The sequence below is a fragment of the Corynebacterium sp. KPL2825 genome, assembly GCF_037908445.1.
Classification (GTDB): Bacteria; Actinomycetota; Actinomycetes; order Mycobacteriales; family Mycobacteriaceae; genus Corynebacterium; species Corynebacterium kefirresidentii.
This window is the reverse complement of sequence record NZ_JBBMGI010000008.1, coordinates 56,274-112,079: the sequence shown is the minus strand read 5'-3', so window position 1 is coordinate 112,079 and position 55,806 is coordinate 56,274. Positions and strand designations below refer to the sequence as shown.

At 57.9% G+C, this 55,806-nt stretch carries 54 protein-coding genes, 3 tRNA genes and 2 pseudogenes (1 of these 59 cut by a window edge); 25 read left to right on the top strand and 34 right to left on the bottom strand.

Annotated features, from left to right (window positions below; translation table 11 throughout):
* Positions 1-551, top strand: the 3' portion of a protein-coding gene (locus WMQ00_RS07985; protein ID WP_200288462.1) for a hypothetical protein. It extends 16 nt beyond the left edge of the window; only the last 551 of its 567 coding nucleotides appear in the window; the start codon falls outside the window, past its left edge; the stop codon is at positions 549-551.
* On the opposite strand, the gene WMQ00_RS07980 is transcribed toward WMQ00_RS07985, so the two are convergent.
* The 3 genes from WMQ00_RS07980 to WMQ00_RS07970 form a co-directional block, all read right to left on the bottom strand.
* Positions 502-1,956, bottom strand: a complete 1,455-nt coding sequence (locus tag WMQ00_RS07980; protein WP_340440853.1) for a phytoene desaturase family protein — start codon at positions 1,954-1,956, stop codon at positions 502-504. The two genes, WMQ00_RS07985 and WMQ00_RS07980, sit on opposite strands and share 50 nt — an antisense overlap.
* Positions 1,957-2,262: 306 nt before the next feature.
* Positions 2,263-2,916, bottom strand: coding sequence for a rhomboid family intramembrane serine protease (locus tag WMQ00_RS07975; RefSeq protein ID WP_259825500.1), 654 nt, complete (start codon positions 2,914-2,916; stop codon positions 2,263-2,265).
* A 109-nt stretch (positions 2,917-3,025) separates the two neighbouring features.
* Positions 3,026-3,556, bottom strand: coding sequence for a peptidylprolyl isomerase (locus tag WMQ00_RS07970; protein WP_034656094.1), 531 nt, complete (start codon positions 3,554-3,556; stop codon positions 3,026-3,028).
* Between the two features lie 69 nt (positions 3,557-3,625).
* Between WMQ00_RS07970 and WMQ00_RS07965 the strand changes: the two genes are divergently transcribed.
* On the top strand, positions 3,626-4,285 hold the full coding sequence (locus tag WMQ00_RS07965; RefSeq protein ID WP_200288465.1) for an HAD family hydrolase: 660 nt from the start codon (positions 3,626-3,628) through the stop codon (positions 4,283-4,285).
* Here WMQ00_RS07965 and WMQ00_RS07960 read toward each other — a convergent pair.
* Positions 4,245-5,882, bottom strand: a complete 1,638-nt coding sequence (locus WMQ00_RS07960) for a dihydroxyacetone kinase family protein (protein ID WP_316330809.1) — start codon at positions 5,880-5,882, stop codon at positions 4,245-4,247. The two genes, WMQ00_RS07965 and WMQ00_RS07960, sit on opposite strands and share 41 nt — an antisense overlap.
* 142 nt (positions 5,883-6,024) lie before the next feature.
* On the opposite strand from WMQ00_RS07960, the gene WMQ00_RS07955 reads away from it, so the two are divergent.
* A complete protein-coding gene (locus tag WMQ00_RS07955; RefSeq protein WP_248099363.1) occupies positions 6,025-6,663 on the top strand; it encodes a DedA family protein in 639 nt (212 codons plus the stop codon).
* Between the two features lie 48 nt (positions 6,664-6,711).
* Here WMQ00_RS07955 and metE read toward each other — a convergent pair whose 3' ends face one another.
* Entirely contained in the window at positions 6,712-8,982 is a 2,271-nt protein-coding gene (gene metE, locus WMQ00_RS07950; protein ID WP_316330810.1) for a 5-methyltetrahydropteroyltriglutamate--homocysteine S-methyltransferase, read from the bottom strand.
* Entirely contained in the window at positions 8,969-9,901 is a 933-nt protein-coding gene (locus WMQ00_RS07945; protein ID WP_316330811.1) for a methylenetetrahydrofolate reductase, read from the bottom strand. The genes metE and WMQ00_RS07945 overlap by 14 nt, the downstream gene beginning before the upstream one ends.
* 282 nt (positions 9,902-10,183) lie before the next feature.
* Between WMQ00_RS07945 and WMQ00_RS07940 the strand changes: the two genes are divergently transcribed.
* The 3 genes from WMQ00_RS07940 to WMQ00_RS07930 all read left to right on the top strand — a co-directional run bounded on the left by WMQ00_RS07940 (position 10,184) and on the right by WMQ00_RS07930 (position 11,828).
* Positions 10,184-10,921, top strand: a complete 738-nt coding sequence (locus WMQ00_RS07940; RefSeq protein WP_200288470.1) for a hypothetical protein — start codon at positions 10,184-10,186, stop codon at positions 10,919-10,921.
* A gap of 133 nt (positions 10,922-11,054) precedes the next feature.
* A complete protein-coding gene (locus WMQ00_RS07935; RefSeq protein ID WP_005326240.1) occupies positions 11,055-11,258 on the top strand; it encodes a hypothetical protein in 204 nt (67 codons plus the stop codon).
* A 99-nt stretch (positions 11,259-11,357) separates the two neighbouring features.
* Positions 11,358-11,828 (top strand): GNAT family N-acetyltransferase, encoded by a 471-nt coding sequence (locus WMQ00_RS07930; protein ID WP_023020214.1) that lies wholly within the window; start codon positions 11,358-11,360, stop codon positions 11,826-11,828.
* Here WMQ00_RS07930 and WMQ00_RS07925 read toward each other — a convergent pair.
* Together WMQ00_RS07925 and WMQ00_RS07920 are read right to left on the bottom strand one after the other, a co-directional pair.
* Positions 11,825-12,073: a hypothetical protein gene (locus WMQ00_RS07925; RefSeq protein ID WP_005329702.1), complete on the bottom strand. Its 249-nt coding sequence runs from the start codon at positions 12,071-12,073 to the stop codon at positions 11,825-11,827. The two genes, WMQ00_RS07930 and WMQ00_RS07925, sit on opposite strands and share 4 nt — an antisense overlap.
* Before the next feature lie 208 nt (positions 12,074-12,281).
* Positions 12,282-12,354 (bottom strand) — tRNA-Ala (locus tag WMQ00_RS07920).
* A 167-nt stretch (positions 12,355-12,521) separates the two neighbouring features.
* Between WMQ00_RS07920 and WMQ00_RS07915 the strand changes: the two genes are divergently transcribed.
* On the top strand, positions 12,522-13,385 hold the full coding sequence (locus tag WMQ00_RS07915) for a polysaccharide deacetylase family protein (RefSeq protein WP_023020213.1): 864 nt from the start codon (positions 12,522-12,524) through the stop codon (positions 13,383-13,385).
* Positions 13,385-13,933, top strand: a complete 549-nt coding sequence (locus WMQ00_RS07910) for a DNA-3-methyladenine glycosylase (protein ID WP_023020212.1) — start codon at positions 13,385-13,387, stop codon at positions 13,931-13,933. The genes WMQ00_RS07915 and WMQ00_RS07910 overlap by 1 nt, the downstream gene beginning before the upstream one ends.
* A 12-nt stretch (positions 13,934-13,945) precedes the next feature.
* On the opposite strand, the gene WMQ00_RS07905 is transcribed toward WMQ00_RS07910, so the two are convergent.
* The 6 genes from WMQ00_RS07905 to gyrA all read right to left on the bottom strand — a co-directional run bounded on the left by WMQ00_RS07905 (position 13,946) and on the right by gyrA (position 18,303).
* Positions 13,946-14,431 carry a MarR family winged helix-turn-helix transcriptional regulator gene (locus WMQ00_RS07905; RefSeq protein WP_023020211.1) on the bottom strand — a complete coding sequence of 162 codons (486 nt, stop codon included), beginning with the start codon at positions 14,429-14,431 and terminating at the stop codon, positions 13,946-13,948.
* Between the two features lie 66 nt (positions 14,432-14,497).
* Positions 14,498-14,926, bottom strand: coding sequence for an MmcQ/YjbR family DNA-binding protein (locus tag WMQ00_RS07900; protein ID WP_023020210.1), 429 nt, complete (start codon positions 14,924-14,926; stop codon positions 14,498-14,500).
* 161 nt (positions 14,927-15,087) lie between these two features.
* Positions 15,088-15,160: transfer RNA gene (locus WMQ00_RS07895), tRNA-Ala, on the bottom strand.
* Positions 15,161-15,169: 9 nt separating this feature from the next.
* Positions 15,170-15,246: transfer RNA gene (locus WMQ00_RS07890), tRNA-Ile, on the bottom strand.
* Positions 15,247-15,408: 162 nt separating this feature from the next.
* Complete coding sequence (locus tag WMQ00_RS07885) at positions 15,409-15,747, bottom strand: DUF3566 domain-containing protein (protein ID WP_023020209.1); 339 nt, start codon at positions 15,745-15,747, stop codon at positions 15,409-15,411.
* A gap of 3 nt (positions 15,748-15,750) precedes the next feature.
* Positions 15,751-18,303, bottom strand: a complete 2,553-nt coding sequence (gyrA, locus tag WMQ00_RS07880) for a DNA gyrase subunit A (RefSeq protein WP_301716431.1) — start codon at positions 18,301-18,303, stop codon at positions 15,751-15,753.
* Positions 18,304-18,381: 78 nt separating this feature from the next.
* Between gyrA and WMQ00_RS07875 the strand changes: the two genes are divergently transcribed.
* The 5 genes from WMQ00_RS07875 to WMQ00_RS07855 are packed head-to-tail and all read left to right on the top strand — an operon-like array spanning position 18,382 to position 21,239.
* Positions 18,382-18,603 (top strand): CopG family transcriptional regulator, encoded by a 222-nt coding sequence (locus WMQ00_RS07875; RefSeq protein ID WP_086588404.1) that lies wholly within the window; start codon positions 18,382-18,384, stop codon positions 18,601-18,603.
* Between the two features lie 6 nt (positions 18,604-18,609).
* Positions 18,610-18,870 carry a cell filamentation protein Fic gene (locus WMQ00_RS07870; protein ID WP_284836025.1) on the top strand — a complete coding sequence of 87 codons (261 nt, stop codon included), beginning with the start codon at positions 18,610-18,612 and terminating at the stop codon, positions 18,868-18,870.
* Between the two features lie 37 nt (positions 18,871-18,907).
* Positions 18,908-19,264: a hypothetical protein gene (locus WMQ00_RS07865; protein ID WP_284836026.1), complete on the top strand. Its 357-nt coding sequence runs from the start codon at positions 18,908-18,910 to the stop codon at positions 19,262-19,264.
* Between the two features lie 20 nt (positions 19,265-19,284).
* Positions 19,285-19,722: a DUF6918 family protein gene (locus WMQ00_RS07860; RefSeq protein ID WP_301716429.1), complete on the top strand. Its 438-nt coding sequence runs from the start codon at positions 19,285-19,287 to the stop codon at positions 19,720-19,722.
* A 41-nt stretch (positions 19,723-19,763) separates the two neighbouring features.
* Positions 19,764-21,239: an MFS transporter gene (locus WMQ00_RS07855; RefSeq protein ID WP_316330812.1), complete on the top strand. Its 1,476-nt coding sequence runs from the start codon at positions 19,764-19,766 to the stop codon at positions 21,237-21,239.
* A 70-nt stretch (positions 21,240-21,309) separates the two neighbouring features.
* On the opposite strand, the gene gyrB is transcribed toward WMQ00_RS07855, so the two are convergent.
* The 5 genes from gyrB to dnaA all read right to left on the bottom strand — a co-directional run bounded on the left by gyrB (position 21,310) and on the right by dnaA (position 28,810).
* Complete coding sequence (gene gyrB, locus WMQ00_RS07850; RefSeq protein ID WP_023020202.1) at positions 21,310-23,379, bottom strand: DNA topoisomerase (ATP-hydrolyzing) subunit B; 2,070 nt, start codon at positions 23,377-23,379, stop codon at positions 21,310-21,312.
* Between the two features lie 157 nt (positions 23,380-23,536).
* On the bottom strand, positions 23,537-24,106 hold the full coding sequence (locus tag WMQ00_RS07845; protein WP_034655616.1) for a DciA family protein: 570 nt from the start codon (positions 24,104-24,106) through the stop codon (positions 23,537-23,539).
* Positions 24,099-25,292 carry a DNA replication/repair protein RecF gene (recF, locus tag WMQ00_RS07840; RefSeq protein ID WP_316330813.1) on the bottom strand — a complete coding sequence of 398 codons (1,194 nt, stop codon included), beginning with the start codon at positions 25,290-25,292 and terminating at the stop codon, positions 24,099-24,101. Before recF ends, WMQ00_RS07845 begins: the two co-directional genes overlap by 8 nt.
* Positions 25,292-26,473, bottom strand: a complete 1,182-nt coding sequence (gene dnaN, locus WMQ00_RS07835; RefSeq protein WP_248100278.1) for a DNA polymerase III subunit beta — start codon at positions 26,471-26,473, stop codon at positions 25,292-25,294. The genes recF and dnaN overlap by 1 nt, the downstream gene beginning before the upstream one ends.
* A 699-nt stretch (positions 26,474-27,172) precedes the next feature.
* The gene (gene dnaA / locus WMQ00_RS07830) at positions 27,173-28,810 is read right to left on the bottom strand and encodes a chromosomal replication initiator protein DnaA (protein WP_239206134.1); all 1,638 of its coding nucleotides are present in this window, start codon (positions 28,808-28,810) and stop codon (positions 27,173-27,175) included.
* Positions 28,811-29,479: 669 nt separating this feature from the next.
* On the opposite strand from dnaA, the gene rpmH reads away from it, so the two are divergent.
* The 7 genes from rpmH to WMQ00_RS07795 are packed head-to-tail and all read left to right on the top strand — an operon-like array spanning position 29,480 to position 33,778.
* Positions 29,480-29,623 carry a 50S ribosomal protein L34 gene (gene rpmH, locus WMQ00_RS07825; RefSeq protein WP_003847033.1) on the top strand — a complete coding sequence of 48 codons (144 nt, stop codon included), beginning with the start codon at positions 29,480-29,482 and terminating at the stop codon, positions 29,621-29,623.
* Between the two features lie 3 nt (positions 29,624-29,626).
* A complete protein-coding gene (gene rnpA, locus WMQ00_RS07820; RefSeq protein WP_023020197.1) occupies positions 29,627-29,989 on the top strand; it encodes a ribonuclease P protein component in 363 nt (120 codons plus the stop codon).
* 47 nt (positions 29,990-30,036) lie between these two features.
* Positions 30,037-30,252, top strand: a complete 216-nt coding sequence (gene yidD / locus WMQ00_RS07815; protein WP_259887629.1) for a membrane protein insertion efficiency factor YidD — start codon at positions 30,037-30,039, stop codon at positions 30,250-30,252.
* A 13-nt stretch (positions 30,253-30,265) separates the two neighbouring features.
* Positions 30,266-31,243, top strand: a complete 978-nt coding sequence (gene yidC / locus WMQ00_RS07810) for a membrane protein insertase YidC (protein WP_316330814.1) — start codon at positions 30,266-30,268, stop codon at positions 31,241-31,243.
* Between the two features lie 29 nt (positions 31,244-31,272).
* Positions 31,273-31,872 (top strand): 16S rRNA (guanine(527)-N(7))-methyltransferase RsmG, encoded by a 600-nt coding sequence (gene rsmG, locus WMQ00_RS07805; protein ID WP_049359070.1) that lies wholly within the window; start codon positions 31,273-31,275, stop codon positions 31,870-31,872.
* A 10-nt stretch (positions 31,873-31,882) separates the two neighbouring features.
* On the top strand, positions 31,883-32,731 hold the full coding sequence (locus tag WMQ00_RS07800) for a ParA family protein (protein ID WP_023020194.1): 849 nt from the start codon (positions 31,883-31,885) through the stop codon (positions 32,729-32,731).
* A gap of 6 nt (positions 32,732-32,737) precedes the next feature.
* Positions 32,738-33,778 carry a ParB/RepB/Spo0J family partition protein gene (locus WMQ00_RS07795; protein WP_316330815.1) on the top strand — a complete coding sequence of 347 codons (1,041 nt, stop codon included), beginning with the start codon at positions 32,738-32,740 and terminating at the stop codon, positions 33,776-33,778.
* A 594-nt stretch (positions 33,779-34,372) separates the two neighbouring features.
* Here the strand turns inward: WMQ00_RS07795 and WMQ00_RS07790 are convergent.
* From WMQ00_RS07790 to pepN, 6 genes are all read right to left on the bottom strand, one after another.
* Positions 34,373-35,692 (bottom strand): MFS transporter, encoded by a 1,320-nt coding sequence (locus WMQ00_RS07790; protein WP_445293062.1) that lies wholly within the window; start codon positions 35,690-35,692, stop codon positions 34,373-34,375.
* A 136-nt stretch (positions 35,693-35,828) separates the two neighbouring features.
* On the bottom strand, positions 35,829-37,010 hold the full coding sequence (locus WMQ00_RS07785; protein ID WP_023020191.1) for an N-acetylmuramoyl-L-alanine amidase: 1,182 nt from the start codon (positions 37,008-37,010) through the stop codon (positions 35,829-35,831).
* 85 nt (positions 37,011-37,095) lie between these two features.
* Positions 37,096-37,419 (bottom strand): thioredoxin, encoded by a 324-nt coding sequence (gene trxA / locus WMQ00_RS07780; RefSeq protein ID WP_023020190.1) that lies wholly within the window; start codon positions 37,417-37,419, stop codon positions 37,096-37,098.
* 6 nt (positions 37,420-37,425) lie between these two features.
* Positions 37,426-38,352, bottom strand: a complete 927-nt coding sequence (gene trxB / locus WMQ00_RS07775; protein WP_239206124.1) for a thioredoxin-disulfide reductase — start codon at positions 38,350-38,352, stop codon at positions 37,426-37,428.
* 84 nt (positions 38,353-38,436) lie between these two features.
* Positions 38,437-38,985: an RNA polymerase sigma factor gene (locus tag WMQ00_RS07770; RefSeq protein ID WP_239206122.1), complete on the bottom strand. Its 549-nt coding sequence runs from the start codon at positions 38,983-38,985 to the stop codon at positions 38,437-38,439.
* Positions 38,986-39,069: 84 nt separating this feature from the next.
* On the bottom strand, positions 39,070-41,595 hold the full coding sequence (gene pepN, locus WMQ00_RS07765; protein WP_316330818.1) for an aminopeptidase N: 2,526 nt from the start codon (positions 41,593-41,595) through the stop codon (positions 39,070-39,072).
* A 420-nt stretch (positions 41,596-42,015) separates the two neighbouring features.
* Here pepN and WMQ00_RS07760 point away from each other — a divergent pair, with 420 nt between their 5' ends.
* Positions 42,016-42,651 carry a hypothetical protein gene (locus WMQ00_RS07760; protein WP_239206118.1) on the top strand — a complete coding sequence of 212 codons (636 nt, stop codon included), beginning with the start codon at positions 42,016-42,018 and terminating at the stop codon, positions 42,649-42,651.
* A 120-nt stretch (positions 42,652-42,771) separates the two neighbouring features.
* Here the strand turns inward: WMQ00_RS07760 and WMQ00_RS07755 are convergent, their stop codons facing one another.
* From WMQ00_RS07755 to WMQ00_RS07735, 5 genes and pseudogenes are all read right to left on the bottom strand, one after another.
* Positions 42,772-43,059: a hypothetical protein gene (locus tag WMQ00_RS07755; protein WP_239206116.1), complete on the bottom strand. Its 288-nt coding sequence runs from the start codon at positions 43,057-43,059 to the stop codon at positions 42,772-42,774.
* Between the two features lie 179 nt (positions 43,060-43,238).
* Positions 43,239-43,772: a YceI family protein gene (locus tag WMQ00_RS07750; RefSeq protein WP_316330819.1), complete on the bottom strand. Its 534-nt coding sequence runs from the start codon at positions 43,770-43,772 to the stop codon at positions 43,239-43,241.
* A 215-nt stretch (positions 43,773-43,987) separates the two neighbouring features.
* A pseudogene (gene murJ / locus WMQ00_RS07745) lies at positions 43,988-47,417 on the bottom strand (murein biosynthesis integral membrane protein MurJ).
* An 18-nt stretch (positions 47,418-47,435) separates the two neighbouring features.
* Positions 47,436-49,631: a DUF6049 family protein gene (locus tag WMQ00_RS07740; RefSeq protein ID WP_316330821.1), complete on the bottom strand. Its 2,196-nt coding sequence runs from the start codon at positions 49,629-49,631 to the stop codon at positions 47,436-47,438.
* A pseudogene (locus tag WMQ00_RS07735) lies at positions 49,631-50,224 on the bottom strand (NUDIX hydrolase); the annotation flags it as partial. The gene WMQ00_RS07740 and the pseudogene WMQ00_RS07735, both read right to left, overlap by 1 nt.
* A gap of 88 nt (positions 50,225-50,312) precedes the next feature.
* Here WMQ00_RS07735 and WMQ00_RS07730 point away from each other — a divergent pair.
* The 4 genes from WMQ00_RS07730 to WMQ00_RS07715 are packed head-to-tail and all read left to right on the top strand — an operon-like array spanning position 50,313 to position 53,445.
* Positions 50,313-51,749 carry a CCA tRNA nucleotidyltransferase gene (locus WMQ00_RS07730; RefSeq protein ID WP_239207708.1) on the top strand — a complete coding sequence of 479 codons (1,437 nt, stop codon included), beginning with the start codon at positions 50,313-50,315 and terminating at the stop codon, positions 51,747-51,749.
* A complete protein-coding gene (locus WMQ00_RS07725; protein ID WP_238801577.1) occupies positions 51,749-52,345 on the top strand; it encodes a YqgE/AlgH family protein in 597 nt (198 codons plus the stop codon). The genes WMQ00_RS07730 and WMQ00_RS07725 overlap by 1 nt, the downstream gene beginning before the upstream one ends.
* 39 nt (positions 52,346-52,384) lie before the next feature.
* Positions 52,385-53,113, top strand: coding sequence for an AzlC family ABC transporter permease (locus WMQ00_RS07720; protein WP_340440850.1), 729 nt, complete (start codon positions 52,385-52,387; stop codon positions 53,111-53,113).
* The gene (locus WMQ00_RS07715; protein WP_023020177.1) at positions 53,113-53,445 is read left to right on the top strand and encodes a branched-chain amino acid transporter permease; all 333 of its coding nucleotides are present in this window, start codon (positions 53,113-53,115) and stop codon (positions 53,443-53,445) included. Before WMQ00_RS07720 ends, WMQ00_RS07715 begins: the two co-directional genes overlap by 1 nt.
* Before the next feature lie 16 nt (positions 53,446-53,461).
* Here the strand turns inward: WMQ00_RS07715 and WMQ00_RS07710 are convergent, their stop codons facing one another.
* From WMQ00_RS07710 to WMQ00_RS07695, 4 genes are all read right to left on the bottom strand, one after another.
* The gene (locus WMQ00_RS07710) at positions 53,462-53,770 is read right to left on the bottom strand and encodes a hypothetical protein (RefSeq protein ID WP_023020176.1); all 309 of its coding nucleotides are present in this window, start codon (positions 53,768-53,770) and stop codon (positions 53,462-53,464) included.
* Between the two features lie 15 nt (positions 53,771-53,785).
* Positions 53,786-54,751: a bile acid:sodium symporter family protein gene (locus WMQ00_RS07705; protein ID WP_340440849.1), complete on the bottom strand. Its 966-nt coding sequence runs from the start codon at positions 54,749-54,751 to the stop codon at positions 53,786-53,788.
* Positions 54,752-54,853: 102 nt separating this feature from the next.
* Positions 54,854-55,219 (bottom strand): Rieske (2Fe-2S) protein, encoded by a 366-nt coding sequence (locus WMQ00_RS07700; RefSeq protein ID WP_023020174.1) that lies wholly within the window; start codon positions 55,217-55,219, stop codon positions 54,854-54,856.
* An 85-nt stretch (positions 55,220-55,304) separates the two neighbouring features.
* Positions 55,305-55,526, bottom strand: coding sequence for a hypothetical protein (locus WMQ00_RS07695; protein ID WP_239207703.1), 222 nt, complete (start codon positions 55,524-55,526; stop codon positions 55,305-55,307).
* Positions 55,527-55,806: the final 280 nt, after the last annotated feature.

Sequence of the window (55,806 nt, the reverse complement as noted above, 5' to 3'; positions counted from 1 at the left end):
TTGCTGCTGGCCTCATCATTTCCGTGGCCTACGCGGCCGTGCACATCGCGTTTGCCGACCCCACCCTACTCACCGGCGCCGCTCCCCTCCGCCTTTCCGTGCGCAACTACCTAGGCAATGTCCTGGGCTCGGGCATGGTGTGGGGAATCTTTAGCTACCTCATAGGCAAGAATTATTCGGGCCGGTGGCTCAAGGCACTCCTGGCCGGTACGGGAATTATCGTCTTGATGCTGGCCGTGCACTACGCCTTGCTCGTGGTCTTCGGTGTGTACAACTGGCGCGAGGCATTTGAGTACAACGCCCAGTGGTTTATCCTGGCTCTCCTCTCTGGACCGGTATTGGGGCTGGCCGGCGCGGCCTCGGCCCAGTTCCGGTGGTTCGACTATCTCGCCGTCCTGGGCTTCCTCATCGAGCCTGTCATAGCAGGGCTCGTCCCAGGCAGGTCCTACTTGCCCCGCACCACGACCATCCCTGGGTACTTCGCCGCTGCGACTCTCTGGCTCATCGGCGCGGGCCTCTTTTTCTGGCAGCGCCGCCTTTCCACCCGCTGAGCGCTTCTTCGGCGGCCCACCATCCCGGCATACCGTGCACACCAGCACCGGGAGCGGCGGAGCTGGAGGCAATATATACTCCCGGAGCGAGGCGATGCGGATGGGGCGAAAGGCGTGGCCGCAGGAGAGTTTGCAGCCCAGTCATGGATCCGCCGGCAATATCGCCGCCCACCAGGTTGGGATTCCACCGCTCCAGCTCGGCTGGGCTAGTGGCGTGGGTAGCCAGGATGGTATCCCGAAAACCGGGGGCAAAGCGTTCGATCTGCGCAGTAATCAGCTCGGTTACCTCACCCGGATAGCGCTCCGCATAGCCGCGCGGGACGTGCGCATAAGTCCACAGCGTAAGCCCACGGGAAGGGTCGGCCACGTATTGTTGGCAGGCCAATACTAGGGGTCGCTCGGGCATGCGCCGCTTGCCGACGTCCCCCTCTGCCCTACAAATCTCCTCTACCGTGCCTCCCACGTGCACGGTGCCGGCCTGGCCCACGCGCGGGTCGGTCCACGGCACGGGCTCGCTGAGATGGAAATCCACTTTGAAGACGGCGCTGCCATATCGCCAGCGCGCCAGGCTCCGGCGAACACGGCTGGGAAGCTCTAGCCCACGCAGCCCCAGGATCTGCTGCGGGGTCAGGTTCAGAATAATCGCCTCGGCTGCGGGCAATTCCCGCAGGTCGCGAACCTCGCATCCGGTGTGGAGGCGCGCATGATGGGAACGGAGGAGGTTTAAGAGGGCGTCGATAAGAGCGCCGGTGCCGCCCTCCACCACGGGCCAGCCGCGGGTCATGCCCAACCCGCCAAAGAGCAAGCCGAATGCGGAGGTAAATGGCCTCGTAGGCGAGGTAATCGCGTGGACCGCGCTGCCCGCGAAGAGTGCGCGGGCCTGTGGCGTAGCAAAGGCCGCTCGGCCGAGCTGACTTGCGGGCAACGTTCCGGCCGCACCGAATTGCGCCAAGCGCACGGGGCGATCGGGCCAACGCACCAGCGGCGTTAGTGCATTCGCCACATGCTCATCAATATGCCGGACAATGTGTCCGTGCAACCGCGTCCATGCGTGAGCATCGACTCCCAACTCCGCGGCCGTATCCGCCAAAGAACTCTGCAGGATTCCGGCCGGGGCTCCCTCTAACGGATGGGCCATGGGATAGGGGGCGTTAAGCCACCGCAAACCATGGGATTCCAGATCAAGGGCGTGGAACGCCGGACTCGCCACGCCAAAAGGGTGCCCGGCCGCTCCGAGATCCACAATCGTCCCCGGAAAAATCTCCGCCGAGGAGGCTGCCGCACCACCGGCCCAGTCGGCCCGTTCGTAGATATCCACACTCCAGCCAGCCATGGCCAAACGCGCCGCGGCCGTGAGTCCATTAGGTCCTGCGCCGACGATCACAGCGCGAGGTTGATTATCCACAATGCTCCTTATGCAGGTCAGTACCCAAATTTATCAGTCTTGCTCACACAGTGGGTAGAAAGTTATCCACAGGCTGTGGAGAAAGCCTGTGAAATGTGAATTTCACACAATTATTAACACCCTGTGGATAACTGTTTTCACGGACTTCCACAGGCGGATTTTCTTACTTTCGCACAGTCTAGACCAGCGTGATCAGGGAAAACTCCGGAAAAGCGTTCGGTAAATTACAAAAATGTAGTTATCCACATTGTGGATAAACATTGTGGAATTCTTTCGCACATGCTTTCCGGTGATCAAATTCCACAGTTATCCCCAAAACCCAGCTTGTTGGGCCAAGAGCGCGAGGATTACCGCGGCCACCACAACAACACCGCCCCAGCGAAGAGAGGGGCTTTTTCGATAGAGAAAAAGGCTCAACACGAGGCCTGTGCACAACCCACCCAAGTGTCCCCACAGGGATACGCCATTGGCCAGGAAGGTATAGGCCACGTTCGCCACAACCAGGGCGATGGGCGCGCGGAGATCGAGCCCGCGCTGGCGATAAGCACCTACCAGCATGACCATGAGTGCGAAGAGCGCACCGGAGGCGCCGACGGTGGGGGTATTGAAGTCGAATTTCAAGATCATGGCGGACGCGCCTAGGCACGAGATGAAATAGGAGGCAAGATACAACCCGGTGCCAAGCGTCCGCTCCACTTCCCTGCCTATGAGCAAGAGCATGATCATATTCACCGCCAAATGTCCCGCGTCTAGGTGCATGAACTCCGAAGACAGCGCAGTCTGGGGGCGGAAGGGATAATCCGGTCCCCACAGGCCCCAATCCGCTGCGAGCGGGGAATCATAGAAGGTGGCTCCTAGCGTGCGCGCCTGCACCGCGGTAATCAGCCAAGCGATGATGCAGACGGCGGCGATGAGCGCGGTCGCTGGGGTAGCGCGGACATAGTTTCTCACCATGGTCATGAAGTTGTCAGTCCTTTAGGCGGGGGTCTGGCTGTGGATAGCTCGGGAAAACTGCAACGAGCCCGCCGCCGCACGAATAATGCGGTGACGGGCCCGAGGAAAAAGGCGATTACGCGATATCGATGGACTCGATAACAACGTCCTCGTGCGGACGGTCCATGCGGTCAGTATCCACCTTGGCGATCTTGGACACAACCTCCTGGGAAGCAGCGTCAGTTACCTCGCCAAAGATGGTGTGGTGGTTGTTCAGGTGCGGGGTCGGCGCCACGGTGATAAAGAACTGGGAACCGTTGGTGCCTGGGCCAGCATTAGCCATGGCCAACAGGAATGGGCGGTCGAACTGCAGCTCCGGGTGGAATTCATCCTGGAACTGGTATCCCGGGCCACCGCGGCCGGTGCCGGTCGGGTCGCCGCCCTGAATCATGAAGTTATCGATGATGCGGTGGAAGATTGCACCGTCATAGAACGGTCCGGACTGCTCGCCCTTTGCGTTCTGGGAGGAGTAGTCCTTCTCGCCCTTGGCCAGGCCGATGAAGTTTTCAACGGTTACCGGTGCATGGTTACCGAAGAGATCGATAACAATGTCACCGTAGTTGGTATGCATCGTTGCAGTTGCGGTCTTCTGAGTCATGCCAGCCATTGTAAAGAATTTAACGCGTGCCTGCCGCGCATGACATAACGCTGTCAGCGATCGCGATAGCCTGAAGGTATGATTCGCGCGCTTCTTTTTGATCTGGATGACACCTTGCTCGATCACTCCGGCGCGGCCCGAGACGCGGTGGATCAGTGGTGCCGCGAGCTCGGACTGCCCGAGGGCCAGCATCCGCGATTCGCGGCTATTGAACGAAAGTGGTTTCAAGCCTATGAGCGCGGCGAGGTCTCCCACCACGGCCAGCGCGCGGCGCGCTGCCGCGAATTCCTCGGCCGGGACATGAGCGATGCCGAGGCGCTGGCCGCCTATGACGGCTATCTTTCCGCCTACCGGGAGCAATGGCGCGCTTTTTCCGACGCCCTGCCCACCCTCACCTGGGCCCTCGAATCCGGCTTTCAGGTCGGCATACTCACCAACGGCGAGCGCGAAATGCAGCAGGCGAAGCTGGAGGCCACGGGCCTTGCGCTTGCCGACGTCCTCCTCATCCCCACCGTCGACCTCGGCTGCCCCAAACCGCAGCGCGCGGCCTACCTCGCTGCTTGCCGCCAGCTCGGAGTGGATGCTGCAGACACGCTCATGGTGGGCGATTCCCTCACCAACGATGTGCAGGGGGCGCGCAAGGCAGGGCTGCATGCGCTCCACCTCGACCGTGCGGGTGATGGAGATCTGCGCTCGCTTAGTGCGCTGAGAGAGGTTCTCCCCCAAAGAGCCAGCTGACCACGATGGCGCCCGGATCGATAACGCCCTTGCTGCGATCTCCCAGGTAGGAGGCGCGGCCTTTCTTTGCCGCGAGATCCTCGGTGTCGAGGGCGCCGGCATGGGCGGCGTCGAAAAGCGCCTGCAAGGTCTCCACATCCGGATCCTTCACACCTAGCTCGCGGGCTTTTTCTGCAGCCGGAATGAGGGCATCGAGCATGGTGCGATCACCACGCTGGGCGCCGCCAAGCTCGTGGATTAGGTCAGCCGCTGCGTTGAGCCCATCCGCCAGCGACTCCGCCCGAGCCAATTCATTAAAGAGCGTGCCGAATACGGCGCCGGAGGTACCACCGGCGAGGACGAGCAGACGCTTGGCCAGCCCGGTGAAGATCTCGGTATCCGTACCGCGCAGGGGAAGCTTGATGCCACCGAAGGCAGCCTCCATGTTCTGGCCAAAGTCGCCGTCGCCGGCCCGGCGGTCTAGCTCAGTAAGCGCTTCAAAAGAGGCTTGCAGGCGTTCCACAAAGGCGGTGAGCCACTGATTCTCTTCGCCCTCGGTAGAAAGTTCATCCTGGAAGGTGATGGTGGCGGGTTCCACCGCCTTCGCGCGGCCCAGGGTGTGCGGCCAGGCGGGGGCGGCAGTGGGGGCGTCGACAAGCTCGAGCAGCTCCGCATCTGCCTTGAGCAGAGTAAAGGAAGCACCGTGCATATTGACCGCGGTGACATAGGAACCCACCAACGACCGGGCTACGGTGACGCCACGCTGGGCCAACTGCGCGGCGGCCTCACCAAAGAGCAAACTCAGCTCCAGCGGGGTGGTGCCGCCTAGGCCGTTGACCAGGCACACCACTTCATCGCCTTGACCCAGCTCAAGGGCTGGCACGATCTTATCCAGGACCTGATTTACGATAGCGCTCGCGCTATCTACCTGCTCGGTGTGGGTGCCCGGCTCACCGTGAATGCCCACACCCACCTCCATCTGGCCGGCTGCAAGATCAAAGGTCTCGCGGCCGGTAGTCGGCATAAAACCGGCACCCAACGCCACGGACATGCTCCGAGAATTATCCGCGGCGCGCTGCCCTAATTCAGCAACCTTATCCACGTCATCGCCGCGGTAGGCAGCAGCTCCTGCGACCTTTTCCACCAGGATGGTCGCACCCGTACCGCGGCGACCGGGGCCGTCCTCATTGCCATCGGTGGCAATATCATCGGCCACCAGCACCGTGCGGGTGTCTACCGCCTCGGCGGCGTTGCGAGCGACGGTAAAGTTCATGACGTCTCCGGTGTAATTCTTCACCACATGGACTACTCCCCTGCCCTGGTCAGCCCACTGGGTGGCCTCGCTGACCTGGACCGCGTTCGGGGAGGTAAAGAGCAACCCCGGGCAGGCCGCTGCGAGCATGCCCTGGCCGACAAACCCGGCATGCATCGGTTCGTGACCGGAACCGCCACCGGAAATCACCGCCACTGCCGGATCACCGTCCGCGGTGCGCAGCGGCGTGGAGCGGCCAATGAAGCCAACGTCGTGCCAGCGAGCATCGGGGTGGTTGGCGATGAGCCCAGCGAGGGCGTCGGAGAGAAAAGTGTCTTGACTATTACGGAATGCGGAGTGGTTCATACTCCCAGGCTAGTGATGTTTCTTACCCGGAAGCTAGGAGGAGAAAAGAAACATATCGGTTCCATTCGGACACCCAGTGGATTCGCAGCTACTTTGCAGTTTGCGGAGGATACTAAAAGAACCACTAAGAAAGGATCCGCACATGGATTTCTTGTCCTCCCTCCACAACCTTATGGACGCAGGTTCCCTGCTCCAAAGCTTTGGACCTTATATTCTGCTCGGCGTCGCCGTGGTCATCTTCATCGAGTCCGGCGTGCTTTTCCCGTTCCTGCCGGGTGATTCTTTGCTCGTTACCGCGGCCATCCTGCGCCACGAACTCGACATCAACGCCTGGCTGCTCTTTGTCGTGGCCGCGGTGGCCGCCTTTGCCGGCGACCAGGTGGGCTTCTACTTGGGCCGCCGCTTTGGCCGCAAGCTTTTCAAGGACGATGCCCGCGTTCTGCGCACCGAACACCTCGATAGCGCGGAAGACTTCTTCCAGCGCCACGGCCCGGTGGCCCTTGTATTGGGCCGATTCGTACCAATCGTGCGCACTTTCGTCCCCTTCGCCGCCGGCACCGCGGAAATGGGCTACTCCTCCTTCTTGCGCTGGAATATCCTCGGTGGCATCGGCTGGGTAGGCTCCATGCTGCTGGTCGGCGTACTTCTGGGCGGTATCCCGGGCATTGCTCACTCCATCGACATCATCATGCTGATTGTGGTGGCAATTTCCGTGCTGCCGATGATCATCGGGTGGATCAACAAGCGCCGCAAGGCAAAGCGCGAAATCCCGGCCAGTTAAGGGCTAGTTGCCCATTTCCCAGCCGGGATTCTATGAGGTTAAGAGGACTTAGAGGGAATCACGTACCTCATCGCGAGCCAGCACCATATTGCGCAAGGAGGCCTCGGTCTCCTCGTAGCCGCGAGTCTTAAGGCCGCAGTCTGGATTAACCCACAGGCGCTCGACCGGCACGTGCTTGAGCGCAGCGCGGATGAGCTCGGCCATCTCCGCCACGGAGGGCACGCGTGGGGAGTGGATATCGTAGATGCCCGGGCCAATCTCGGAATGGAAGGTCTCGTCGATGTCTTCGAGCAGTTCCATGCGGGAGCGGGCCGCCTCGATGGAGGTGACATCGGCATCGAGGCCGGCAACGGCATCGATGATTTGGCCGAACTCGGAGTAACACAGGTGGGTGTGGATCTGGGTGGTCGGCTTGGCCTCGAGTGCAACGAGGCGGAAGGAGCGCACGGCCCAATCCAGGTAGGCCTTGCGGTCTTCCTCACGCAAAGGCAGCAGTTCACGCAAGGCGGGTTCATCGATCTGAATGATGTCGATGCCGGCCTCTTCCAAGTCCCGGACCTCATCCGCCAGCGCGACGCCGAGCTGGTCCGCAGAGATGGACTGGTGGACGTCATCACGCACGAAGGACCAGGCCAGGATAGTCACCGGGCCGGTAAGCATGCCCTTGACGTGGTGCTCCGAGAGCGACTGGGCGTACTTGGACCACTCGGTGGTCATCGCAGCCGGGCGGAAGATGTCGCCTACGACTATTGGCGGGCGGGTGCAGCGGGAGCCATAAGACTGGACCCAGCCGTTTTCGGTGGTTACGAAACCATCGAGCAGCTCGGCAAAGTACTGGACCATATCATTGCGCTCTGGCTCGCCGTGTACAAGTACATCGAGGCCGAGGCGCTCTTGCAGCTCGATGACGGACTTGACCTCATCCTTGAGGGCGGCGTTGTAATCGGCGTCGGAAAGCTCGCCCTTGCGGTGCGCCGCACGCGCTTGGCGGATTTCCTTGGTCTGTGGGAATGAACCAATGGTGGTAGTCGGCAGCTGCGGCAAGCCGAGTTCCTTTTGCGCCTCGTTGCGCTCGGCAAAGGCAGGCTCGCGCTTGACCTCGCCGGCCGGCAGCTTCTCGATGCGCGCCTTCACCGCCGCGTTGTGGATGCGCTCGGATTCGGCACGGGTGCGCACTGCGCGGTCGCTGATGCTATAAGCCTCTGGTGCCTCCAGCGGACCCTGGGAGAGGGCGACGACTTCCTTGACCTTCTCATTGGCGAAGGAGAACCAGGTGGCGACGTCTGCAGGCAGCTTGGTTTCTGCCTCCACGGTGTGCGGCACGTGCTGCAAGGATACAGAGGTCGATACGGACAGGGAGTCGAGGCTGCTCTCTAGGTCCTCGTACTTGGAGCGCAGGTCACGCAGGTTGGCGGCCCAGACATTGCGGCCGTCGATAAGCCCAGCAACCACGTGCGAGTTCAGCTTCTTCACGCGCTCAAGGTAGCCCTCATCGAGAGCCAAGGTGCCCACGGAAAGGTCCACCTGGACGGCCTCTGGCTTAAGTTCCGCCAAAACCTCAAGGCCCTTGCGCGCAGAGCCATACGGGGTGGTGAGGTAGACCTGCGGGCGGTTGTCTGCACCCAAGATCGCCTCATAGGCGCGCTTGGTGTGGGCGGCAAGCTCCTCATCGGTGGCAACGGTCAGGTCCGCCACTAGGCCAGGCTCAGCTAGCTGTACCCACTTCACGCCGGATTTATCCAGCTCGGCCAGTACCTCCTGATAAGCCTTGACAGCATCATCCAAGCGGTCAAGCGGAGACTTGGTAGCGCCCTCGGCCTGCTTGGACAAGGCCAGCAGGGTAACCGGGCCGACGAGGTATGGGCGCACGGTATGACCTGCTGCGCGGGCTTCTTCCACCAGCTTGATAACGCGCTGTGGGCGCGCCTTAAAGTCCTGGTCATCAGAAATTTCCGGGACAATGTAGTGGTAGTTGGTATCGAACCACTTAGTCATCTCTAGCGGCGCGGTGTCCTTATTGCCGCGGGCCAAGGTGAACTCATCATCCAGGGTCTCGCCGGCTACGACGCCTACGGTCAGTGCGGTCTCGAGCACCTGGTCGTAGTAAGCGACGTCGGCTGGAATGGCATAGTCCTCAGTAAGACCGAGGTCGCGCAGGCGGTTATAGGTATCCAAGCGCAGGGAATGAGCGGCAGACTCAAAGGTCTCTGCATCGATGCGGCCGGCCCAGTAGGATTCCAGCGCGCGCTTGAGCTCGCGGTTAGCGCCAACGCGAGGGTAGCCCTCAATCGTCGCCTTGGGGAAATTAGTGTTCGTCATTGTTTACTCCGATTCGAGATAACAGGTCTTGCGTAATGTCGGGATTGTTGTGGGTATAGATATGGAGGCCTTCCGCTCCCCCGGCCACGATGGTGCGGGCCAATTGGGCGCTAAGCTCCATGCCGATTTCGTATTCCTCTTCTGGGGTTTTCGCTGCCGCGAGCCGAGTGCGCACCCTTTCGGGTACGGCAAGCCCGGACAGCTGCCCCATTCGTTCCAACCGGCGCAGGCTGGTCATGGGCATAATCCCCGGAATAAGGGGAATTTTCACCCCGGCCAACTCCGCCCTTTGGGCGAAGCGGAGGAAATCCTCGGCATCAAAAAAGAGTTGGGTGATGGCGAAGTCCGCGCCGAGGCGCTGCTTATTGAGCAGGACGTCGAAGTCCTCGTCCTCGTTCTTGGATTCAGCATGGCCGCTGGGATAGCACGCCACGCTTACTGCGAGTCGGCCGGCAGCAAAGCGGGCCGCTTGGTGGCTCTCCAATTCCCGGATGAGGCGAACCAGTTCATCGGCATGCTGAAGGTAGTGTTCTGGCATGCCCCCTTCGGGGAGGTCACCCCGCAGAGCTAGCAGGCCACGCACTCCGGCATCTACCAAGCGATTAATCCACCCGATGAGCTCGTCGCGCGAGCCGGCCGTGCACGCCAGGTGCGCCAGCGGGCGCATAGCGGTGTTCTGCGAGATTTTCTCAATGAAGGCCGCGGTTCCCTCTAGCCAGCCGGAGCGCTGGGAACTGGTTACCGCGATGTAATCGGGGTGATAGCTTTCCAGGACCTCTAGCAGGCGGTCGATCTTGGCGGCATCGGCATCGTGGCGCGGTGGGATTACCTCGAAGGAAAGGGCGAGGCGCTCAGGTACATGGGATTCCTCTTCGCTTTCATAATCCAAGGGCGCGGAAGCCGAAAGTCGCGGGCTCATAGTCACCTCCTTTGCTGGTCGTCGTCGATGCGTTGACAAAAACGTACCAAGCTGTTCAGTTTGTGCGGTAGCGATTTTGCAATGGTATTACCATTGCAAGCCCGCAAACTGCGAGGTTGGCGAAAAATTGGCTGAATAATAATCGCACATTCTGAACCAAGCGGTCTATTTGTGACCCGTTCCCCCAGCACGCCGCCGCGCTCACGGTGGTACACCACCCACTACGTCACTATGCTGGGTGAAAGCGAATTGATAAATCTGAGTTAAGGAGTGTTCCATCCCATGAACCCCACCACATTGAACCTGGCCTTCAAGACCGCATCGAACCTGTGGAGCCAGTTCAACAACTACCGCGAAGAAAAGTCCCGCGAAGCCTACACCGCCCTAGAGGAGGCTGCGCAAAAGATGGACGAGCGCGATAACGGCAGCTTCGCCGAGTCCCGCCGCCAGGCGGGCGCCGTCACCCGCGCCGCACACTCCCGCCTCGAGCGCGCCCTGGAGGAGTTCAACAACTACCGCGAGGACGCCACCGAGCGCCTGAACGACGCCAAGGAAGAGGCCACCAAGAAGGCTAAGAAGGCCCGCAAGCAGGCCAAAAAGGATTCTCAGAAGGCGCAGAAGAACCTCAAGAAGAAGTCCGCCAAGGTAGCCAAGAAACAGAAGAAGCAGAAGTCCTCCAAGGGCTGGATCTTCGCCGGCATTATCGCTGTGCTTTCCGCCGCGGCCGGTGCCGCCTACTACTGGCTGCGCTCCAACGACAAGCCATCCCAGACCCCACCGCGCGTGGATGACTTCCAGTCCGCCTCCCACACCGCCCCTGAGTCCACCTTGGTCTACACCTCCACCAGCGAGAATGACACCCAGTCTGACCTCGTTGAGGAAGGCGCTGTACGCGATGAGGAACTGCTGGGTTCCATCGACGAACAGCTGGCCAAGCACCGCGAAGAAGAAGCAGCTCAGCCGGCCGACACCACCCGCATCACCGATGACCACCAAAACGAGGGCAAGCACCGCCTGTAGACCAAAGAATAAATACGCTTTCCACCCCGCCGTGGGGGTATATTCAGCGTTGCCTAGATCTCATTTCTTTGCTTAGACAAAAATCTCTTGATTGAATTCCCACATTAGGGATCTTTCTACAAGGAGATGAACAATGAGCTTTGAGTCCCTCACCGTCAAGCTCAAAGACGGCTCAACGTACTACTTCCCAGCGGGTGCGGTGTCTAAAGACCCTTCCTCTCGCGTGGATAACCTGCGCTTCGCCATCGATAACGGAACCACTTTCCACTCCGTAGACGAGGCCGGTATCGAGCGCGAGTTTAACGGTCACGACGTCCGCAATTACCACCTCGCCTAAGCGGCAGCCACATCCCTTCCCCACAGGTCACTGTCCTGTGCGGAGGGGATTTTCGCATGCGTACCCCGTGCTGCACCACTGGCGTCTATCGTGGATTCCATGGAACTTCGCGCAACCCAAGAATCTGACCGCACCTACCTCGCCCGCCTCAACTTCCTCACCGATACTTTCGGTGACGAGCACGGCGAGCTCTCCCCTGACTTCGCCGCTGATTTTGCCTTCTACGTGGAAAATTGGGATCCCAACCAGGGCGGTTTCATCGCCTGGGAGGAGCTTGTCCCGGCCGGTGGCGTGTGGCTCAATTGGGGCACGGAGGACAACCACGGATTTGGCTTTGTCGAGCCCGCCATTCCGGAGCTCGCCATCGCGGTCGAGGCCCGCTATAAGGGACAGGGCATTGCCACCGCGCTTATCGACGCCGCTATTTCCCTCGCCTACACCCTGCATGCCCCCGGCATCTCGCTAGCCGTCCACCCCGATAACCCCCGCGCCAAGGGGCTCTATGAGCACCTCGGCTTTGAACACGTGGGCAGCCACGAGGGACACTTTGTGATGCTGAAGCGCTTCTAAAGCGAGCGCAGGCGGGCGTGCGTAACGTAAATCGGCTCATTATCCACGGCCGTCTTAAATTCCTCGGTCAGCCCAGCCATAACCGCCTCGCGCGCCTCTTCACGAGTGCCGTGAAAGCTCATGACCTCGCCATCCACTGCGGCCTCGCCACGTTTGCGCACCACAACGTATTCTGCGCCTTCCGGCGCCGAGACTTTCTTCTCTGTGGAGGTAAAGGGATCGTTGTAGCGAACGTTGGCGGCCATGGTTAGTCTCCTAATGGTTTCGCGTAATAGTAATAATTCCCCACTTACTGTACTTAAAATTTCCTCCCCGCGACCGTGCGCGTACATCCCTGCCATTTCCGCCGACAAAAATGGAGTTTACATCGAAAAATCGCGACATCGCCCCCTAGCTGCCCTTGCGCAGAGAAAAGTCCGGCGCCCTCCGAAGAGGAAACCGGACTTCATGCTGTGGAGCATAGGAGAATCGAACTCCTGACCTTCTGCTTGCAAAGCAGATGCTCTACCAATTGAGCTAATGCCCCAGTGCCTACACACTTTACTACCGCAGCCGAAGCAACCACAAACCGCTCAAAACCCAGATCTCTCAAATCACTTTGGCCACTTTAGGCATGTCCTATCACGTCAGTAACACGCAGGCGCTAGGGTCATGGGCACATCATGTCCACTATCCCTGACCTTTAGGATCACTATGCGCCGCATCCTCACCTCTGCACTCACCGTGCTTATTGCCGCCGCCATGCCAGCAGCCGCTCATGCACAGTTACCGCAAATCCCGCGATTGCCTGCATCTTCAAGCACGGATATTCAAGGAGAAATCAACCATCGCATCGAGGATGCCCGCGCACAGGTTGAAGACTTCAGATCCCAGGCATTTCCACACTCTGCCCCCGGGAAGAAGGCACCCGCCGCCCCAGCTCCAAAGAAGCCGCAGCCGCGCAGCGAAGGTGGCGTCGACTGTGCCAATTGCGTAGCTATCACCTATGACGACGGCCCCGGTGCCGAGACCAACCGCCTACTGGACAAGCTCAAGGCAAAGAACGCGCACGCAAGCTTCATGGTGCTAGCCCCCAACGCATATCAACATCCTGAGCTGCTCAAGCGCATGAAGGCCGAGGGCCACACCATCGGCAACCACACCAAGAGCCACCGCCAGCTCAACACCCTGTCCTATGACCAGGTATCCCAGGAAATCGACGCCGGCAATGCCGCCATCAAAAAGGCCACCGGCCAAGGTACGCGCTGGGTTCGCCCGCCCTATGGCGCGACCAACGCCACCGTGGATCAGGCCACCCGCGATAAGGGCGTCTCCCAAGCGTTGTGGGACGTCGACACCGTGGATTGGAAGGACCGCAACTCCGACCATGTGTGCTCCGCGGCCGTACAAGGCGCCCGCGCCGGCTCCATTGTGTTGATGCACGATATCCACCCCACCACCGTGGACGCCGCCGATTGCGTTATCGACGGCCTGCGCGCGAAGGGCCTCGAGCCCGTGAGCCTGGATCGCCTCCTGCGCACCCCTGTAGCAGGTAAGCGCTACTACGCTCGTGGTTAATGATTGATTTTGCCCTGACTGCCGACGCCGTCGCTCCCCAACTCCTCGGCTGCACCCTCACCCATGCCGGGGTAAGCATCCGACTTACAGAGGTTGAGGCTTACCTCGGTGCCGAGGATTCCGCTGCACATACCTTCAATGGCATGACCCCGCGCAATGCGGCCATGTTCGGTCCGCCGGGTAAGTTCTACGTCTATATTTCTTATGGTATCCACCGCAACGTCAATATCGTCTGCGCCCCTGATGGCACCGGCCAAGGCTGCCTGCTGCGCGGCGGCGAAATCATCGAGGGTGCCGATATCGCCTTCGCCCGCCGCGGCACCACCGATTTTCATAATCTTGCCCGCGGGCCAGGAAACTTGGGCAAGGCCTTAGGCTTCACGCTGGAAGATAACCACCGACCAATTCAGATTGTTGAGCGAACCTCCGAACCAGAATGGGTACGCGGACCGCGCATGGGCATCTCGAAAAACAAGGAAGCGGCCCTGCGGTTTTGGATCCCTTTCGATAAAACCGTCTCGGGCCGCCGCGGCTATCCCAAAAAGTAACGAGGAAACTGACTAATAGCGCCCACCATAGCGCTCATCATTTTCGATGGCCTTTATGATCCGCTGATTGATCTGCAGCATCTGGCGGATCTGCGTGCGGGTCAGGTTATCCATTACGGACTTCCGAGCCTGCTTAGCGTGTCCAGGCGCGGTCTCTACTACCTTATCCCAGCCGCTATCCGTCAGCTGTGCCATGGTGGTGCGGCCGTCAGTCGGGCACGGCTGGCGCACGACCCACCCTTGCTTTTCTAGGCGCGTAACGACCTGGCTCAAGCGAGACAAAGATCCATTGGCGGTAATCGCCAGATCACGCATACGCATCTCGCGATTTTCCGCCTCAGATAGTCGAGAGAGCACCGTATATTCAAAAAAGCTCAGGCCTGCGTCATCGCGCAGCTGAGCATCCAAAATATTGGTCAAGCGAATATTTACGCTCATTAGGGACATAAATGATGCGAGTTCTTCATCATTTAGCCAGTAGTCATCGCGCTCGGTCATGGGATTTATTCTATCAACTTGGCTTTAATTCTAAAGTGACTCATCACTGCCCTAAACGCAAAGACCTTAGTGCCCAAAGGACGCATCGATCGGCCGCTGCCCTCTTGGCAGCTTCTCCACCACCAAACGATAGGAATCCGTGACTAACTCCTCTATCAGCTGTTTGTGCAGCTCTGCGTGTGGATAGACGGAAACCCAATGACGCTTATTCATGTGGTAGCCCGGCGCAATGAACGGGTATTGCTGCTGTAGCGCTTGGCAGTCCTCCGGCTCGGCCTTAATGATCATTTGCTGTTGACCTGTCACTGCTGTCAGTAACAGGAAAATTTTGTCGCGTACTTTGAATACTTCCCAGTCGGGCCCGAAAGGATGCTGTACCTGCGAGCCGAGCATCTCTTCGGCGCGCTGCCGTGCAACTGTGTAGAGGCCACTGCCATCCATCATCGGCTCCCTCTTCGAGACTGGCTTAGTGCTGTCTTCAACGATATCGTCCATCCAAACCTCGGTTTTCGTCGACGGTTTTGCCGGTTTATATGGACGAAAATGGTGATCCGAGTGGAGCGCTCGCCATTGTGTCACTTCTCAGAGCGCTTGGGAACGACCGCGGAAATAAAAAATGTCCGGCCCCTCCGAAGAGGAGGCCGGACTTCATGCTGTGGAGCATAGGAGAATCGAACTCCTGACCTTCTGCTTGCAAAGCAGATGCTCTACCAATTGAGCTAATGCCCCATTGTTCCGTGGTGGGCCTAGCTGGAATCGAACCAGCGACCTCATCGTTATCAGCGATGCGCTCTAACCGACTGAGCTATAGGCCCTTGTGCGGAACGAGAATTAACTCTACATACTATCCCCGGATTTATACAAATCGCCTGCTCAAGAAGCATTTCATACCACTAAACAAAAAGGGGAAGATTCGTGCTGATAGAAGAAAAGGCCGGCACCCGAAGGTGCCGGCATCCTCTAGGGTGAGAGAGGCGCTAGCGGTTGTCTAGGTCGACTCGCAGGCCGCCAAAGACGTCCACGATGGCGTTATAAATAACCGCCATCAGGGGAGCCAGCAATGTAAGGAGAACGGCGAAAATAACGCCGATGAGCGCGGAGGCGGAGATGACGACACCGAAGGTGACCTCGAATCCGCCGCCGACGCCGCCGACGAGGCTATTGAGCGATTCCCAAATCCCCACCTGGTTCAGGCCAATATAAAGCAGGCATACGGCCAGCATCCAGGCGATCAGTCCGACGAGTGACAGGGCCAGACCGACGCGGAATGCCGAGATAGGCGAGATTCGCGTAATCGTTATGTCTCGTCGTGCCATTAATTACTCCTCATCCTTGGAAGCATCGCCAGCCTTGTGTTCCTGCTGGACCTCATCCACGGTCTTTTCGCCCTTAGCCACGGCCTGAGCGTCTTCCTCACCATCTTCTTCGACGTTGCGGTCGATGGCAAGCAGTTCGACATCGTCACCCAGGTTGACCAAGCGCACGCCCATCGTGGCACGGGAGGACGGACGAATCTGGTCCACCTCGGTGCGGATGACGCCGCCGGCGGAGGTAATGGCGAAGATTTCATCATCCTCATCCACAGAGATGGCGCCGATTAGCTTGCCGCGCTTCGGGGTGTACTTGAAGGTCATGACACCCAGGCCACCGCGGCCCTGCGTAGTGTATTCCTCGATAGCGGTGCGCTTACCGTAGCCGCCGGAGGTGGCAACCAAGAGGAATTCGCCATCGTGGACCACGGACATGGACAGCAGCTGGTCATCGCCGCGGAAGCGCATGCCCTTCACACCAGCGGTAGCGCGGCCCATGGGGCGCAGCTGGTCGTCGTCCGCAGTAAAGCGGATGGCCTGTCCCTGCTCGGAGGTGAGCAGGATGTCGTCGCCCTCGGAGACGAGCTGTGCGCCAATGAGAGCATCGCCCTCGTTGAGGTTGATGGCGATAAGGCCAGCGGAACGCGCGGACTCATAATCGGTCAAACGGGACTTCTTCACGCGGCCCTGCTGGGTAGCGAGAACCAGGTAAGGAGCATCCTCGTAGGACTGGATCTGGATGACCTGGGCAATCTTTTCTTCCGGCTGGAATTCCAGCAGGTTTGCCACGTGCTGGCCACGAGCGGCGCGACCGGCCTCTGGCAGCTCATAAGCCTTGAGGCGGTAGACGCGGCCGAAGTTGGTAAAGAACAAGATCCAGTCGTGCGTGGAGCAGACGAAGAAGTTCTTGACAATATCGTCCTGCTTGAGCTCAGCGCCGCGCACGCCCTTGCCACCACGCTTTTGCGCCTTGTAGGAATCCACCTTGGTGCGCTTAGCGTAGCCCGTAGAAGTAATGGTGACTACAACGTTTTCGCGGGCGATAAGGTCCTCATCGGTCACATCGCCGGTTGCCGGAATGATTTCGGTGCGGCGTTCATCGCCATACTTATCGACGATCTCTGCCAGCTCATCGTGGACAATCTGGCGCTGGCGCTCCTCGCGGGCGAGGATATCCTTCAGATCAGCGATCTCGCGCTCGATTTCCGCCAACTCATCGATGATCTTTTGGCGTTCCAGGGCAGCCAGTTTGCGCAGCTGCATGGCCAGGATGGCGTCGGCCTGGATATCGTCGACGTCGAGAAGCTCCTTCAAGCCCTCGCGTGCCTCGTCCACGGTGGGCGAACGGCGGATAAGGGCAATGACCTCATCGAGCATGTCTAGGGCCTTGACCAAACCGCGCAGAATGTGGGCGCGCTTTTCGGCCTCATTCAGGCGGTACTGGGTACGGCGAACGATGACCTCGATCTGGTGCTCCACGTAGTAGCGCAGCATCTGATCCAGGCGGAGGGTGCGCGGCACGCCATCGACAATGGAGAGCATATTCGCGCCGAAGGACGTCTGCAGCTGGGAGTGCTTGTAGAGGTTATTGAGCACCACGCGGGCCACGGCGTCGCGCTTGAGGGTGACGACGATGCGCATGCCAACGCGGTCGGAGGATTCATCCTCAATCTTGGAAATACCCGCGATCTTGCCGCTGGCCACGGACTCCGCGATATTGGAGATGAGGTTATCCGGGTTGACCTGGAACGGCAGCTCGGTAATCACAATGGTCTGGCGGGATCCAGATTCCTCGATGGAGGTCACACCGCGCATGCGGATGGATCCGCGGCCGGTGGTGTAGGCATCCTTGATGCCCTGATCGCCCACGATGAGGCCCGCGGTGGGGAAATCCGGGCCCTTAACGCGTTCCATGCAGGCTTCCAGCGCAGCCTCTTCATCGGCGTCTGGATTATCCAGTAGCCAGTAGATGGCCTCAGCCAGCTCGTTGAGGTTATGCGGAGGGATATTGGTGGCCATACCCACGGCAATGCCGCCCGAACCGTTCATCAGCAGGTTTGGAACGCGGGACGGCAGTACGTCCGGCTCGCTGGTTTTGCCATCGTAGTTGGGCGAGAAATCAACGGTGTTTTCGCGGATATCGCGCACCATCTCCATGGCCAGCGGAGTGAGCTTACACTCCGTATAACGCATTGCTGCTGGGCCATCGTTACCGCGGGAGCCGAAGTTACCCTGGCCATCCACCAGTGGGTAGCGCATATTCCACGACTGGGCCAAGCGCACCAAGGTGTCATAGATGGCGGAGTCACCGTGCGGGTGGAACTGACCCATGGTGTCCGAGACCGGGCGGGCGGACTTTACGTAGCCGCGCTCCGGCCGGTAACCGGAATCGAACATCGCGTAGAGGATGCGGCGGTGCACCGGCTTTAGTCCATCGCGCACCTCCGGCAGGGCACGGCCGACGATGACGGACATGGCGTAGTCGATGTAGCTCGACTCCATCTCCTCATTAATGTCAATGGGAAATATGCGATCAAAAAGATCGTCGTTATTGTCACTCATAACGCCAGATTCTACCCTTTAGCGCCTTTCAGGGCCCGAATTGCCGCACGCATGGTATCACCGTGGTATCACTAAGGCATGGCAATGACATTGCGGCTTACGGCCGAACAAGACCACGCGCTCACCCTGCTGGCCTCGGCGCAGGGTACCTCCAAACATGAAGCGGTAGTGCGCGCCATCGTTGCGGCGGCAGCCCGCACGCTTGCCGACGCCCACGTGCAATCCACCGCCCGCGCCCTCCTCCCCGGCCGCGCTGAGCTGGAGGCGGAAATCCGCCGCGCCCGGCCCACGCAGTCCTAGGTGATCATGAGTACCGAACAGCTCTACCTTTTGGCACACGAGTTTTGCGCGCGCTTTAACGTCCGCATCACCAATTTTGCTGCTCTTGCGGCCGCTGCGGCGGCCAGCACTGCCAAGGTGGAAGGAATAGCCATCCACGATAGCCACCGCGATGCCGCCCGCGCTATGACGGAGGTTTTAGCCCGCGTTCCGGCGCTGAGCGGGTATAACGCAGAGTTCGCAAAGTTCACCGTGCGCGTCTACCTTAGTGTTAAAGAAGTTGCCTAAGTTTTGGGAAGAGTGACCCAAGGAAGGAACTAGCACCATGTCCCACGTCAAGAAGATCGCCGTATCGAGCCTTACCGCCGCGGCCCTAACCGCCACCGCCATCACTGCTCCTACCGCTACTGCAGCTGAGGCGGATTCCTGGAAAGACGAGGTAAATCCGGAATTTGAACAGGGCCAGACTGGTGGTTCCTCTACCGGTTCTTCCCAGCTGGATCTCACGTTGATCATCACCGCAGCGGCCGCGGGCGTCACCGCCCTGGCCAGCGCCGTGGCCCTCTACTCCCCCAACGTGGATCTGGAAAAGGCAGCCCGCGATGCTGGCTTGGGCCAGATCGCCGATCAGATTGCTGCCATTCAGGCCAACCTTCCTGGCCTGCCGGGACAGCCGGCTTAATTCGCGTAAGGTGGTGCAGCATGGCACATCTTTCTGAACTTATGTCAGGTCCGCAGCGCACTGCGGTGATAAGCGATTGTGGCGAGCTGGTTGAGAGGGTCGTCGCCAAGCAATCGGGCATTACCGGCATGGCGCTGAAGGGCGCAGTCGCCGCCGCGAAGAAGGTCGACTCCGCCATCATCACCAAGGCGCTAAGCCGCGTGCTACCGGATGTTCTCGACGCTATGGACCCGCACTGGCAAGAGTTTGAAAACAGCTCTGAGCAGGATTTCGGTTCCTTCCTGGAGCCGCGCAGCGCCGAGGTCAGTGATGCCATCATGGCGGTAGCCGATAAGCATGCCGAGCAGGTCAACTCCCCCGCACTATCCAAGCCTTATAACTCCCTGCGCGCTAAGGCTTCGAAATTCCTCACCCCTGCGGTTCCGGATTTCGGCCGCGTGCTGCAGAAGCATATGTAGATTCCGGCAGTTGAATCGCCTTCTAAACGCCAGGTATAAGTGTGGAAGTGACTACTTCCGCAGCTAACCAGACCGAGTACCCTGCCGGCCAAGATCCCGCTCGCTGGCGGGTACTTATCGTTTTGCTCACGGCGCTCTTTATGTCGCTGCTGAGCGTATCCATTGTTAATGTGGCCCTGCCCTCTATTCAATCGGGTTTAGGGGCCTCTAATTCGGATGTACAGTGGGTGCTCTCCGGCTATGCGCTCACCTTCGGCGTCATCCTCGTGGCGGCCGGCCGCGCCGGAGATCTCGTCGGCCGCGGCGGCATCTTTCTAGCTGGCATCGCTATCTATTCCATCAGCGCCGCAGTCGCCGGTTTTGCCCCTAATGCTGAGGCACTCAATGCCGCCCGCTTTATCCAAGGCATAGGTGCTGGCCTGCTTAATCCCCAGGGTGTGGGCATGATCCAGCAATACTTCCGCGGCCCCGAGCGGGCCCGTGCCTTCGGCTATTTTGGCTCCACGGTGGGCCTCGCCGTGGCCATTGGACCGGTACTTGGTGGCCTACTCATACGCCTGGGTGGCGCGGACCTGGGCTGGCGGTTGACTATGCTGGTCAATTTCCCCGTCGGCCTTTTTGCCATCATCTTGGGATTGATGTGGTTTCCGCGGCCGCTGTTTTCTCGTGTACGCGATGAAATGGGCAATAAACTGGGAATTTTCAAGACCCTAGCCACCCTTGATCCCATTGGTGCTGTCATCCTTGGCGCCGCCGTGTGGGCCATCCTCTTCCCCTTTATGGAGTCTTCTGGAACACCTGGCGTGTGGTGGCTGCTGCTCCTGGGCGCGTTTTTGCTGGTGGCATGGGTGCTGTGGGAGCGACGACACAAGGCCACCGGTCATCCACCAATGGTGGATCTTAATATCTTTGCTACTGCGAGCTTTCGCAATGGCACCATCATCGCCACCTTATGGTTCATGGGCATTACCAGCATTTGGGTGCTCGTCGCGCTCTACTTCCAAAGCGGTCTCGGGCACTCCGCCCTCGCTGCCGGATCCGTAGGCATTCCGGCCGCTTTGTTGAGCTCTATTTCTGCCACACTGGCCGGCCGGTCAGTGTCCGTCCACGGCCGCAAGGTCGTGGTTATCGGCATGATGGTGACCATCTCCGGGCTCGTTTCCACCATTGCGCTCATCTGGGCCACCGAGCAATGGGGTACCAGCGAATGGTGGATGGTCCTGTCGCTCTCCTTGGTGGGCGGCGGGCAAGGCTCGGTCATCTCCCCTAACCAGACGCTCACCTTGGCACATGTCCCTCAGGCCTACGCTGGATCGTCGGGCGCTGTCCTCCAGACCGGCCAGCGCATCGGCACGGCCATCGGTCTTGCCGTCATCACGGCCATAGTCTTTGCCACCCTGCACGGCACGAACGCGGACTGGCCGCTTTCCATCGTCGCCGGCTTCGGCGTCATCCTGTCCATGTGTCTTGCCTCCCTGGGATTCGCCGTAGCGGATCAGCGCAGCTCCCAGGCCTAGGGCTCGCGCTTTAAAACGCCACAATTAAAGCCCACCGCAGTATTTTCCACGGTGGGCTTTGTGCTGCGGTTTAGATGTCTAGGAAGCGGACGTCCTTGGCGCGGCGGGTAATGAAGGAGCGGCGGGCCGAGACATCGTCACCCATGAGGATGGAGAAGAGCTCATCGGCGCGCTGCGCGTCTTCCAAATCCACGCGGCGCAGGATGCGGGTGCTCGGGTCGAGCGTAGTTTCCCATAGCTCGGCGGCGTTCATCTCGCCCAGACCCTTGTAGCGCTGGATGCCGTCATCCTTGTTGATCTTGCGGTTTTGCTCCAGACCCTCGGCCAACAGCTTATCGCGCTCGTCGTCGGAAAAGGCATAGCCCGGAGTGCCCTTGGACCACTTGAGCTTGTACAGCGGCGGGTTAGCCAGGTACACGTGCCCGTCCTCAACCAGCTGTGGCATAAAGCGGAAGAGCAGGGTCAATAGCAGCGTAGCAATGTGCTGGCCGTCGACGTCAGCATCGGCCATGAGCACGATCTTGTCGTAGCGCAGCTTCTTGATATCAAACTCCTCGTGGATACCGGTACCCAGTGCAGTAATAATCGCCTGGACCTCAGCATTCTTGAGGACCTTATCCATGCGGGCCTTCTCCACGTTCAAGATCTTGCCGCGCAGAGGCAAGATGGCCTGGAACATGGAATCACGGCCGCCCTTAGCGGAACCACCTGCGGAGTCACCCTCCACGATGTAGAGCTCGGAAATCTTCGGGTCCTTGGAGCGGCAATCCGCGAGCTTGCCGGGCAATCCGCCCAGGTCGGTGGCGGATTTGCGGCGCACCATCTCGCGGGCCTTGCGGGCAGCCATGCGAGCATGTGCGGAGGACACGGCCTTATTGATAATGGCCTTTGCCTCAGCCGGATTGGCATCGAACCAGTCATTGACGTGCTCGTTCACCGCACGCTGGACAAAGCCCTTGATTTCGGAATTGCCCAGCTTGGTCTTGGTCTGGCCCTCGAACTGCGGATCGCCCACCTTGACGGAAATGACGGCGGCCAAGCCCTCGCGGCAGTCATCGCCGGAGAGGTTGCCATCCTTTTCCTTGATGAGCTTATGCTCCTTGGCATAGCGGTTCATCAAGGAGGTTAGGGCCGCGCGGAAGCCTTCTTCGTGCGTGCCGCCCTCGTGGGTATTGATGGTATTAGCAAAAGTGTGCACGGACTGCTTATAGCCCTGATTCCACTGCAGTGCTACTTCCACCTCATGATCTTCGCCCTTGGCATCGAAAGAAACGATAGTCGGGTGGATCGCGGTCTTGGACTTATTGAGGTACTTGACGTAATCGGTCAAGCCATCCGGGTAGTGGAAGGTGATCTTCTTGCGGCGCTTCTTTTCCGCCGCAGCTTCCGCCGCTTCACCGGATTCTTCGTTGAAAGTATCGCCAGCGTCCGGGGCATCATCGAAGGAGGTTTCATCCGCACTGGTCTCGCCGGATTCTGCATCGGCGATTTCTTCCAGCTCGATCTGCTCTTCGGTAACGCGCTCATCGATGAGCTCAATGGATAGGCCCTTATTCAGGAAGGCCATTTCCTGCAGGCGGCGAGCAATGATGTCGTAATCGTACTCGGTAGTTTCAAATACTTCCGGATCCGCCCAGAAGCGGATTTTGGTACCCGTGCCGCGGGCGTTGCCACCCTCAACGAGATCATCCGGGACGGCATTCTGGAAGTTTTGATACCAGTGCTTACCATCGCGTTTAATTTCCGCTTCTACGCGGGTAGAAAGCGCGTTCACCACGGAAATGCCTACGCCGTGCAGGCCGCCAGATACGGCGTAGGAGTCGGAGTCGAATTTACCGCCGGCGTGCAGCTGCGTCATGACCACTTGGACGGTAGGTGCGCCGGAGGCGTGCATTTCTACTGGGATACCACGGCCATTATCGATGACCTCGACGCCGCCATCTTCCAGCAGTTTGACGGTAACCTTATCGGCGTAGCCGGCCATAGCCTCATCGACGGAGTTATCAACGATCTCCCAAATGAGGTGGTGCAGGCCGCGCGAACCGGTCGAACCAATGTACATGCCGGGGCGCTTACGGACGGCCTCGAGGCCCTCCAGGATCGTAATTGACCCGGCATCATATGCGTGTTCTTCAGCCACGGATTCGTGCTCTCCTTTTGGCTATAGCTAATTCTAAGACCTTAACTATTCTACACGGATACCCCCTACTGAAAGACACCCCACACCCGTGAGAGATAGGAATCTGGCGCGCTCTGAGGTTATTTAGGATTTAAAGGTCGGATCCAAGTGCAACCTATTAGCCATACGTATCTTGCGATCCTTGTGGTTTCACCCACTGCCGCCCCTCATAATTTCGCTGCTGCTTGGGCCCATGAATGCGCAGCTCAACAATGACATCCGGGCCTAGGCGATCAGAGATTTTCCGCAGGATTTGCCGCTGCAGGTAGCGCAGCTCCGTAGCCCAGGTGGAGTTATCGCAGGACACATAGACAACCTTGTCCTTAATCCGCTGCGGCTGCGTATGGGCGGCGATGCGCTCGCCCACGAGATTCTCCCAATTACCCATCACCCAACCATTGGCTAGGTCGTGCTCCCAGCCGCGATTGACTACCTCGCGGCTGATTTGGGCTCCCAGGCTCGGCACCGCCAGCGTTCGCCGTTTCTTCCTGCCATCTGGTCCCGTAGGGATACCCCGTTGATAGCCCATATACCCCTGCTTTTGTGCCTTCTCCAGAGAGGGCACCGGCATCTTTGGCACAGGGCGGGTTAGCTTCGGCGGGTTCTTGGAGGTGGACCGTACCAATTTAAAGTACTGGGTGACAGGATCAATGCGCTGCTTGCCGACGCCCCCTTGTTCCTCACTCATCCTTGTCACCATCCCCATCCTCGCCGGCATCCTCAGCACTGAGCTTGGAGATGCGGCCGGTATCGGTATCTTCCACGCTCACGCGGTAGCGCACGATGGGTTCCAAGTTCCCCGGTAGGTCCTCATCTACCGCCGCGGTAATGAGCACCTGCTCGGCCTCGGCGGCCAGGTGGACAAGCTGCTTGCGGCGCTTGGCGTCAAGCTCGGCAAATACATCATCCAAAATGAGCACCGGATCCGATCCTCCCTCTTGCCGCAGCAGATTAAACTCCGCCAGGCGCAGCGCAATGGCATAGGACCACGTCTCACCATGGCTGGCAAAGCCCTTGGCCGGCTGATCACCCAGATTAAGCACCAGATCGTCGCGGTGCGGGCCCACCAGGGAAATGCCGCGTTCAATCTCGCGCTGCCGGGCGGTGGCCAACTCGGTAAGCAAGACGGCCTCTAGTACCTCGCGATCCGAGGTATCGATAGTGGACTTATATTCCACCTGCGCCGGCCGCGATTCTGGTGCCAGGCCGGAATAAGCGGCGGGGATGTGGTCCAAGAGGGCGTCGACAAGCGCAAGGCGCGCGGCGATTACTTGGGCGCCGAGCCGGGCAAGCTGCGCATCCCAGGTATCCAAGGTAGCCAATGCGGCGGCACCGTCGCTATCGGAATAGCCGCGGCGCAGGCTGCCGGAGGCTGATTTCAGCAAGGCATTGCGCTGCTTGAGTACCTTGTCATAGTCGGCCTTTACACCCGCAAGGCGCGGAGTCCGCGAGGCAATGATGCTATCGAGATAAGCGCGCCGTCCGGCCGGCTCCCCGCGCACCAAGGCCAAATCCTCCGGGGAAAAGAGCACCGTTTTTACCACGCCCAGCAGCTCACGGGGGCTGCGCAGGCGCGTGCGATTGATCTGCGCTTGATTGGCCGCGTGGGGTTTAATCAGCAAATGGGTAGTGAGCTCGCGGCCCTGGTTCACCGCGGTAATAGACACCCGTGCACTATCGGCACCCTGCCGCACCAACGGTGCATCGTGAGATACGCGATGGGAGGAAAGATGGGCAGTATAACCAATGGCCTCGACGATATTGGTCTTGCCAAAGCCATTGCGCCCGACAAAAAGGGTGATCCCGGGCCCTAGCTGCACATTAAGTTCGGGCCATGAGCGAAAATCCCGAACATCGAGATCCCTGACGTACATTAGCCCGGCAGGCGAACCGGCATGAGCAGGTAGGTGAAGTTGGTCTTCGGCGTGGGGAAGTTGCCATCTTCATCGGCCTCAGGCAGCTCTTCCGGTTCTGGGATCATAATGGCTGGGCGGGAAGGCTCGGTGAAGCCGAAGACCACGCGGTCGGTGTTGATGACGGCCAAGCCATCTTTGAGGTAGCCCGGATTGAAGGCAATGAGAAACTCATCGCGGCCATGGAAGGCGCACGGCAAGGTCTCGGTCGCATTACCGGCATCCGCGCCGGCAGATAGGGTTACCTGACCATCGGCGAATTCCATGCGAATCTGTGCATTGCGATCCGTCAGCAAAGAAACGCGACGGATTGCTTCCTGCAGCGGAGCCACCTCAATGGAGGCAATATTGGTGTGATTCTTCGGCAGCAGCGGCTGCACATTGGGGAAGTCCGCATCCAGCATGCGCGTGGTGGTTTCGCGGTTATCCGCGTGCAAACCAAAGAGACCATCCGCACCAATATTGTCATCGGTACCTACGGCAATCTCTACCGGAATGTTGAGATGCGGGTCCAGGGAACGACCGGTTTCCTGGAGGGTCTTAGCAGGTACCAATAGCTTGGCTTCGACATCCGGGGACTTCGGCTCCCATTCCAAGGTGCGCATGGCCAGACGGAAGCGGTCCGTTGCCGTCATCTCAATGTCTTTGCCATGGATATCCATGTGCACACCGGTGAGCATAGGCAAAGTGTCATCCTTGCCGGCTGCGGCAGCGACCTGGTGGATGGCCTCGACGAAAAGCTGTGGCTGGATAGTGCCCGTAACCTCTGGCAATACCGGAAGCTGAGGGTAATCATCCAGTGGGATCAGTGGCAGCTCGAAGCGAGAGGAACCACAAGTAACCAGTGCCTTGGAATCTACCTGGGAGATCTCTACTTCCTTGTTGGGCAAAGAAGCAACGATATCGGAGAGGAGCTTGCCGGCTACCGCAATCTGTCCGGGCTCATCCACCATGCCGGCGATGCGGACGCGGGTAGAAACCTCATAATCGAAGCCGGTGAACTCAAGACCATTGTCATCCGCGGTGATCAACATCGCGCGAAGCACGGGCTGAGTGACCTTGGAAGGCAGGCTGCGAGCAACCCACGCTACGGCGTTGGCAAGGTCATCTTTGGCAACGCGAAATGACACGGCTTCATCCATGGTGCGAAGAGCTCCTCTGAGGCAAGTAGGAAATTTGTTACTTACAAAAGACTGGCTTCCAACTTACCGCATTGGGCGCGGTGCGCCACAACGTGTAATTCCATCTTTGCCCGCTCGATCCGCGCCTGGCCGGAGGCGGGGCGGGCCGAATTCCACACACCCTCTTTCTTCTATACAGATCAGAGAAATAATTTAGTAGTAGTAATAAGCGGTGTGGGATCTGTGGGTAACTAGGTAAATGACAAGTTCATGGCGCAGATCCGGGGTGTGGCAAATCTTGTGATCTTACTGTGATCAATCGGGGTGAATTGTGGACAACTAGTGGGATCGCCGTTTTATCCACAGGTTTTGTCATTTGATCACTGATCTACACACAACACTGATCACAGGGTGGCTCTCCCAGCACAAGGCCTGTGGAATTAAAAACTGTGAGTAAGATCTATGAATTACAAAGTTGAAATTACACAAGTGTGAATAACGCTGTGGATAACTTTTCTTGCAGATAAACGGCCCTTTTTAGAGGGTTTCGGGCCTTATTTGTGAAATTACACGGGTGTGCCGGTGCGGCGTGGAGGATTCTGTCTAGCTTTCTAGCTGGTTTCAACCCCAAGTGACCCCGGCGAAATCTGGGAAGCGGGATCGGGAAAACAAAAGCGCCCTCCTTATATAAAGGAGAGCGCTGAGGCAGCACGCTAAGACTTAGGCGCGACTGCGATTCTTGATGCGTTGGGTAAGCGCCTGGATCTCGTCATAGGTATTGCGCTTTTCAGTCATCTCTTTGCGGATTTTGCGATCGGCATAAATAACGGTGGTGTGGTCCTTACCGCCGAACTGTTCACCGATCTTGGGCAGGGATAGCTCGGTAAGCTCGCGGCACAAATACATTGCCAGCTGGCGAGCATGCGCTACCGCGCGCTTCTTGCCGGCGCCGCGCAGAGTTTCTACATCAATATCGAAGAAGTCTGCCGTGACCTCCATGATTGAGGTAGCGGTAATCTTTCGATCAGCGGAATCCGGGGCCAAATCGCGCAATGCGATTTCCGCCATCTCTACGTTGATTGGCTCATCTACCAAAGAGGAATAGGCCGAAACACGGATAAGTGCGCCTTCGAGCTCGCGAATGGAAGATTCAAAGCGCGAGGCAATGAGCTCAAGCACGGAGCGATCCACCTCGGTGCCGTCATTTGCCGCCTTCTTCATCAAAATCGCGATGCGCGTTTCCAGATCTGGTGGCTGAATATCGGTAATAAGACCGCCTTCAAAGCGCGTGCGGAGGCGATCCTCCAGCGTTGTCAGCTGCTTCGGCGGGCGGTCCGAAGACAAAATGATCTGCTTATTGGCTTGGTGCAGCGCATTGAAAGTATGGAAGAACTCTTCCTGGGTGGATTCTTTGCCCTCCAAGAACTGGATATCATCGACCATCAAGATGTCGAGATTGCGGTAGCGCCGTTTGAAGGATTCCTGGCGGTCATCACGCAGCGAATTAATATAGTCATTCGTAAATTCTTCCGAAGACACATATTTCACGCGCAAACCCGGGTGCAGCACCTGGGCGTAATTACCAGCGGCGTGCAAAAGGTGCGTTTTGCCTAGACCAGAGCCACCCCAGATGAATAGTGGGTTATATGCACGGGCGGGATTTTCGGCCACGGCAACGGCTGCACCATTGGCAAAACGATTCGAAGACCCGATAACGAAGCTATCGAAGGTGTGCTTCGGATTCAGTGAAGTTTCACGGTTGGGATCATGTGCCGGAGCCTCGCGCGGGATGCGAGCGGAATTAGAGCTAGCATCGGTGAAATTTCCCGCGGACTGCGCCTGCTGCTGGTTATAGTGCTGGGCAAGCTCATCCAAGCTGGCTGGGGCATGGCTGGATTGCCAGTTGTTTTGGGCGGGTGCCGGTTGTGAACCGGTATCAGAGTGTTGCGGGCGCGGAATGTAGTTCTGGGGAGGCTCCGTGCGCTGGGGTTGTTGCGCTTGCGGAGCCTGCTGCTGTTGCGGGGGAGCTGCCTGGGGAGAAGGCTCTGTGGCTGGTGGTTGTGGTTCTTGCGGAGTAGCCAAGGTAACCGCGAAGGAGCAGGGACGTCCGAGGTGTCGGGTTAAGGCCTTGGCGATGTACTCGCCCAATTCATTTTCGACCACATTTTTGGCGTCGAGGTTCTCGGCGGCAACGAGGGTGTAGCCCTCGACCATCATGATGGGGCGGACCAGTTGGAGGTAAAGGCGCTGTGAATGGGAAAAACTAGGGACCTCGGAATTGGGTTGCTCGGATTGTGCGAGCAGGTCATCAACGACCGCGCGCCAAATGGCATGCAGGTTCGCTTGTGGGTCAGTCACAACAGGCTACCTTTGTGGAATTTAGTCGGGAACGGGTGGACATTGAATAACAATTTTCACCGTGGATTCCACCGTGGTTTTCACAGTGGTTTTTATCGAGTCACCTCGATCTCCACAGAGTTATCCACAGGTGTGGATGAAAGAGTTATTCACAGCTTAGTTCATGGCTGTGGATAACTCTTCATTGGCCGGTTTATGGCGTTAAGCTGCGGAAACTGCAAAAGTCTCAAGCGCTGATTTAGAGTTATCCACATGCCAGGCTTGGCTGTGGAATTTGATTCTTCTGTTGTACCGCCGAAGCGGCGGGTGTGTCTAGTGAGAAAAATTCACCCCCTGGACGCCGATCTGGATAGGTCCTCCAGTGCGGTGGATTCGGCGCAGTAAGAGCCCGGAATCTGGCCGCCTAGCTGCAGGAAAAAACATTTATGTAATTTCGGGTGTACCCGGGTGTCGATTTGTTTCTAGCGGCAGAAATCACGTAATCTGGCATGGTCTATTGCAACAAAGAGTTGCGCGTGAAAGTGACAGCGTCACCTCGCACTGGCTGGGCCCGTCGGCTCGCCGTGCACCGGAGAGACTGTGATGCGTCAGGTTCATGGAATCTAATCATCAGTGGGTGCGCCGCTGTTAGCGGTGGTGTGCCTACGCACAACTTCAAGGAGAATTAACGTGGCAAAGGGTAAGCGCACGTTCCAGCCGAACAACCGTCGTCGTGCTCGTAAGCACGGTTTCCGCACCCGCATGAGCACTCGTGCAGGTCGCGCAATCGTTGCGGCTCGTCGCAAGAAGGGCCGCGCAAAGCTGACTGCGTAAGTTATGCTTCCGGCCCAGCACAAGCTCACATCGCCGACACAGTTTCGGCGCACGATGAAGGGCAGTCGCCGGGCGGGCACTCGTACGGTAGTCGTGCATGCGCGCGATAACGCAGGTACGGACAAGGAAGCCGAAATCGCAGCCACTGGGCCGCGCTTTGGCTTAATTGTTTCTAAAGCCGTCGGGAATGCAGTGGTTCGCCACCGCACCTCCCGACGGCTTCGCCATGTGTGCATGACTTTCATTCCCAAGCTGCCTGCCAGCGTGGATGTGGTCATTCGTGCACTGCCCGCTAGCGCCACTGCTAGCAGTGAGCAATTAGAAAAAGATCTTGCTAAAGCACTGCGCAAGCAATGGGATATCTAAATTCCCGCGGGGAGGAAATTCCCCCAGCCAGAGGATTGGCCACACCAATGGTCAAAGTGGTTCGTTTCTACCAAAAACATGTCTCTGGCCTTAAGATGGTATCGACCTGTCGGTTTGAACCGACATGCAGTGCTTATGCCCTTGAAGCGCTATCCAAACATGGCGCATTCAAGGGTACGGCGATGGCAATTGCCAGGGTCTGCAAATGTGGCCCCTGGCATCCGGGCGGATTTGATCCGGTTCCGGATACCAACAACAACTGAGGATTAAACACTCGTGCTTAATTTCATTTATTGGCCAATTTCGGCCGTTTTATGGTTCTGGCACTGGCTGCTTTCCCTCGTAATGGACCCATCCTGGGGCATTACGTGGATTCTGGCCATTGTGCTGCTGACCTGGACGCTTAAGGCGCTGATGGTCAAGCCGACTATCAGCCAGATTCGTTCCTCGCGCAAAATGCAGGAAATCCAGCCTAAGGTGCAGGAAATCCGTGCGAAGTACGGCAACGATCAGACCAAGGCTGCACAGGAAATGCAGAAGGTCTACAAGGAATCTGGCGTTCGTCCAATGGCCGGCTGCCTGCCGGTATTCGTGCAGATTCCAATGTTCGTTGGTTTGTTCCACGTACTGCGCTCCTTCGACCGCACCGTTGCAGTAGCCGGTGGCATTGGCCACCCCAGCGGCGATCCAATGTCCATTGAGGAAAACGCTAATACCGCAAACTACATCTTTAAGCCGGACCTGGTCCAGCAGTTCTTGGATGCCAAGATTTTCGATGTCCCGCTGGTCACCAACCTGCGCTTGAATTCGCCGATTGTGGAGGGCGTAACCACCAGCCAGGTCGCCGTAATCATCGTTCCGATGATCGCCATCATTGCGGTCATGACGCACTTCAACGCCCGCATGAGCCTAAACCGCCAGGAACAGCGCCGCGCCGCCGGTAAGACCCAAGCGCCACAGGGCCAGAATGCGGAAATGATGCAGCAGCAAATGGCCATGATGTCCAAGATGATGCTCTGGGTCATGCCAGCCATGTTGATCTTCTCCGGCTTCATCTGGCCAATCGGTTTGCTGTTCTACATGATGGCCAATACGGTCTGGACCTTCTTCCAAACCCGCATCGTTTATGCCAAGATGGACCGCGAGGAAGAAGAAGAGGAAGCCGCGAAGGCTGAGGCCAAGCGCACTTCCGCACCTAAGCCGGGTGCCCGCAAGAAGGACAACCGCACCAAGAAACAGCGCAAAAACAAATAAACACGGAGGAGAACCCCATCGTGTCCGAGATGGACCCGTCAGTAGTATTCGGCTCCCGCTTGCCCCTCGCGCAGGCTTACCATGATTCGCTCGCTACAGACGGGTCCACTCGTGGTTTTATAGGCCCACGGGAGGTGCCGCGTTTGTGGGACAGGCACATTATTAACTGCGCCGTCGTCAAGCAGGCAATCCCCGAGGGTGCCACGGTCATCGATGTAGGCTCGGGCGCCGGACTGCCTGGCATTCCGCTGGCCATTGCGCGTCCAGATCTGCGGATAACCCTGATCGAGCCGCTATTAAAGCGCTATAACTACCTCAACGAGGTGGTAGAAGAGCTCGGTCTCGACAACGTGACGGTCCTGCGCGGCCGAGCTGAAGAAGGCCCGATCAAAAAGGCCGTGGCGGGGGCCGATGTGGTGACCTCGCGCGCCGTCGCACCCCTGGGAAAGCTTGCGAAGTGGTCGCTGCCGCTAGTGCGCAAGGGGGGCGAGATGATCGCACTGAAGGGCTCTTCCGTACACGAAGAACTAGAACGCGATGCCGCTGACATCAAGAAGGCCGGCGGTGGAAAGGCCGAGGTCAGCACCATCGAGGGAACCACGATCATTCGTGTCCCGCGCGTGAACTAAAGTAGACGGCATGACTAATCCGCGCCTTATCACCATTGCTAACCAGAAAGGCGGCGTAGGCAAAACCACCTCCGCCGCCAACTTGGCCGCAGCGCTTGCCGCAGAGGGCAAGAAAGTGCTGGTGATCGATCTTGACCCGCAGGGAAATGCTTCCACGGCCATGGGTGCGGAACATAATTCCGGCACCGATTCCAGCTATGAGGTGCTCCTCGGGGACTGCAGCGCCGAGAAGGCTATGCAACCTTCTTCGCACAACGAGAACCTTTTCTGCATCCCCGCCACCATTGATTTGGCTGGCGCGGAGATCGAAATGGTGTCCTTGGTACGCCGCGAATTTCGGCTTTATGACGCCCTGCATAACGGCTTCCTCGAGGAGCATGGCTTCGAATACGTTTTCATTGACTGCCCGCCATCGCTAGGTTTGCTTACCATCAATGCGATGACGTGCGCGGAAGAGGTCATCATCCCGATTCAATGCGAGTACTACGCCCTCGAGGGTGTGGGCCAGTTGCTGGGAAATATTTCCATGATCCGTGAACACCTCAACGAGGATCTGCATATCTCCGCCGTGCTGTTGACCATGTATGACGCCCGCACGCGCTTGGCAGAAGATGTGGCAGATAACGTTCGCGAGCAATTTGGTGCCGTGGTGTTGGGCAATGTTATCCCGCGCTCCGTGCGCGTTTCGGAGGCGCCGGGATACGGTACTACGGTTATTGATTACGCTCCTTCGTCCACCGGTGCCCGCGCCTATCTTGCGGCGGCGCGCGAGCTTAACCGGCGCGGCGATTATCGCCCGCACCCGACCACCGGGGCGATTGGCGTGAGCCCAGAGATTTACGCGGAATTGGAAGGATAGGAACTCATGGCAGAACAGAAGCAAGGTGGACTCGGCAAGGGACTCGCCGCACTCATCCCATCTGGCCCTGATGCCCCTACCCGCAAGCCGCGGCTGGGAGATTCCGCGGCGGATATCATCTTGGGAAATGCCACCCCGCAGCCTGGCCGCAAGGGCGGCGACGGCAAGCGTGTAAAGGGCGCGCCCACCATTCAACAGGGTTCTGGCTCACAATCTTCGAAGAAGCGTCAGGCCACCCCGGCTCCCATCGGTGCGACCTACCGTGAGATTTCCATTGGGGATATCATCCCTAATCCGAAGCAGCCACGCACCGTCTTCGACGAGGATGAGCTGGGCGAGCTCGTTCACTCGATCCGCGAGTTTGGCCTCTTGCAGCCCGTCGTTGTTCGCCCTTCCGAGGAGGGTGGCTTCGAGCTCATTATGGGTGAGCGCCGTTGGCGCGCTTCTTCCAAGGCGGGTCTGGCTACTATTCCAGCCATCGTGCGCGATACCAAGGATGACAACCTTCTGCGCGATGCCCTGCTGGAAAACATCCATCGCGTGCAGCTCAACCCTCTGGAAGAGGCACACGCCTACCAGCAGCTATTGGAAGAGTTTGGCGTTACCCAGAACGAGCTGGCGGACCGCATTGGCCGCTCGCGCCCACAGGTGACCAATATGCTGCGCCTGCTTAAGCTGCCGGTAGAGGTACAAAAACGTGTAGCCGCTGGTACCTTATCCGCCGGCCACGCGCGTGCGCTTCTATCTTTGGATGACACGGAGGCGATGGAATATATAGCCAACCGCATCATCGCGGAGGGCCTGTCTGTCCGCGCCACTGAGGAGGCAGTCACCCTTTATAAGCGCGATGGCAAGCCGGCCGAATCAAAAAAGAAGCAGTCGGCGCCACAGCCACAGTACTTTACCGATTCTGCCGAGCGCCTATCGGACCGCTTTGACACCAAAGTCACCGTGACCATGGGCAAACGCAAGGGCAAGATGATCGTGGAATTTGGTGATCAAGAAGATTTTGAGCGCATCATGGCACTAATGCAGCCAGGTGGATAACTTTCGAAAGATGGAAAGTTTAAACAAATGCTATTTTGCGGTCACTTAAAATATTCGATCTTTTAATCCCAAGGCAGGCTTTAGTAGCAGCACTGATTATTTAACTCCTAAAGTCAGGCTAATGGCTTTCTGAACTTTCGATTGACGTCTCCAGGTATTTAGATTTGATACGGACGTAGGATCCTAAAGGGGGGGTCTTGTGTCGTTCAATAGAATGTTGCTAACTTTGGGATGATGAATTATTTGCAATTATTGCATTGCTGCCGAATTTGCTTTATGTAGTTAAATACCTCTCTGTGAAGTTTTACAATTCACTTGCAAGGAAATCGGTACTCTTTGTCAAAGTGAAAAGTAGAAGAAGTAATTGGTACACCCCTGAATTGCACTTCTGATCTGCTCGGGTTGAAAGGCCGTCAGAGAGGGACGTTGGCGTTACTCTCCTATTCTGATTCAGAATCGTTCAATGACAGCTACAGCCTGTCAAGCAGAGCGTGTTCGACTCGGATCATTTGTCCGAAACTCCACGAATTGACCATAAAATAGTCACAGTGAAGATTATGGGAATCGGATGGCTCAGTTCTACCGTTGTTTAGGTTACTTACCAAAAATAAACGGACTTTTAGATTGTTCCGTTTCAAAATCAGGGCTAAGAGGGATACCTTTTCTTTCTTGGAGAAGCAAGATAGCAGTAAAACCTACGAGGCTTGCAGCTACTAGATAGATTGTAACCGCAACTGTTGTGCCTGTTGCATCTACTAAAGATGCAGCGATCATAGGTGCAAATGCGCCGCCGAGAATTGATCCAATGGCATAAGATATCGATACCCCTGATGCACGAACGGATGCAGGGTAGAGCTCAGCATACATGGCGGACTGGGCACCATAAGTTAATCCTAGGCCTACAGTTAGAAAGATAAGCGCGACATAAAGAAGGCCCAGTGAAGCTGAGTTGACCAGTGGGAAGAGTATTCCAGCTCCAATTGCCTGTACGAGAAATCCAATGAGATAAGTCCTTCGTCGACCGATATAGTCCGACACCCAGCCGGCGAATAGCGTGAATATTAACCAAGTTACGGCAGACAAAGTAACTGCGTTGAGCACATCACCGCGCTCAAAGGAAATGGGTCCTTCTGGGTTGGTGGCATAATTTTGAATATAGCCTCCTGCTGTCATATAACCTACAGCTCCGTTGCCTGCAAATACCAGTGCGGCGACAAATACAAGAGGTAGATGCTGTTTGAAGAGAACTCCAATGGGATTCGGGCCTTCATGACTTTTGTTGCCCGCTATAACTTTGAAAACCGGCGATTCATCGACGCCGATTCTTACTACGTAGCCCACGATAACCAACACGAAGGAAAGTAAGAAGGGGACGCGCCAACCCCATTGAAAGAATGCATCTCCGGGCGCAATTCTATTCATAATGGATAAAATTCCCGAGGACATGAGAAGACCGATGGGAACTCCAATTTGGGGTCCGGCACCGTAAAGGCCACGCTTCTGGTTCGGAGCATGTTCAACCGCTAGCAATACCGCTGATCCCCACTCCCCTCCAGCGGATACGCCTTGAATAATGCGGAGAAAAATGAGCATAATGGGAGCCCATAGACCTACCGTTTCGTAAGTAGGTAAGAGGCCGATTAAAGTGGTTGCGCCCCCCATGGAGAAAAGTGTGACCATGAGGACGATTCGTCGACCGTAGCGATCTCCATAGTAGCCGGCTAAAAACGCACCGAGGGGCCGAAACAAAAACGATAGGCCCACAGAAGCGAAAGACACGATGCTGGCCAAACTTCCGGTTAAGGGAGAAAACATTACTTGGTTAAAAACGAGTCCGGCTACTGCCGCGTATAGAAAATAGTCGTACCATTCAATCGCCGTACCGATTGTGGTTGCAGCTACTACACGTCCCATTTCCTTGGGAGAGATCGCGGAGGGGCTCGAAGCATCCATCATGAAGATCCATTCAAATAGTAGAAATGAAGACTATCAGTAGATACTAATCGAATGATTCGCTTCGAGCCAAGATTTGTGGGCAAATCTCGTTGACTTAGGACTGCTCAGCTTGAAGGAGTTCAGAAAATTTATAGGTACCTGTCACAACTGTATCCTGATCCATGAGATACATACGCTTTACCGCGATGACGATGGCCTCAGCAATATCGTCGCGGCGGGACGGATTGGTGAGGATCTTTATGTCTTCTGGGTTGGTGAGGTAGCCCAGCACGATCTGGATGACCGGCATTTGGGTCAGGCGAAGCAGATCCCAGGTGCGGCCGTGGTTGCCGCAGTCCAGCAGCTCGGTGCGTGCGACAATCTCACGCTGGATAAAGCCGGATAGGGTCTCACCAATAAGCGAGGAATTGCCGGATTCGGAACCGAAATAGAAGGTGGCAACACCATTGGCCTTCTCATTGGGGTAGGAATCACAAGCCAAAGAGATGACAATGTCCGCATCGAAGGCGTTGGCCAACTCCGCGCGGGACTTCACGTCCGCATCGGAGGTCCGAGGACGGGAGATGATGGTCTCCATGCCGGCGGCAATCATGCGTCCCTCGATGCGTTGGGTGAGGTCCCACAGGATCTCTTGCTCAGAAATATCACCAAAGCGTCCCTTGACCTGTTGGCCGGCGTCGCCGCCGCTCAAGGCGGGATCGATCACAACGCGCTTGCCCGCCAGTTTAGGGCCGGCGTTGCGCACGCGCTCGCGCTCTTGGATATTGTGCGCGGATCCGCCGGTGATACGGCGGCCAAGCAGACTGAGGGCGCGGATGGTGGCGGGACCGCATACACCATCTTCTTGCAAGCCACAGTTGTGTTGGTATTCCTTGAGCGCCGCGTAGGTATTGGTGCCAAAATGGCCGTCTACGCGCTGCTGGTAAAAGCCCAGCTCCTGCAGCTGTTGCTGGAGCTGCGAGATATCATCACCCACGAGCTCATTTGCGGGCTCGTAGGCAAGTACACGGCTGCCGAGCGTATACGAGGCCTGGCGCAGTTCGCGCAGGGTGAGATCATCGATCTCTCCCGTGGGCACGATGCCGCGCGATTGCTGGAAGGCCTTGAGGACCTCAGACAAATTGGCATCAAAGCTCTTGTCGCTCTCGGAGTACTTCTGCTTTTTCCACGCAGAAAGTTCCCCCTTGAAATCTGACAAGAGGCCGAGACGGGCCAAGGTGGCGCGAGCCTCAGCTACACGCACGCTTGTATCGCCGACTCGAAGAACGCGGTTCACGCCTTTTACCCCTTTCACAGCCCGTGTTTAGGGGCCGCATTTCAGAATTTCTACACGCTTAATCTAATAGGAATTAGATTAACAGTTAAAGTTGCTTTTTCACTTGCGCCACGATGTCATCTTTAGAACGCAGACCAACAAATTCGTCTACCTTCTCGCCGTGGTTGAAAATCAGCACGTTAGGGATGGACATGATCTGGAACATGGCACCTAGGTTGCGCTCTTCATCGACGTTGACTTTGGCGATGGTGACCTCGCCGTCTAGCTCCTCTGCTACCTCTTCCAAGATGGGGGATAGCTTCTTGCAGGGGCCGCACCATTCGGCCCAGAAGTCGACGACGACGGGCTTATCGGACTCGATGACGTCCTTGCGGAAGGTATCGGTGGTTACTTTCTTGACGTTGCTCATACTGAATTAACGGCTTTCTGCGAGGAAATGTTCCGCATCAATTGCCGCGCGGCAACCGGAGCCGGCCGCGGTAATTGCCTGCTGGTAGTGGTCATCCACCAAATCACCGCAGGCAAAAACGCCAGGCTGAGAGGTCTTGGTGGTGGGTTGTTCAACTACAACATAGCCATTGTCATTTAGCTCGACCTGACCATTGAGGAAGGAAGAGCGCGGATCATGGCCAATTGCTACGAACATGGCAGTCACGTCCAAGGTAGAGGTCTCGCCGTTGGTGACGTCCTTGAGCTTGAGACCGCCAACTTTGCCGTCGGCTTCAATGACCTCTTCGACGACCTTATTAGTCTCCCATTTAATCTTCTCATTGGCCTGGGCGCGCTCCAGCATGATTTTAGAGGCGCGGAAGTTCTCGGAGCGGTTCACAATGGTGACGGAGTCCGCGAACTTGGTGAGGAAGGTTGCTTCCTCCATGGCGGAGTCGCCGCCGCCGATAACCGCAATATTGTGGTCCTTGAAGAAGAAGCCATCGCACGTAGCACAGGTAGAAACGCCGCGGCCGGTAAGTTCTTCCTCACCTGGTACGCCGAGGTGGCGCGGGGCGGCACCGGTGGCGAGGATGACGGCGCGGGCCTCGAAGAGCTCGTCACCCACGTGCAGCTTCTTAATATCGCCTTCTAGCTCTATCGAGTCAACGACTTCCATGCGCAAATCTGCACCGAAGCGGATGGCCTGGGCGCGCATTTCCTCCATGAGCTCTGGGCCCATGATGCCCTTTTGGAAGCCGGGGTAATTTTCTACCTCGGTAGTATTCATAAGCTCGCCGCCGTACTCGAAGCCCTCGAAGACAATCGGGTTGAGCTCGGCGCGTGCCGCGTAAAGCGCGGCGGTATAACCGGCAGGGCCGGAACCTACGATGGCAACATCGTGGACGGTCATTGCTAACTCCCTTAAATCAGAGTGTGGTTTCGCGTAACGCCATGAGTCTACCCGCCACACTGACAAACGTCGGTATTAGCAAACTCACCCAATGGCGGCGCGTAGGACTTCCCTCGCTCGGGCGCAGCGGGATTTAATGGTGCCGGGCTTTACCCCTTGGGCGGTGGCAACTTCTCCGACGCGGAACCCGGCGACGTCGGTAAGCACCAGCGCTTCGCGCTGATCCTCGCGCAGTAACTCCATGGCCTCGCGCACCGCCAGCTGCTCCGCTAGGTTTTCGGAAGGATTATGCGCGAGCAGCGGGTTGCGATCGTCGTCGAAGTCCTCCGTATCTAATGAGGCATTTTCCCTATTCGAGCGATGGTTGAGGTAGTCATAGCCAGAATTTTTCACCAACCGGTGCAGCCAAGTCGATAGCGCGGATTCGCGCCGATAGGAGTGCAGGTTGCAGCTGGCGCGCAAGAAGGCTTCCTGGACCACATCTTGGGCATCGTGATCGTTTTTGGTGTAGCGCCGTGCCACGGTGGTCAGCCGCGTGCGGTGGCGTTCCACGATGGTGGAAAAGGCCTTATTATCCCCTTCAATGAAAGCATCAACTAGTTCTTCGTCACTGCGGTCATGACTCAGCGTCATATGTAGATTCCCCCCCCGGATCAACAACTGTTAAACACAGTGTGACCCGAGGGGAAGCAGAGCGCGAGCGCTGGACAGTACAGTCTATTGACCAGCCCGCACGCGAAGCGTGCGCCGCAGATTATCGCGACACTCGAGCAGCACGCGGCGCAGCGCTCCTGGCAGCTCACGGTGCAGCAGACGGGTGGTGGCGTCGTCGGCCATGGGCAGCTGTGGATAGAAGCCGCGGATGAGGCGGTTGGCAATCTCAATCGGGTGCGCGGCCCAGATCTCTTCCACGCGGGAGAAGAATTCCTCCGCAAAGGCCTCCTGCAGTGCAGCTGAGCGCGGGGCATTGAATCCGGCGACCAGCGCGTCTACCTCGGCATTGGAGTAGGCGCCCGGCGTGAGCGCCTTATCGAACGCGGCACGCTTGGTCTCTGGCGTGGGGAAAGCGTGGCTGGCTCCGAGGAATTCCGTAGCGCCGGTCAGCGTATTATCGCGCTGTTTTTCTTTCTCCAACTCGTCTAGTTCTACGGCATTTCGGGCGGCGAGTGCGCGCAGGATGGACCAGCGGATTTCGGGGTCCAAGCGAAGGCCGGCAATGTCACCGGAGAGCAGGGCCTTAAGGCGCGCGGTGCCTGATTCCTCCGGCGTTGCGGCGAGTGCGCGGATGGCGGCGCGAGCGAGTACAAGCTGGGCGTCCGAGGCTGGTTCGGCCTCGTCCAGATGGCCCCAGATCGCCTCGGCATAGTCGGTGCGGACCTGCTCGCGGTCGGCTTCCGAAACATAGTGGGCAATCGCAAAATTGGCATTTGCGCAGGCAGTAGCCAGCAGCGTCGTGTTGGTCTCGTAGGCTTCGTGCTTGACGACGACCCCCACATAATCAATCGCCGACATTTCCCCATCGCGGGTGAGGTTCCATAGTGCGGTCCAGATTACCGCGCGGGTCAATTCATCCTCGATGTCGGTCAGGCGCTCACTCGCTGTGTCTAGGGAGGCCTCGTCGAAGCGGATCTTGGCGTAGGTATGGTCGGCGTCGTTAAGCAGCAGCAATGCTGGGTCCGGAAGGCCGGCCGCCTCATCGATAATGGTGCGGATGGTGCCATCGCCTGTGGGGAGATCGATGTCGATCTCGCGATACTTGTGTAAGTCGGCATCAAAAAGCGAGGCGGTCAGGCGGTGTGGCCGGCAGACGTCCTCGGCTTCTGCAAGGATGGCCAGCTCCGCAATCTTCTCGCCTTCGGTGTGCAGCTCCGGGATGAGCGTATCTGGACCCCACGTACGCAGCCAGGCCTGCGACCAAGCATCAAGATCGCGGTCTGTGTGCTTTTTTAGCGCCTTCAGGAGGTCATCAAAGGTGGCGGCGGCAAAGGCGTGCTCCTGGAAGTAGTCGCGCGCCCCAGCGTAGAAATTATCGCGACCGACATAGTGCACCAGTTGCTTGAGCACCGCCGCGCCCTTGGCATAGGTGATGCCGTCGAAATTCTGGCGCGCGGCATCTACGTCCGGGATCTCCGCCTTAATTGGGTGCGTGGTGGGCAGCTGATCCTGCAGGTAGGCCCAATTTTTGCGGGCGCCGGCAAAGTTGGACCAGGCCTCGGTGTACTCGGTGCCGTGCACGGAAGAATCCGCGCCCATGAACTCTGCGAAAGACTCCTTGAGCCATAGGTCATCCCACCACTGTGGCGTAACCAAGTCGCCGAACCACATGTGGGACATCTCGTGCAGGATGGTATTCGCGCGGCCGGCATGCTGCGCGCGGGTGGCGTGGGAGCGGAAAATGTAGTTCTCCGTGAAGGTGACGAGACCAGGGTTTTCCATCGCGCCGAGGTTGTATTCGGGCACAAAGATGGAATCGTACTTGCCCCACGGGTAGGGATAGCCAAAGTTCTGGTGGAAGAAGTCCATACCCTGGGCAGTAAGGTCCAAGATTTCCTCGTCGAGGTACTCAAACATGGACGCGCGCGCAAAGGCGCGCAACTGTGCCGAGTGGCTGCCATCCGGGGCGGTCCACGTGCGCTCTTGATACTGATAAGGGCCTGCCGCAAAAGAAGTCAGGTAGGTCGACAGCGGCGGTGTCGGCGCGAAGGTGACAGTGGCGAGATTGTCATCCTCATTGCGCTCGACTTCTGGTTGGTTAGAGAGGATCTGCCACTGCTTTGGTGCGGTCATGCGCACGTGGAAGACGGCCTTGAGATCCGGCTGCTCGAGGCAGGGGAAGATGCGGCGAGCATCGGAAGGCTCGAGGTGTGAGTACAGGTAGGTCGCGTTATCGGCCTGATCGTGCATGCGGTGCAGGCCCTGGCCGGTGCGCGAATAGCGGGAGTGACTGATGACCTCGATGGTCAGCTCCTCCCCTACCGGCACGCCGTGTAGCCGGATGATGCTGCTATCAAAGTCCACCTCCTGCGGGGTGCCATTGACCTTTAGCTCAGCGACCGATTCTCCCAGGTAATCCAGGAAGAGCTCGGGCTCATTGCTGGTCAGCTCGAGGCGGGTAGTCACGCGGTAGGTGGGGCTATCGAGTACCTCCGAAAGATCAAGGTGGAGGTGATAGGCGCGCAGGTCCACCGCTGCTGCGCGTTCTTGGAGCAACTCGTGCTGCGTCTTATTTTGTGGTGCGGTCATGACTACGAACTATAGTTACCTCCGTCACGTAGGGTGCGGGGTTGGGGTCCTAAGTTCCGCTGCCTTCTAGGAGCAAAATACCCAGCGGGTATTGGGACCTCGCTGCGGACCTGTTGGACTAGTTTTGCCCGTCCCATACTCTTCAAGCGGCGCTAGATGTCAGTGACCATCAGCAAGCGTTACACCACACTAGAGGACGCAACCTCGCGCGGAGGTGGGCGATCTCATCTCAGCACGCAAGATTTGCGAAAGAACCTAGTTGCCGTCTCAGGTGCACAGTATGGTGGGCCTCACGACTAGATCTAAAGACGTGCAAGAAATTAATCGTCCGGGAAAATCAATAACCTCGGCGATTTACTCCTACTTTCGTAGTGCAGGGATCGTTCCGAGGCTTTCAAGATAGAGATTAGCATTTCCATAATGAGTAATCCAAGATCGACCCCCGTACCGCTATCCCAATGGTTTTCATCCGCGCGGATGAGCCGGTACGCCGATCACCCCACACCAGAGGCGCTATACCTTTGGAATACTCACCTCACGAAGACCTATCTCGCTGACATTGAGCATGTTGAAGTACTTCTTCGAAACTGCATTCACAGTGCCCTAACCAGAAGGTACGGTGACCGATGGTTTGATGACGATCGAATACCTTTCAACGTTGCGGCAAAGAAGAATATCCGCAAAGCGAAAAGACGAGCTGGAGGAGGAGGGGCGTTACCGGGAAAAATCATTGCTGAACTCAGCTTCGACTTCTGGCGTTACCTCTTAAGTAACCACTATCAAGCAAGCATCTGGCCTCAGGTAAAGAGGGCGTTGAAGAAACCCCCTGACAGCAGACAGCAGTTCGAAGAGCTTGTAGTCATTGTTTATGAAATGAGAAATAGGTGCTCTCACCACGAATCAATCGTTCAACAGCGCGATAGAGCCAGTGAAGTCGCACATCTCGACTCCGTTGATAACGCTATCCAAGAAATAGCGGGTTTCATTGATCCTCATGCCGCAACATGGATCAAGAACAATTCCAGAGTCTCCGCTTTACGAGCACAGCGCCCTTAGGCATATATCGCAGTACAAAGTGGGAAACTGAAACCGTCATCACAGTTGGTGTGCAGTCTAACTATTTTCCGTTGAACCATGCCGCCGCCTCGTTCGCTGACAACTGAGGATTACTTTTCACTAGGCAAGGAACGACGTTTCAAGAAAGTCCTCGAGACTCCAATAGTCAGGATCGAACCAAGCAACGCCTTCGTTCACTTCGATTGCGACTAAGTGGTCAGGCAATAAGATGAGGAAATTATTTGTCTCGGTGCGGATTCCTTGGCGTTGTAGCTCTTGTGCGACTCGTTCAGTGCTCTCCTGTGCGGTCTCCGCGGGGTGACGATTAAGGTCAACGCCATAGAAAGTATCTGCGATTGGTACCTCCATGTACTTCATTTCAACGGTGACGCACTTACCGTCCTCCACGCAGCACCATATTTTCCATGAAAATTACTTTTTATGTCTTCATGTTCACGCTGAAATGCTTTCCCAAGGGTAAGGAGTGGCTGTACCGCTATATCGGAAGACGTAGGAAAAGCCCACAGCCAGAAGGTGGCTGCGGGCTTGGGGAAGCTTAATGCTTCTAGTGCGTCTGGGGCACGGGTCTACTGCTTGATAGCGGAGACCTCGAGCTCAATCTTGATCTCCTCGGAGACCAGCACGCCGCCGGTCTTCAGTGGAGCGTTGAAGTCAATGCCGAATTCCTTGCGGTTGATCTTGGCGGTTGCCTCGAAGCCCAGGCGGGTATTGCCAAATGGGTCCTCAGCGGTAGCAACATCTTCCACATCGAGGTCGACGGACTTGGTGGTGCCCTTGATGGTGAGGTCACCGGTGACGGTGCCGTTGCCATTCTCATCAACGTTGAGGTTGGTGGCCTTGAAGGTGATCTCCGGGTACTGCTCTACCGCGAAGAAGTCCTCGTTCTTTACGTGGGCATCGCGGTCATCGTTGCCAGTGGAGATGGATGCGGTGCGGATGGTGGCCTGAGCGTTGGACTCAGCGATGTTCTCGGCCACGGTAATGGTGCCCTCAAAATCGGCGAAGTTGCCGCGGACCTTGGTGACCATTGCGTGCTTGGCGACGAATCCGATAACGGTGTGGGCTGGATCGAGTGCGTAGGTACCTGCTGCGAGGGACATAGTGAATACTCCTAAAATTGTTGCTTGCGTTACACCCCACAGTGTACGCACTACTCCTAAATGGTCAATACTTGAAGTAAAAAAGTTTAGAAGGCGCAGCTCATGAAGTTTTGTGTTGAAGAAAAATAAAAACTAAGGCCGAACTGAAGGCGATTTTCTTCAGTTCGGCCGTCATTTCATGGACTGCAATGTGGGTTCATGTATCCGAAGTTTTCCTAGGGCTGTCCAACGAGCCCAATGTCTGTGATGGTTGCCTTATTGGACTTGGGGAGCTCGGTGATCATGAGCAGCAGCCCGTCGAATTGCTCGGGGGTTTTCTCCAGCTCGATGTCTTCCTTGCCGTTTTTGAACTTGCCTCTTGCCAGTTGGTACAGAGAGCCGGCCTGTGGGTTTTCTGGGTTGAAGCGGTCACGATTAACGCCATAGACGGCATATTTCGCCCCAGCCGAATTGGATTGCACCACCGGCAAGACTGCGAAGTGCGTTGGCGAATCCACAGTGACGAGGACGCCGGTGTCCTCCTCTTCGGTGGACCAGGTGGTGGCCGTTTTGCCGTCGATAAGCGCAGCATCGTCCTTGTTATCAGGAACGGTAACCGCAGAGGAAGGCTGGAGACGCACCGGCGGGGCATCCGGAATTTCGGTGCTGCCGTGGATGGTTTCGCTGACCGGATTAGACGCCTTTACATCGCTGAGCAAGGACATGATCCAGGTGGTCAATGCAGCCATCGCTACGACGAAGATGGTGGCGAAGATACCGATAACGATGACGCCGGAACCGGAATAACCGCGGCCGCCGAAGCCAGGCTCTTGGGCCGGGTCATCCTCTTGGGCCGGTTCTTCTTCTGCCTTTACCGGCAAGGCCTCGGGTGCTTCCTCCGGTTCCTCCGGTGCGAAGTCGTGCAGGCGCTGGGCGATGCCGGCCAAGGTCAGCGCTTTTGCCTCCTGCAGCTGTTCCATCTTTTCCTCGCGGCTGTCCTCATCAGCACTATCGAGGGCAAAGTGCGCGTCCTCGACGCGCTGGGCGGCCTCGTTGGCCGAGAGGTTGGCATCTTCAGAAATATCGCGCAGCTTCTTCGGCGAAGGCTCCGTGGACTCCACGAGCAGCTCCAGGGCGGAGCTGAGGGCCTCGCGGTCGGTGGCGGCGGAGGTGCCATCCAGTACGGCGGGGAAGGCCACCTTGACTACACCGTCGGTAGAAACGCGGAAGCGGTCGCGGTGTTCCACTCCGAGGATGAGGCCGGCATCGTGGGCAGCGGCGGCGTCAGCAAATAGCGGCGCAGTAGCACGAGCCACAGAATGGGGGTCGAGGTTATCGGCCTCAGCCACCTGCTTGAGGGAGGTGCCCTCGAACCAATCCGCCACCACCAGGCAGCCCGTGCGGTAGGACAGGACTTGGATATTATCCGCCACGGTATCGAGCTCCAGCTCGGCAAGGCGGCGGGTATTGCGCGAAATCTCGGCGGAGCGGCGGGCGGCAACTCCCGGAGTCGATGGCGCAATCGGTGCCAGGCTATTGGTATCGACGAACGTCAACGCGACTAGGCGGCCGGTGGACTGCTCGCGTGCTTGCCAGAACTGTGCACCGGTGACCGCACCGTGATCTTGGAGCAAGCGGAAGCGACCATCCGATACCGGGGCGCCCGGCACGAGGCGTGGGCCGCGGACGATACCGGCGGACATTGGTGGCGGTACCAGGGTGGCATTGAAGGCATCCTGGGTGAATACCGGCCGGATTTCCGGCACGTCGGGCTCCTCCAGCTCGATAGCCTTGGAGGAATCGACCTTGATGAAGCGGGACATGCCCGGGATGCGCTGCAAGGCGCGGGCCAGGTTCTGGACCTCCGGCAAGGAGGACTTAGAGAGCACCAGGCCGGTGGCGATGAGGAAGATGACTCCAAGCACCGCGACCTTGATCAGCGAGACGATGGAGGGCAAATTCTCTGGAAGGAGGTAATTCACGCCCCAGTACAGCACCCAGGAGACAACCAAGCCTACGAGACCGGCACCAGAAGCCCACAGCACGGTCTGCGTGACGGCTTTGCCGCCGAGGCTGCCGAGCTTGCGCTTGAGCAAGAAGCCACCGATGACCGCACCGGAGACGAAGCCAAAGCCATTGGCCGTACCGAGCAAAATCACCACGCGGTCCGGGTTGGACGTCATCAACGGGGCCAAAAGCGTAAGGACGATCTTGGTCAGCGTGATGCCGGCGATGATGAAGGTCGGCGTCCAGGCTTCCTCGCGGGCATAGAACACGCGCAGGTGCAGCAGCACTAAGGCATACGGGGATGAGCGTGAAGGCGGAGAAGCTGATGGTCAGGCCAAGCTGCTCGGCGCTCTCGGCGCCGTAGGCACCGTATTGGAAGAGGGCTCGGGCAATCGGTACACCAAAGCCGGTCATGAAAATGACGATGGGGATAAGCGCGATGAAGGTCAGCTTTGAGCCCAAGGTCAGATCGCGGACTACGGCATCAACATCGCCGTCGGCGGCGTTGCGGGACAGGCGCGGCATGATGGCCGTCAGCAGCGTCACGCCGATTACGCCATAGGGCACCTGCAGCATGAGCCAAGCATTCTGATAGACCAGTGGGGCGCCGGCATCCGCATAGGCGGCTACGCGGGAGGTGATCACGTAGCCCAACTGGGAGATAGCCACATAGGTGATGATGGCTAGAGCCATGCCACCGAATTGCTTGATGCGGGCATCCAAGCCCCACTTGGGGCGCAGGTTAATGCCGGCCTTTTTGAGGTACGGCAACAAGATGAGGCATTGCACCATCACCGCCGTGGTGGTGCCCAAGCCCAATAGCATGACGTGGGGATCGGCCACCGGGGTGGGCTCGTGCGGGTCGAGCTGGCCGGGCAGGAAGCGATAAGCCAGCAGCACGCTAATGGAGATGACGTTATTGACTACCGGCGCCCACGCACCTGGACCAAAGATATTCTTAGTATTAAGAACGGCCTGGAAGAGGGCGAAGAGGCCGTAGAAGAGGATCTGCGGCAGCAATAAGAAGGCCAAGGAGGTTGCCTGCACGGCATTGGCCTTGGAATCTTCCGGCAGCATCATCCTCGTTAAGAAGGGTGCGAGCACCACGGAAGCAATGGTGACTATGCCCAAGATGGAAAAGGCCAGGGTAAATAGCCGCCGGACAAAGGTCTCGCCTCGGTCCGTGTCTTCTTTTTCGGCGCGTACGAGAACGGGCACGACCAGAGAGGTCAGCACGGCACCCAATACGATCTCGGTGACGAGGTTGGGGATCTGGTTGGCGCTACTAAACGCGGTGCCCACCGTGGCACCGAGAGTGGCGCCGATGAGCATCTGGCGCAGGAAGCCGGTGACGCGGGATAGCAGCGTCGCGATGGCCATCGTGCCCGTCGCGCGGATGACGTCCTGATTGGATGATTCGTTTTCCGCGTTGCGTCCGGTGAGCGCGGACTTGTCCTCCTCGGGAGGAACGGTGGTGTCCTGCACCGCGGGCGTGGGGCGCTTTTCTGGCACCGGAGCGGGAGGAGAGGCGCGGACGATTCGGCCGCGGGCACCCGCTGGGGCGGGGTGCTCTGCCGGCACGGCGGCATCCTTCGGGTCAACTACACCCGCAGGTGACTTCTCCACGTGTTCGGCCTCGCGGCCAGTTTTATCAGTCATAGAGGATACAACTTCAACTTACTTTTTAAGCCTTTGTGATTTTTTGCGCCGATGGCGGCCTAGCCGGAAGAGAGTGGCGAGGACCAGCGCAAGAGCGCCGGCTATGCCGACGCCATACACGCTTACGATACCGGCACGCGTTTGCACAGCGATACTGATCGGCTCCGAGATGGTTTGCTTTTCTGGGGTGGCAAGCCACAGGCCAATGTCTGTGCGATCGACGTCCTTAGGCATATCGGCGGTCATGGATACAGTAATAGAGCCCTTGGCCGGAATACGGACACTCTTGGGCGTGTTGAGGCGCGCGCCATCGGGGGCATCGTATTGCAGCTTGGCCTCCACCGGTAGCGGAAGCCCATTTTCTGCCACGATGAGCAGCGGCGATGACTCGGATACGCGGGTATAAACATTGCCCGGTGGGATAAGCGCCACAGAAGATCGCAGATCGCGCAAAGTATTCGAATGCACATCCATCGTGTGGGTGAACCTTCGCCGCGCTTCAGCATTGCTGCCCAAGCTATCGCGGTTGGTCAGCGAAAGCGCGGCCAGCAAATCCCGGCGCAAAGGCAGGACGAATTCATAGGGAGTCAGTGCGATATCTGGATCATCGACCATGATATTCATCAGCTCATCGGTATAGCGGGCCTGCTGCTCCACGCGGACGATATCGGATTCGGCGAAGGCGGCGGGATCACTAAAGGGGCTGCCAGGCAGTGACCCCGGAACGGCGGTTTCCTGCTTGAGGCTGCCGACGGTACGCGCATGGGACTGGCCGGAATCGATGAGCGCTTGGGCGGAGTCAAGCGCGTATTCGGCGGCGCTGGGATCCAAGTAATTGGGCAAACGCGCCACGGTGTCATCGCTAGCGGCCAAACTCAACGCGGCGCCGCCGGTGATGGCGCGGGAAAGTTCGGAATCGAGCGAGTAATCGTAGCGTAGCTCCGGGTTGGAATAGCCCACCGTCTGTGGCTTGGAGCCGGTTTGGGCTAAAAGGGCGCCCAGGGAGGCGTCGAAAGTCACGGCGTGGCCAGGCCACGAAGTATTATCAGCCACCAGTGCGGGCAGGGGCAGTTGTTGATCCACATAGCCGGAGCCAACCGCGAGGACAGAGGTTGCTGGCTTGGTGCCGAGGATTCGCTCGATGGTGTGGTTGCCGCGCTGCAGCCCCTCGTAGGTAAGGAAGGGATTATTCGCCTTGGCCACGGATGAGGCATTAGCGTTTGCCCACGGCATAGACATAAAGCAATCGAGTTCACGCAGGCGCTTGAGCCAGCGGGCGGCATCCTCTTTGCCAGTGCCGGGTTCGAGGTGCACATCGTCGTTGTTATTGAACCACGAATCACGCAGGCGCTTAGGACGCTCCGCCTGAGCCGGGCGGGCAGAGCCCACCTTATAGCCCTCCGCCATGCGGTTGACCGTGTCCAAGAGGGCGGGATCGATGGCTACGCAGCCTGCCCCGCGCAGATCGTGGTCCGCATAGGTGCTCACCAAGCGATCGAGCCGGCCGCCCTCAGCCAGCTCGGTGGCTAGCTCATCGGAGGCGAGAATAAGGTCTTCTCCCCCAGCGCCGCCTGGTACCGAGTCGATATCGGCGCTAATGGGATAGACCACGGTGAGGTCGTGAGGTTTGGGCTCCGAGGGGGCATCGCCAAGCGCCTGCTTCTTTCCCTGCACCTGGCCTATTAGGCGTTCTTCCGCAAAGCTGACCGCTTCGCCGCCGACAGTGCCGGTGAGGGTAAACAGCAGCGGATAGGCGCCGGCGTCTTCGATGGCTAGGGTCTGCTCGCCGTGTAAGGAGGTGGGAACCTTGAAGGTAACCTCTCGGGTTTCGCCCGGTTGCAGGGGCGCGGTGGTGGTGCTGGGGCCGTAATACGGGAATTCGCCGGTGGCCAGCTGCGTGCGGGCCTGTGCAGTACTCTCCACGGCATCGCCACGGCGGCTGGTCAACTGGAGGTCTTCCATGGCCTCATCGGTGGGATTGTGTACCTGGAAGGTAAGTTTCAGTTCCTTGCCCACGGTGAAGGGTTCGGCCGCGATGAGATCGAGAGTGGCCCGCTCTGGTCCGCGCGCGCCCAACCATGCTTGGATATCCTGCTGTTTTCCCGCAGCCGAATCCATCTGCGCGGCGGCCTCTGGCAGCGGCAGGCACGATCCCCACCCCGCTACCGCCAGGCAGCCGCCCACGGCGGCCCAAGACTTCAGGCGTTGGCGCATTACCGTGGGGTCACTTTCCCCGCGGCGGCTTCCTTTCGTGCGAGATCGGGAAGGAGATCATGCGCGATGCGCGCCAATTTGCGCTCGTCGGCGTAGGCCAAATGCTCGATGAGTTCAGAGACGGGAATCCATGAGACCTCGGTGACCTCCGGATCCTCATCGTTCATGATGCCGTCTACAAAGCGCAGCAAGTGATGGTGCACTGTCTTATGGATACGCACCCCATCAGAGACGAACCAATAATCAATCATGCCGAGGTCTGCAAAAACCTCACCGGAAATGCCGGTTTCCTCCCATACCTCGCGCTCAGCGGTGACTTCTTTGGCTTCGCCATTTTCTACGTGGCCTTTAGGCATGGACCACAGCAGGCGTCCGCGACGGTCGAGGCGGCCGATGAGTGCCACATAAAGCCGGGAAAGATCTACCTGGCCAGTGGCATCGACACACTCCGCCAAACCAGAGACAACAAGGCCGCCGGCGGAGGTTTCATCGCGGGTTTCCATGGCCGTAGATTGACCATTGCCACCGCGGTAGGGCCTGCGCTGCTGAGTGCTGCGGCGCGCGCGATTATCCGGCCGGCGGCGCCGCCTGCGCCGGGACCGGTTACGGTTGCGGCCGCCTCCCTTAGAGGGGCCCTGTTCTTGGTTAGTCATCCCTGCCAATCGTAGTAGACTCTCACCCGTGAATTTTCAGGACACTCAGCTAATTGGCGTTCTTGCCCGCGCGGAATCCACCGTCTCCTCCCTCAGCGACCTGCTGGGCGGTTTGGTGGAGAAATTTGCCGCCCGTGGCTATTCGCTCTACCTCGTGGGCGGCTCTGTGCGCGATGCGCTTTTGGGCCGTTTGGGAAATGACCTGGACTTTACCACCCCGGCCCGCCCGGACGTGGTTAAAGAGATCCTGGATGAGTGGGCCGAGACTGTATGGGATACCGGCATCGACTTCGGTACCGTCTCCGCGGCCTATAAGGGCCAGCAGATTGAGATCACCACCTTCCGTTCCGATTCTTATGATGGCCAGTCCCGCAACCCTGAGGTGGTCTATGGTGACACCTTGGAAGGTGACCTAGTGCGGCGTGACTTTAAGGTCAATGCGATGGCCATCGAGCTGCTTGCCGACGCCTCTTTTACCTTCCACGATCCCCTCCACGGCCTCCAGGATGTGGCCGACCGGGTGCTCGATACCCCGGACAAGCCGGAAATTTCTTTCCACGATGATCCTCTCCGCATGCTGCGGGCGGCGCGTTTTGCGTCCCAGCTGGAATTTCGCGTGGCCGACCGCGTGGTGGATGCCATGCGGGATATGGCCGGCGAGATCCAGCGCATCACCGTAGAGCGCGTACAGGTGGAGCTGGATAAGCTTATCTGCGGCACGGCGCCGTGGGACGGCATTGACTTGCTGGTTTCCACCGGAATTGCGGACTATATCTTTCCGGAAATCCCGGCATTGCGCATGACCGCGGATGAACACGCGCAGCATAAGGACGTTTATGCTCACTCGCTGAAGGTGCTAAGTCAGGCCATGGACCAAGAAGAAGATGGTCCAGACCTTGTCCTGCGCTGGGCGGCGCTTCTACACGATATTGGCAAACCGGATACCTTTGATAACACCGATGGTAAGGTCTCCTTTCACCACCACGAGGTGGTGGGCGCCAAGCTTGCCCGCAAGCGCCTGCGCAAGTTGAAGTACCCCAAGGCGACCACGGAGGCCATCGGCCAGCTGGTGTACCTGCACATGCGCTTCCACGGGTTCGGGGAAAATCAGTGGACCGATTCTGCCGTGCGCCGCTATGTTACTGACGCCGGCGACCTCCTCCCCCGTCTGCATAAGCTGGTGCGCGCCGATTGCACCACCCGCAATGCTAAAAAGGCCCGTCGACTCCAGCGCACCTATGATCAGCTTGAGGAGCGCATCGAAGAGATCGGCCGCAAGGAGGACCTGGCTCGCGTGCGCCCGGACCTTGACGGCAACGAGATTATGCAAATCCTCGGTCTTCAGCCCGGCCCTGAGGTGGGCCAGGCATGGTCTTATCTCAAGGAGCTGCGCCTAGAGCACGGCCCCCTCGAGCGCGAGGAAGCGATTGCGAAGTTGCGCGAGTGGTGGGATTCTAAACAGTGATGTTTGCCGATAGACTATTTAACGCCCTCGAGCGCAATGACCCCGCCCCCGGCCAGCTTCTTATCGCTGCTCCGGGCATGCTTTCGCCGGAATTCGCCCGCTCCGTCATCCTCGTCATTGAGCACAATGACATGATGACCTTCGGCGTGGATCTGACCAAGCGCTCTGAGGTAGCTATTTTCAATGTGCTGCCGGAATGGCTTCCCGTGGTGGCTAAACCGCAGGCGCTGTATATCGGCGGTCCGCTCAATCAACAATCCGTTGTTGGGCTCGCACAGACTAAACAGGGCGTCGATCCGGACAAACAAGATCGGCTCACCCGCCTCGCACCGCGCCTGGCACATGTGGATCTGCGCGCGGACCCAGAAGAGATCGAGCCACTAGTTTCTGGCATGCGCATGTTTGCTGGCTATGCCGAATGGGGCCCGGGCCAGCTGGAGGAGGAAATCGAGGCCGGCGAATGGTTCGTCTCCCCTGCCCTTGCCCAAGACGTTATTACTCCAGGCCCGGCCGATCTCTGGGCCGATGTTATGAAACGTCAACCCATGCCGCTGCCGCTCTATTCCACATATCCAGTCAACGTGGAAGATAATTAATTCCTATCGCGCTGCAGGCAATGGGCTAGACTAGCCCGCATGCGCGCGGATATTTCTCAAGGATTAAGAGATACCTGGGCCGCCGCGATCGGCCTTATTCCCCTCGGCCTAGCCTTCGGCTTACTCATGGTCCAATCCGGTTTCAGCTGGTGGTGGACGCCGATTTTCTCCCTCGTCATCTACGCCGGCTCTATGGAATTCTTGGCCATTTCCATGGTTACCGGTGGGGCTTCCGCCTTTGCTTCGTTGGTTACCGGATTCATGGTGAATTTCCGCCATATTTTCTATGGCCTCACCTTTCCCCGGCACCACATTCGTTCACGGGTGGGCCAGGCTTATTCCACATATGCGCTTACCGACGAAACCTATGCCATCGTCTCTTCCCTCCCCGCCGATGAGCGCCCGAGTGGGAACCGAATACTCACCATCCAAATCTTTTGTCAGGTCTTGTGGGTAGGCGGCGGCATCGTCGGTGCCCTCGCCGGCCGAGTGATTCCCTCTTCTGTGCAGGGAATGGAATTCGCTCTGGTTGCCCTTTTTGTCGTGCTGGCAATGGATTCCTTCCGCAATAACCAGGACTTTTCATCGCCGTTAAGTGCTGTGGTGGTGGGAATCCTTGCTGCAGCCTTCGCCCCAGGACAACTGCTCATGGTGGCGCTGAGTGCCTACTTCATTCTGCTTATTATCCGCTACGCATCTCCCCGCATCGATGCCGCTATTGGCTTGCGTAGACGCGGCGAGTCTACGAGATTCCGGGAGGAACGCTAATGCCCGCTGGAGTTACGCTTGCTTCCATCGCTGCAGTGTTGGTCCCCGTCGGCCTTATTACCGTAGTGCTGCGCCAGCTTCCCTTTTCCTTTGTGAAATGGATGAAGGATAGCCAGTTCTTTTCATTGCTGGGCATGATGATGCCTGTAGGTGTGATGACCATTTTGGTGGTTTATACCGTCTACGGGCAGGCTGGTGCCCCTGGGGGCATCTGGGCGGCTCTCCTCGGCGTGGTAGTAACCTTCCTGCTCCACCTGTGGAAGCGTGAATCAGCGCTGTCCATCTTCGGAGGAACCGCCTTTTATATGCTTCTCGTTAACGTTGTCTTGTAGGCACCGTGTTTGAACCCTAAAGGCCGAACTTGGCGGTGGCTTCGGACCATAGGGCGTCGAAATGAGATTGGTCCACGTAGTGGGCGCTAATGTCTGGAAACTCATCGTAGGTATCCGGGTGCGGGACAACCTCTTGCGGCTGATCTACGTTTCCCGTGGAACTGGTCGGGGTAGCCACACCAACTATGGCATCTGAGGGATCCAGGGCGATCATGCGGACCATTCGACAGCTGCGCGCATCTTGCTCCTCCATTTCCGCCATATGGATGGCCGAGCCTACGCCGGGCACGGTTAGTTCAGTTCGTACGTATAGATAATTCGCCATAGGACCTAAGTGTAGCTACGTGGTGGCACGCTGGGCGTAGCGGGATGCCAGCCACGAACACATCATTAACTGGACCTGGTGGTAAATCATCAACGGCAGGATAAGTAGACCAAGAGACGTTCCCCCAGAAGCAAAGATAACCGAGGCCATGGGTAGGCCCGTGGCTAGTGACTTCTTCGATCCACAGAACTCGATTGCGACTGTATCGGCGCGCTTGAATCCCAATTTCTCACTTACCTTCTTGGTGAGCCACAGCATGAAAGTAACGAAGATCGCTGCGAAGGCGACAAGGAAGGCCAACTCCCATATGGAGATGGAGGACCAAATTCCGTCTACTACGCCTTTGGAAAAGGCAGAATACACCACCATGGCAATGGAGCCGCGGTCTACCACTTTGGTGGCCTTGCTTTGGGCGAATTTTCCAACCCAGCGCCGAGTCAGCTGACCCAGGATAAAGGGAGCCAGCAGCAAGAGCGCGATTTCTCCAAATACGGAAGTGTCGATGTGGACTCCTCCCCCGGTACCCATGAGGAGCATAACCAGCGAAGGGGTAATAAATACTCCGACCAAGTTAGAAGTAGATGCTGACACGATTGCGCCTGCAACGTTTCCCTTCGCAATGGAGGTAAAGGCAACCGAAGATTGCACGGTGGACGGTACCAGCGTGAGAAACAAGATCCCCAGGTACATATCGTGCGAAATGAAAGCGGTAAGCGGTCGTAGCGCTATACCTATGAGCGGGTAGACCACAAAGGTGAAGGCCAGGATCGTTAGGTGTAGGCGCCAATGCTTAAGCCCATTGAGGACCTCTTGAGTGGAGAGCCTAGCGCCGTACAAAAAGAAGAGGAAAGCGATCGCAACATTTGTTAGCTGGCCGAATGTCTCGGCAAAATCCTCACGGGCTGGTGCAATGACCGCAAGGATGACCGCCAAGATGATGAGCACTATGAGGGGGTCGGGCTTCTTTAAACTCTGCAGCATTCTAAAAGTTTAAACCCTACCGCTCCTTCTTCCCCGGAAATACTCGGGCCAAAAATATGCCCTCTGTGGTTTCACGTGAAACCACAGAGGGAGGAATGCACCCTAGGCTGTAGTGACATTAGAGCCGTCTTGCTTAACTTCGTATCCTTCCAAGGGGTCGCGGCCCGGTCCGGATATTACGCTTCCATCGCTGAGGTCATAGGAGGTGTTATGTGCGGTGCAGGTGGCCGTCATGCCATCGATCTCGGTGATCGGATTGTGCTGGTGCGGACAGGTCTGGGAATAGGCCTTGAACTCACCTTCTTTCGGCTGAGTAAAAATGACGCCATCTACAATCTTCGCGGATCCGACTGGAATTTCCGTAGCTGCGATTTCCGCGGACGGAGAAGAACCACAGGCTGTTAGGTAGGCACCTGCGAAAGTGGTAGCGGTACCGAGCAAGAAGATTCGGCGAGAGCACTTATTCATGCCCTTAGTCTAGCTGGTGATGATGGTGCTTTGTGACTCAGCCGTGTAGCTGAGCGAATTTAGAGTTTCACGTGAAACACAGAGGTTAACTAACCAGATAGCCCTCCCATGTTTCAGGGGAGCCAGTGGGTGTAGGAGTGAGTTCATAGGTGCCAGATTCAATGCCTAAATCATCGACGATGCTATGGGCCGACTGCTGCCCCTCCGCTACTGGTGTGGATGTCGGTTCTTTGTGGCCTTGCTCGTTATAAGCGCCAATGGCAAAGGTCGAAGCGGCGATGGCTGCGAGGGCGGTGCTTTTCTTCATATGTATCATTTTGCCCAGCGGAGGCCTCTGATGCTCTTTACTTTCTGGGTTCCCCGGAAGCTTTACGCAATCTCCATCGTTATTGGCAGTAAGGCGAAAAGTACGGTAATCCAATTATTAACGTAGCCTAGCGTTGAATTGACCAATATATTGAAAGAGTGACGGGATATCGTAAGTGACGGAACAAGAAGATGTAACGAGCCTGACCTATAACGTCACTGTGACTGTCGGGAAACATCCAATGAGCTATTCAAGCGAGAGGAAATAGCTACAAAAATTC

What these genes read in the sequence shown, in the direction of transcription:
- WMQ00_RS07975 (WP_259825500.1), bottom strand. Translation starts at nt 2,916, where the DNA reads ATGACCATGGTGAGAAACTATGTCCGCGCTACCCCAGCGACCGCGCTC.
- WMQ00_RS07970 (WP_034656094.1), bottom strand. Translation starts at nt 3,556, where the DNA reads ATGGCTGGCATGACTCAGAAGACCGCAACTGCAACGATGCATACCAAC.
- WMQ00_RS07965 (WP_200288465.1), top strand. Translation starts at nt 3,626, where the DNA reads ATGATTCGCGCGCTTCTTTTTGATCTGGATGACACCTTGCTCGATCAC.
- WMQ00_RS07960 (WP_316330809.1), bottom strand. Translation starts at nt 5,882, where the DNA reads ATGAACCACTCCGCATTCCGTAATAGTCAAGACACTTTTCTCTCCGAC.
- WMQ00_RS07955 (WP_248099363.1), top strand. Translation starts at nt 6,025, where the DNA reads ATGGATTTCTTGTCCTCCCTCCACAACCTTATGGACGCAGGTTCCCTG.
- metE (WP_316330810.1), bottom strand. Translation starts at nt 8,982, where the DNA reads ATGACGAACACTAATTTCCCCAAGGCGACGATTGAGGGCTACCCTCGC.
- WMQ00_RS07945 (WP_316330811.1), bottom strand. Translation starts at nt 9,901, where the DNA reads ATGAGCCCGCGACTTTCGGCTTCCGCGCCCTTGGATTATGAAAGCGAA.
- WMQ00_RS07940 (WP_200288470.1), top strand. Translation starts at nt 10,184, where the DNA reads ATGAACCCCACCACATTGAACCTGGCCTTCAAGACCGCATCGAACCTG.
- WMQ00_RS07935 (WP_005326240.1), top strand. Translation starts at nt 11,055, where the DNA reads ATGAGCTTTGAGTCCCTCACCGTCAAGCTCAAAGACGGCTCAACGTAC.
- WMQ00_RS07930 (WP_023020214.1), top strand. Translation starts at nt 11,358, where the DNA reads ATGGAACTTCGCGCAACCCAAGAATCTGACCGCACCTACCTCGCCCGC.
- WMQ00_RS07925 (WP_005329702.1), bottom strand. Translation starts at nt 12,073, where the DNA reads ATGGCCGCCAACGTTCGCTACAACGATCCCTTTACCTCCACAGAGAAG.
- WMQ00_RS07915 (WP_023020213.1), top strand. Translation starts at nt 12,522, where the DNA reads ATGCGCCGCATCCTCACCTCTGCACTCACCGTGCTTATTGCCGCCGCC.
- WMQ00_RS07910 (WP_023020212.1), top strand. Translation starts at nt 13,385, where the DNA reads ATGATTGATTTTGCCCTGACTGCCGACGCCGTCGCTCCCCAACTCCTC.
- WMQ00_RS07905 (WP_023020211.1), bottom strand. Translation starts at nt 14,431, where the DNA reads ATGACCGAGCGCGATGACTACTGGCTAAATGATGAAGAACTCGCATCA.
- WMQ00_RS07900 (WP_023020210.1), bottom strand. Translation starts at nt 14,926, where the DNA reads ATGGACGATATCGTTGAAGACAGCACTAAGCCAGTCTCGAAGAGGGAG.
- WMQ00_RS07885 (WP_023020209.1), bottom strand. Translation starts at nt 15,747, where the DNA reads ATGGCACGACGAGACATAACGATTACGCGAATCTCGCCTATCTCGGCA.
- gyrA (WP_301716431.1), bottom strand. Translation starts at nt 18,303, where the DNA reads ATGAGTGACAATAACGACGATCTTTTTGATCGCATATTTCCCATTGAC.
- WMQ00_RS07875 (WP_086588404.1), top strand. Translation starts at nt 18,382, where the DNA reads ATGGCAATGACATTGCGGCTTACGGCCGAACAAGACCACGCGCTCACC.
- WMQ00_RS07870 (WP_284836025.1), top strand. Translation starts at nt 18,610, where the DNA reads ATGAGTACCGAACAGCTCTACCTTTTGGCACACGAGTTTTGCGCGCGC.
- WMQ00_RS07865 (WP_284836026.1), top strand. Translation starts at nt 18,908, where the DNA reads ATGTCCCACGTCAAGAAGATCGCCGTATCGAGCCTTACCGCCGCGGCC.
- WMQ00_RS07860 (WP_301716429.1), top strand. Translation starts at nt 19,285, where the DNA reads ATGGCACATCTTTCTGAACTTATGTCAGGTCCGCAGCGCACTGCGGTG.
- WMQ00_RS07845 (WP_034655616.1), bottom strand. Translation starts at nt 24,106, where the DNA reads ATGAGTGAGGAACAAGGGGGCGTCGGCAAGCAGCGCATTGATCCTGTC.
- recF (WP_316330813.1), bottom strand. Translation starts at nt 25,292, where the DNA reads ATGTACGTCAGGGATCTCGATGTTCGGGATTTTCGCTCATGGCCCGAA.
- dnaN (WP_248100278.1), bottom strand. Translation starts at nt 26,473, where the DNA reads ATGGATGAAGCCGTGTCATTTCGCGTTGCCAAAGATGACCTTGCCAAC.
- rnpA (WP_023020197.1), top strand. Translation starts at nt 29,627, where the DNA reads ATGCTTCCGGCCCAGCACAAGCTCACATCGCCGACACAGTTTCGGCGC.
- yidD (WP_259887629.1), top strand. Translation starts at nt 30,037, where the DNA reads ATGGTCAAAGTGGTTCGTTTCTACCAAAAACATGTCTCTGGCCTTAAG.
- rsmG (WP_049359070.1), top strand. Translation starts at nt 31,273, where the DNA reads ATGGACCCGTCAGTAGTATTCGGCTCCCGCTTGCCCCTCGCGCAGGCT.
- WMQ00_RS07800 (WP_023020194.1), top strand. Translation starts at nt 31,883, where the DNA reads ATGACTAATCCGCGCCTTATCACCATTGCTAACCAGAAAGGCGGCGTA.
- WMQ00_RS07795 (WP_316330815.1), top strand. Translation starts at nt 32,738, where the DNA reads ATGGCAGAACAGAAGCAAGGTGGACTCGGCAAGGGACTCGCCGCACTC.
- WMQ00_RS07790 (WP_445293062.1), bottom strand. Translation starts at nt 35,692, where the DNA reads ATGGGACGTGTAGTAGCTGCAACCACAATCGGTACGGCGATTGAATGG.
- trxA (WP_023020190.1), bottom strand. Translation starts at nt 37,419, where the DNA reads ATGAGCAACGTCAAGAAAGTAACCACCGATACCTTCCGCAAGGACGTC.
- trxB (WP_239206124.1), bottom strand. Translation starts at nt 38,352, where the DNA reads ATGACCGTCCACGATGTTGCCATCGTAGGTTCCGGCCCTGCCGGTTAT.
- WMQ00_RS07770 (WP_239206122.1), bottom strand. Translation starts at nt 38,985, where the DNA reads ATGACGCTGAGTCATGACCGCAGTGACGAAGAACTAGTTGATGCTTTC.
- pepN (WP_316330818.1), bottom strand. Translation starts at nt 41,595, where the DNA reads ATGACCGCACCACAAAATAAGACGCAGCACGAGTTGCTCCAAGAACGC.
- WMQ00_RS07760 (WP_239206118.1), top strand. Translation starts at nt 42,016, where the DNA reads ATGAGTAATCCAAGATCGACCCCCGTACCGCTATCCCAATGGTTTTCA.
- WMQ00_RS07750 (WP_316330819.1), bottom strand. Translation starts at nt 43,772, where the DNA reads ATGTCCCTCGCAGCAGGTACCTACGCACTCGATCCAGCCCACACCGTT.
- WMQ00_RS07740 (WP_316330821.1), bottom strand. Translation starts at nt 49,631, where the DNA reads ATGCGCCAACGCCTGAAGTCTTGGGCCGCCGTGGGCGGCTGCCTGGCG.
- WMQ00_RS07725 (WP_238801577.1), top strand. Translation starts at nt 51,749, where the DNA reads ATGTTTGCCGATAGACTATTTAACGCCCTCGAGCGCAATGACCCCGCC.
- WMQ00_RS07720 (WP_340440850.1), top strand. Translation starts at nt 52,385, where the DNA reads ATGCGCGCGGATATTTCTCAAGGATTAAGAGATACCTGGGCCGCCGCG.
- WMQ00_RS07715 (WP_023020177.1), top strand. Translation starts at nt 53,113, where the DNA reads ATGCCCGCTGGAGTTACGCTTGCTTCCATCGCTGCAGTGTTGGTCCCC.
- WMQ00_RS07710 (WP_023020176.1), bottom strand. Translation starts at nt 53,770, where the DNA reads ATGGCGAATTATCTATACGTACGAACTGAACTAACCGTGCCCGGCGTA.
- WMQ00_RS07705 (WP_340440849.1), bottom strand. Translation starts at nt 54,751, where the DNA reads ATGCTGCAGAGTTTAAAGAAGCCCGACCCCCTCATAGTGCTCATCATC.
- WMQ00_RS07700 (WP_023020174.1), bottom strand. Translation starts at nt 55,219, where the DNA reads ATGAATAAGTGCTCTCGCCGAATCTTCTTGCTCGGTACCGCTACCACT.
- WMQ00_RS07695 (WP_239207703.1), bottom strand. Translation starts at nt 55,526, where the DNA reads ATGAAGAAAAGCACCGCCCTCGCAGCCATCGCCGCTTCGACCTTTGCC.